The organism is Pseudomonas sp. Z4-7, assembly GCF_051131965.1.
GTDB lineage: Bacteria > Pseudomonadota > Gammaproteobacteria > Pseudomonadales > Pseudomonadaceae > Aquipseudomonas.
The window spans coordinates 57,672-114,762 of the sequence record NZ_CP071642.1; the positions used below are offsets into that span (position 1 = coordinate 57,672).

At 60.4% G+C, this 57,091-nt stretch carries 47 protein-coding genes and 1 pseudogene (2 of these 48 only partly in view); 22 read left to right on the forward strand and 26 right to left on the reverse strand.

Features of this window, described 5'->3' with window-relative positions:
• Positions 1-75 carry the 5' end (the start) of an ABC transporter substrate-binding protein gene (locus J3P91_RS00245; RefSeq protein WP_434602391.1) on the reverse strand. The gene continues 747 nt to the left of window position 1, outside the view, so the window shows 75 of its 822 coding nt (coding positions 1-75); it begins with the start codon at positions 73-75; its stop codon lies beyond the left edge, outside the window.
• A gap of 113 nt (positions 76-188) precedes the next feature.
• Between J3P91_RS00245 and J3P91_RS00250 the strand changes: the two genes are divergently transcribed.
• Positions 189-1,088: a homocysteine S-methyltransferase family protein gene (locus J3P91_RS00250; protein ID WP_434602392.1), complete on the forward strand. Its 900-nt coding sequence runs from the start codon at positions 189-191 to the stop codon at positions 1,086-1,088.
• Between the two features lie 82 nt (positions 1,089-1,170).
• On the opposite strand, the gene J3P91_RS00255 is transcribed toward J3P91_RS00250, so the two are convergent.
• From J3P91_RS00255 to J3P91_RS00265, 3 genes are read right to left on the reverse strand one after another with little or no spacing between them, the layout of a single operon-like run.
• The gene (locus J3P91_RS00255) at positions 1,171-1,842 is read right to left on the reverse strand and encodes a GNAT family N-acetyltransferase (RefSeq protein ID WP_434602393.1); all 672 of its coding nucleotides are present in this window, start codon (positions 1,840-1,842) and stop codon (positions 1,171-1,173) included.
• A gap of 10 nt (positions 1,843-1,852) precedes the next feature.
• Positions 1,853-2,299, reverse strand: coding sequence for a GNAT family N-acetyltransferase (locus J3P91_RS00260; protein WP_434570605.1), 447 nt, complete (start codon positions 2,297-2,299; stop codon positions 1,853-1,855).
• 2 nt (positions 2,300-2,301) lie between these two features.
• The gene (locus tag J3P91_RS00265) at positions 2,302-2,943 is read right to left on the reverse strand and encodes an FMN-binding negative transcriptional regulator (RefSeq protein ID WP_434602394.1); all 642 of its coding nucleotides are present in this window, start codon (positions 2,941-2,943) and stop codon (positions 2,302-2,304) included.
• A 100-nt stretch (positions 2,944-3,043) separates the two neighbouring features.
• Between J3P91_RS00265 and J3P91_RS00270 the strand changes: the two genes are divergently transcribed.
• Positions 3,044-4,594 (forward strand): PLP-dependent aminotransferase family protein, encoded by a 1,551-nt coding sequence (locus tag J3P91_RS00270; protein WP_434602395.1) that lies wholly within the window; start codon positions 3,044-3,046, stop codon positions 4,592-4,594.
• A gap of 57 nt (positions 4,595-4,651) precedes the next feature.
• Here J3P91_RS00270 and J3P91_RS00275 read toward each other — a convergent pair whose 3' ends face one another.
• The 3 genes and pseudogenes from J3P91_RS00275 to J3P91_RS00285 form a co-directional block, all read right to left on the reverse strand.
• The gene (locus tag J3P91_RS00275) at positions 4,652-5,752 is read right to left on the reverse strand and encodes a polyamine ABC transporter substrate-binding protein (RefSeq protein ID WP_434570599.1); all 1,101 of its coding nucleotides are present in this window, start codon (positions 5,750-5,752) and stop codon (positions 4,652-4,654) included.
• An 11-nt stretch (positions 5,753-5,763) separates the two neighbouring features.
• Positions 5,764-6,795 carry a histone deacetylase family protein gene (locus J3P91_RS00280; RefSeq protein WP_434602396.1) on the reverse strand — a complete coding sequence of 344 codons (1,032 nt, stop codon included), beginning with the start codon at positions 6,793-6,795 and terminating at the stop codon, positions 5,764-5,766.
• A gap of 326 nt (positions 6,796-7,121) precedes the next feature.
• Positions 7,122-8,113, reverse strand: a pseudogene (locus J3P91_RS00285) (AraC family transcriptional regulator).
• Between J3P91_RS00285 and J3P91_RS00290 the strand changes: the two are divergent.
• Positions 8,112-11,765 (forward strand): dermonecrotic toxin domain-containing protein, encoded by a 3,654-nt coding sequence (locus J3P91_RS00290; RefSeq protein WP_434602397.1) that lies wholly within the window; start codon positions 8,112-8,114, stop codon positions 11,763-11,765. The pseudogene J3P91_RS00285 and the gene J3P91_RS00290 sit on opposite strands and share 2 nt — an antisense overlap.
• Before the next feature lie 178 nt (positions 11,766-11,943).
• Here the strand turns inward: J3P91_RS00290 and J3P91_RS00295 are convergent, their stop codons facing one another.
• From J3P91_RS00295 to aspA, 3 genes are all read right to left on the reverse strand, one after another.
• The gene (locus tag J3P91_RS00295) at positions 11,944-12,948 is read right to left on the reverse strand and encodes an asparaginase (RefSeq protein ID WP_434602398.1); all 1,005 of its coding nucleotides are present in this window, start codon (positions 12,946-12,948) and stop codon (positions 11,944-11,946) included.
• Positions 12,949-13,079: 131 nt separating this feature from the next.
• Positions 13,080-14,531 carry an alanine/glycine:cation symporter family protein gene (locus tag J3P91_RS00300; protein ID WP_434602399.1) on the reverse strand — a complete coding sequence of 484 codons (1,452 nt, stop codon included), beginning with the start codon at positions 14,529-14,531 and terminating at the stop codon, positions 13,080-13,082.
• Between the two features lie 486 nt (positions 14,532-15,017).
• Positions 15,018-16,442 (reverse strand): aspartate ammonia-lyase, encoded by a 1,425-nt coding sequence (aspA, locus tag J3P91_RS00305; RefSeq protein ID WP_030139110.1) that lies wholly within the window; start codon positions 16,440-16,442, stop codon positions 15,018-15,020.
• 182 nt (positions 16,443-16,624) lie between these two features.
• Between aspA and J3P91_RS00310 the strand changes: the two genes are divergently transcribed.
• Positions 16,625-17,536, forward strand: a complete 912-nt coding sequence (locus J3P91_RS00310; protein ID WP_434602400.1) for a LysR substrate-binding domain-containing protein — start codon at positions 16,625-16,627, stop codon at positions 17,534-17,536.
• 45 nt (positions 17,537-17,581) lie between these two features.
• On the opposite strand, the gene J3P91_RS00315 is transcribed toward J3P91_RS00310, so the two are convergent.
• Complete coding sequence (locus tag J3P91_RS00315; RefSeq protein WP_434602401.1) at positions 17,582-18,151, reverse strand: reprolysin-like metallopeptidase; 570 nt, start codon at positions 18,149-18,151, stop codon at positions 17,582-17,584.
• 353 nt (positions 18,152-18,504) lie between these two features.
• Between J3P91_RS00315 and purE the strand changes: the two genes are divergently transcribed.
• The 4 genes from purE (at position 18,505) to J3P91_RS00335 (ending at position 21,065) form a co-directional block, all read left to right on the forward strand.
• Positions 18,505-18,996: a 5-(carboxyamino)imidazole ribonucleotide mutase gene (gene purE, locus J3P91_RS00320; RefSeq protein ID WP_003196369.1), complete on the forward strand. Its 492-nt coding sequence runs from the start codon at positions 18,505-18,507 to the stop codon at positions 18,994-18,996.
• Between the two features lie 12 nt (positions 18,997-19,008).
• Entirely contained in the window at positions 19,009-20,094 is a 1,086-nt protein-coding gene (locus J3P91_RS00325) for a 5-(carboxyamino)imidazole ribonucleotide synthase (RefSeq protein ID WP_434602402.1), read from the forward strand.
• 103 nt (positions 20,095-20,197) lie between these two features.
• Positions 20,198-20,443 carry a GlsB/YeaQ/YmgE family stress response membrane protein gene (locus tag J3P91_RS00330; protein ID WP_256229514.1) on the forward strand — a complete coding sequence of 82 codons (246 nt, stop codon included), beginning with the start codon at positions 20,198-20,200 and terminating at the stop codon, positions 20,441-20,443.
• Positions 20,444-20,528: 85 nt separating this feature from the next.
• Positions 20,529-21,065, forward strand: coding sequence for a DUF3299 domain-containing protein (locus tag J3P91_RS00335; protein ID WP_305497682.1), 537 nt, complete (start codon positions 20,529-20,531; stop codon positions 21,063-21,065).
• 130 nt (positions 21,066-21,195) lie between these two features.
• On the opposite strand, the gene J3P91_RS00340 is transcribed toward J3P91_RS00335, so the two are convergent.
• Both J3P91_RS00340 and J3P91_RS00345 read right to left on the reverse strand, forming a co-directional pair.
• Positions 21,196-22,095: a D-hexose-6-phosphate mutarotase gene (locus tag J3P91_RS00340; protein ID WP_434602403.1), complete on the reverse strand. Its 900-nt coding sequence runs from the start codon at positions 22,093-22,095 to the stop codon at positions 21,196-21,198.
• 57 nt (positions 22,096-22,152) lie between these two features.
• Entirely contained in the window at positions 22,153-22,557 is a 405-nt protein-coding gene (locus tag J3P91_RS00345) for an acyl-CoA thioesterase (protein ID WP_003177184.1), read from the reverse strand.
• Between the two features lie 375 nt (positions 22,558-22,932).
• Here J3P91_RS00345 and J3P91_RS00350 point away from each other — a divergent pair, with 375 nt between their 5' ends.
• From J3P91_RS00350 to J3P91_RS00385, 8 genes are all read left to right on the forward strand, one after another.
• Positions 22,933-24,231, forward strand: a complete 1,299-nt coding sequence (locus J3P91_RS00350; protein ID WP_434602404.1) for an MFS transporter — start codon at positions 22,933-22,935, stop codon at positions 24,229-24,231.
• Between the two features lie 168 nt (positions 24,232-24,399).
• On the forward strand, positions 24,400-25,398 hold the full coding sequence (locus J3P91_RS00355) for a phosphate ABC transporter substrate-binding protein PstS (protein ID WP_053127032.1): 999 nt from the start codon (positions 24,400-24,402) through the stop codon (positions 25,396-25,398).
• Positions 25,399-25,794: 396 nt separating this feature from the next.
• The gene (locus J3P91_RS00360) at positions 25,795-27,828 is read left to right on the forward strand and encodes an ABC transporter permease subunit (RefSeq protein ID WP_434605235.1); all 2,034 of its coding nucleotides are present in this window, start codon (positions 25,795-25,797) and stop codon (positions 27,826-27,828) included.
• 15 nt (positions 27,829-27,843) lie between these two features.
• Entirely contained in the window at positions 27,844-29,514 is a 1,671-nt protein-coding gene (gene pstA, locus J3P91_RS00365; RefSeq protein WP_434602405.1) for a phosphate ABC transporter permease PstA, read from the forward strand.
• Positions 29,515-29,656: 142 nt separating this feature from the next.
• A complete protein-coding gene (pstB, locus tag J3P91_RS00370) occupies positions 29,657-30,490 on the forward strand; it encodes a phosphate ABC transporter ATP-binding protein PstB (protein ID WP_305497678.1) in 834 nt (277 codons plus the stop codon).
• 113 nt (positions 30,491-30,603) lie between these two features.
• Entirely contained in the window at positions 30,604-31,365 is a 762-nt protein-coding gene (gene phoU / locus J3P91_RS00375) for a phosphate signaling complex protein PhoU (RefSeq protein ID WP_072397242.1), read from the forward strand.
• A gap of 166 nt (positions 31,366-31,531) precedes the next feature.
• The gene (locus J3P91_RS00380; protein WP_434602406.1) at positions 31,532-32,485 is read left to right on the forward strand and encodes a response regulator; all 954 of its coding nucleotides are present in this window, start codon (positions 31,532-31,534) and stop codon (positions 32,483-32,485) included.
• 233 nt (positions 32,486-32,718) lie between these two features.
• On the forward strand, positions 32,719-33,615 hold the full coding sequence (locus J3P91_RS00385) for a peptidoglycan DD-metalloendopeptidase family protein (RefSeq protein ID WP_434570571.1): 897 nt from the start codon (positions 32,719-32,721) through the stop codon (positions 33,613-33,615).
• Positions 33,616-33,769: 154 nt separating this feature from the next.
• On the opposite strand, the gene J3P91_RS00390 is transcribed toward J3P91_RS00385, so the two are convergent.
• The 3 genes from J3P91_RS00390 to phoB form a co-directional block, all read right to left on the reverse strand.
• On the reverse strand, positions 33,770-35,110 hold the full coding sequence (locus J3P91_RS00390) for a hemolysin family protein (RefSeq protein ID WP_186611377.1): 1,341 nt from the start codon (positions 35,108-35,110) through the stop codon (positions 33,770-33,772).
• Positions 35,111-35,232: 122 nt separating this feature from the next.
• A complete protein-coding gene (gene phoR, locus J3P91_RS00395) occupies positions 35,233-36,519 on the reverse strand; it encodes a phosphate regulon sensor histidine kinase PhoR (RefSeq protein ID WP_434605237.1) in 1,287 nt (428 codons plus the stop codon).
• Between the two features lie 81 nt (positions 36,520-36,600).
• The gene (phoB, locus tag J3P91_RS00400; RefSeq protein ID WP_003177195.1) at positions 36,601-37,290 is read right to left on the reverse strand and encodes a phosphate regulon transcriptional regulator PhoB; all 690 of its coding nucleotides are present in this window, start codon (positions 37,288-37,290) and stop codon (positions 36,601-36,603) included.
• Positions 37,291-37,442: 152 nt separating this feature from the next.
• On the opposite strand from phoB, the gene J3P91_RS00405 reads away from it, so the two are divergent.
• Complete coding sequence (locus J3P91_RS00405) at positions 37,443-37,826, forward strand: COG4315 family predicted lipoprotein (protein ID WP_434570569.1); 384 nt, start codon at positions 37,443-37,445, stop codon at positions 37,824-37,826.
• Positions 37,827-37,981: 155 nt separating this feature from the next.
• Here J3P91_RS00405 and ubiA read toward each other — a convergent pair whose 3' ends face one another.
• Complete coding sequence (gene ubiA, locus J3P91_RS00410) at positions 37,982-38,872, reverse strand: 4-hydroxybenzoate octaprenyltransferase (protein WP_434570568.1); 891 nt, start codon at positions 38,870-38,872, stop codon at positions 37,982-37,984.
• Positions 38,872-39,477: a chorismate--pyruvate lyase family protein gene (locus J3P91_RS00415; protein ID WP_434602407.1), complete on the reverse strand. Its 606-nt coding sequence runs from the start codon at positions 39,475-39,477 to the stop codon at positions 38,872-38,874. Before J3P91_RS00415 ends, ubiA begins: the two co-directional genes overlap by 1 nt.
• Before the next feature lie 134 nt (positions 39,478-39,611).
• Between J3P91_RS00415 and J3P91_RS00420 the strand changes: the two genes are divergently transcribed.
• The 3 genes from J3P91_RS00420 to J3P91_RS00430 all read left to right on the forward strand — a co-directional run bounded on the left by J3P91_RS00420 (position 39,612) and on the right by J3P91_RS00430 (position 41,419).
• Positions 39,612-39,779 (forward strand): rubredoxin, encoded by a 168-nt coding sequence (locus J3P91_RS00420; protein ID WP_003177199.1) that lies wholly within the window; start codon positions 39,612-39,614, stop codon positions 39,777-39,779.
• A gap of 24 nt (positions 39,780-39,803) precedes the next feature.
• Positions 39,804-40,952 (forward strand): NAD(P)/FAD-dependent oxidoreductase, encoded by a 1,149-nt coding sequence (locus J3P91_RS00425; RefSeq protein WP_434570564.1) that lies wholly within the window; start codon positions 39,804-39,806, stop codon positions 40,950-40,952.
• Between the two features lie 191 nt (positions 40,953-41,143).
• Positions 41,144-41,419, forward strand: coding sequence for an HU family DNA-binding protein (locus J3P91_RS00430; RefSeq protein WP_065758133.1), 276 nt, complete (start codon positions 41,144-41,146; stop codon positions 41,417-41,419).
• A gap of 264 nt (positions 41,420-41,683) precedes the next feature.
• On the opposite strand, the gene J3P91_RS00435 is transcribed toward J3P91_RS00430, so the two are convergent.
• The 8 genes from J3P91_RS00435 to J3P91_RS00470 all read right to left on the reverse strand — a co-directional run bounded on the left by J3P91_RS00435 (position 41,684) and on the right by J3P91_RS00470 (position 54,872).
• Complete coding sequence (locus tag J3P91_RS00435; protein WP_434602408.1) at positions 41,684-42,694, reverse strand: hypothetical protein; 1,011 nt, start codon at positions 42,692-42,694, stop codon at positions 41,684-41,686.
• Between the two features lie 6 nt (positions 42,695-42,700).
• Positions 42,701-47,098 carry an RHS repeat-associated core domain-containing protein gene (locus tag J3P91_RS00440; RefSeq protein ID WP_434602409.1) on the reverse strand — a complete coding sequence of 1,466 codons (4,398 nt, stop codon included), beginning with the start codon at positions 47,096-47,098 and terminating at the stop codon, positions 42,701-42,703.
• A gap of 206 nt (positions 47,099-47,304) precedes the next feature.
• Entirely contained in the window at positions 47,305-49,491 is a 2,187-nt protein-coding gene (locus J3P91_RS00445; RefSeq protein WP_434602410.1) for a lipase family protein, read from the reverse strand.
• Positions 49,492-49,503: 12 nt separating this feature from the next.
• Positions 49,504-50,265 (reverse strand): hypothetical protein, encoded by a 762-nt coding sequence (locus J3P91_RS00450; protein WP_434602411.1) that lies wholly within the window; start codon positions 50,263-50,265, stop codon positions 49,504-49,506.
• An 83-nt stretch (positions 50,266-50,348) separates the two neighbouring features.
• Positions 50,349-51,122, reverse strand: a complete 774-nt coding sequence (locus tag J3P91_RS00455) for a hypothetical protein (protein ID WP_434602412.1) — start codon at positions 51,120-51,122, stop codon at positions 50,349-50,351.
• 83 nt (positions 51,123-51,205) lie between these two features.
• Positions 51,206-51,964 (reverse strand): hypothetical protein, encoded by a 759-nt coding sequence (locus J3P91_RS00460; RefSeq protein WP_434602413.1) that lies wholly within the window; start codon positions 51,962-51,964, stop codon positions 51,206-51,208.
• On the reverse strand, positions 51,961-52,812 hold the full coding sequence (locus J3P91_RS00465; protein WP_434602414.1) for a DUF4123 domain-containing protein: 852 nt from the start codon (positions 52,810-52,812) through the stop codon (positions 51,961-51,963). Before J3P91_RS00465 ends, J3P91_RS00460 begins: the two co-directional genes overlap by 4 nt.
• Positions 52,809-54,872, reverse strand: coding sequence for a type VI secretion system tip protein VgrG (locus J3P91_RS00470; protein ID WP_434602415.1), 2,064 nt, complete (start codon positions 54,870-54,872; stop codon positions 52,809-52,811). The genes J3P91_RS00465 and J3P91_RS00470 overlap by 4 nt, the downstream gene beginning before the upstream one ends.
• A gap of 418 nt (positions 54,873-55,290) precedes the next feature.
• Between J3P91_RS00470 and tssA the strand changes: the two genes are divergently transcribed.
• Positions 55,291-56,847: a type VI secretion system protein TssA gene (gene tssA, locus J3P91_RS00475; protein ID WP_434605239.1), complete on the forward strand. Its 1,557-nt coding sequence runs from the start codon at positions 55,291-55,293 to the stop codon at positions 56,845-56,847.
• A 33-nt stretch (positions 56,848-56,880) separates the two neighbouring features.
• Positions 56,881-57,091: the start of a type VI secretion system contractile sheath small subunit gene (gene tssB / locus J3P91_RS00480; protein ID WP_434602416.1), read on the forward strand. It continues 293 nt past the right edge of the window; 211 of the gene's 504 nt are visible here — the first part of the coding sequence; it begins with the start codon at positions 56,881-56,883; the stop codon falls past the right edge of the window.

Genomic DNA, 57,091 nt, shown 5'->3' on the forward strand with positions numbered 1-57,091 from the left:
CGTGGTGCCGGCAAAGATCGATGAGGAAGCGGCCAGCAGCGTCAAGCCCAGGGCAAGCGGTAAAGGTAATTTCACGATAAATCCCAGGCTGAAAAATAGGTTGTGATTGGCGGAAGAGTGCGCATTAAATAGTTATAAGAACGACTCCGATAGTGAGTATTTTTCATAAGCTTATGAGTGAATCGCATATGGCCGCAGCAAGGACAACTATTCTCGACGGCGGCATGGGCCGTGAGCTACAACGCCGTGGTGCGCCGTTTCGACAGCCCGAGTGGTCGGCCCTGGCCCTGAGCGAAGCGCCCCAGGCTGTGGAGGCGGTGCATGCGGCTTATATCGCCAGCGGCGCCGATGTGATTACCAGCAACAGCTACGCCGTGGTGCCCTTTCATATCGGTGAGGCGCGCTTTGCCGAGGAAGGCCAGGCGTTGGCGGCATTGGCGGGAGAATTGGCCAGGCGGGCGGTGCAGGCTTCAGGCAAAGCGGTGCGGGTGGCCGGATCGCTCCCTCCGCTGTTTGGTTCCTACCGTCCCGATCTGTTCGACGCCTCCCGCGCCAGCGAACTGCTGGCGCCATTGGTTGCTGGCCTGACATCTCATGTCGACCTGTGGCTGGCCGAGACCCAGAGTTCGACCGTCGAGGCGCGGGCCATTCATGCCGGGCTGCCGAAGGACGGCAAGCCGTTCTGGCTGTCGTTTACCTTGAAAGACGAAGACACCGATGAAGTGCCGCGCCTGCGCTCCGGCGAGCCGGTGGCGGACGCCGCGGCAGTCGCGGCGGAGCTGGGGGTCGAGACGCTGCTGTTCAATTGCAGCCAGCCCGAGGTGATTGGCGCAGCGATCGACGCGGCGCGCGAAGCCTTCGAGCGCCTGGGCGTTAAAATCCACATCGGTGCCTACGCCAACGCCTTCCCACCGCAGCCCAAGGAAGCGACAGCCAATGACGGGTTGGACCCGCTGCGCGAAGACCTCGATCCGCCGGGCTATCTGCGGTGGGCGGCGGACTGGCGCAAGCGTGGGGCCAGTCACTTGGGCGGCTGTTGCGGCATCGGGCCGGAGCACATTGCGGTGTTGGCACAGCAACTGCGCTGACCCTGGTTGCAAGCCCCGTGGCGAGGAAGCAAGCGCCCTCGCCACGAAGGCATCGCATACGCTGCGTGGTTCGCGCCGAGGGTCAGGCTCGGCACTGTGCGAGACTGCGCACCTGGCCATCCGCGCTCTGGTTTTCCTCACTCAGCCAGCGCTCGAAGGCTGCCCCGATCACTGGCCATTCCGAGTCCAGCATCGAATACCACGCGGTGTCGCGGTTCTGCCCCTTGACCACCATATGCTGGCGAAATACGCCTTCAAATGTGAACCCCAGCCGCTCGGCGGCATACCGGGAACGAGCGTTGGCGTTGTTGCATTTCCATTCCAGGCGCCGATAGCCCAGGGCGAAACACTCTTTCGCCAGCAGGTAGACCGCCTCGGTACTTTTCGGCGAGCGCTGCATCGGCGCGCCGAAGGTGACATGGCCAATCTCGATACGCCCTTGCGCCGGCACGATGGACATGAGGCTGAGAATACCTTGCACGTCGCCACTGGCGCGGTCGATCACGCTGAAGAAATACGGATCTATGTTGGCCGCATGGTTGTTCAGCCAGGTATCGAACCCGCTGCGCTCCTTGAACGGGCCGTAGGGCAGGTAATCCCAGAGCTTCGGGTCGGCGTCGGGCCCTTCGAGGGCTTGCCACAATCCGTCGGCGTGACGCGCCGGGTCGAGTTTTTCCAGGCGGATGAAGCGTCCTTCGAGCAAGCGCGTAAACGGCGCCGGGACACCTTTCCAATCAGCGAGCGAAGTGGACATGCTGCGTTCCTTAGAGGGCTTTGCGAAATTGAATGAAGCCAGGGCGTTCGGCAATCCGCTCGTAGAGCTGGATCGCGGTCGCGTTGGTCTCGTGGGTCAGCCAGTGCACTTTGCAACATCCGTCCGCCTTGGCGGTGGCGTAGACAAATTCGATGAGTTGGCGACCTGCGCCCTTGCCTCGGCAGTGTTCTGCCACCAGCAGATCCTGAAGATAGCAGGAGTTCTCCACGCTCCAGTTGGAACGGTGGTAGATGAAATGCACCAGGCCCACCGCCGTGTCGCCATCCCAGGCGAGCGCGCCATGGGTGGGCTCACGGTCGTCGAGCAAGCGTTGCCAGGTGCTCTGGCTCACCGCGTCTGGCAGTTCGGTGTTGTAGAACCGCAGGTAGGCCTGCCATAGCGGCAGCCAGGCAGCGTGGTCGGCGGCGGTGACAAGGCGGATCTCGAGCTGGCTCATGTTCACTCCTGAGGCGATTGTTCAGGCATCAGGCGTGAGAGTGCCTGATCCTGCGGGTCGGGGCTCGCGGCGAGCCCATTGCGAACCCCGGCGGCATCCGCGGGGCTGCGGTTCTGGCTGAGCTTGCGCTTGCCTTCCAGACGCTGGATGGGCAGCGCGAAGCCGACGATGGCCTTGAGCATGCTGTCGATATATTCCGCCGGGGCGTCGTCGATTTTCCATGGCTGGGCCCGGCCGCTTTCATGGCGGTGGGTGAGCTCGCCGACCAGGTTGCGCAGCCGTTGAGGATCGCTGAACACCTCGGCATTGCCATAGGCGTGGACGGCGAGGTAATTCCAGGTGGGCACGACCTTGCCGTGCTCGGCCTTGCCCGGATAGAAGCCCGGGCTGACATAAGCGTCGGCGCCTGAAAATACCACCAGCGCTTCGGCACCGGCTTCCAGGTCACGCCACTGCGGATTGGCGCGAGCCATGTGCCCATGGAGGGTTCCGTTCGATCCCTGTCGTGTGTCCAGCAACAGCGGCAGATGGCTGGCCTGCAAACCGTGTTCGCCGTGGGTAACCAATACGGCGAGGCGACAGTCATCCATCATGCGATGCAAGTGAGGCAGGTCTTCCACAGCAAAGGCTTTTGGGTTGTACATGGAAATTTTCCTTGGCGATTGGCTTCATCGTAGGCAGGCTATTGGTCTGTTGTAAGAGCCACTTCCGCCCAATTCGACAGGTCCATTTGTAGGTGCAGTCATGCGCGATGCCGTACCGCCATTGTCTTTTAATCCCGCCGGCATCGAGCTGGACCGCCGCCATGGGCTCAGTCGCCAGCTCTATCAGGCGTTGCGTGCGCGAGTACTGGACGGACGCCTGGCCAGCGGCACACGGTTGCCGGCCAGCCGCGACCTGGCGGCGGCGTTGTCGATTTCCCGCAACAGCGTGGTACGTGCCTACGACCAGCTGTATGCCGAAGGCTTCATAGAAGGGCGAGTAGGCGACGGCACCTACGTGGCGAAACTTTCACCGCTGGCATTGCCGTCTGGAAAATTATCCACAAAACCATCCACAGGGTTTTCAACAGGCTTACCCACAGCCTTATCCACAATTCAGCTTGATTCACCTGTGTTTCCACCCAGCAAAGTTATCCACAGCAACGCGCTCGAACGGGTCGAAAAGCATCATTTGGCCCAGCCCCCGAGCGGACCGCCAAGAGCGTTTCGGGTCGGCGTCCCGGCGTTCGATCTGTTTCCTTTCGACGTGTGGGCCAAGCTGAACGCGGCGTTCTGGCGAAAACCGGACCTGCAGCAGTTGTGCTACGGCGATGCTCAGGGCGATGCGCGCCTGCGCGGCCTGGTCGCGGCCTACCTGCGTAGTTCACGGGGCTTGCACTGCTCGGCTGAGCAAATTGTGATCACCAGTGGCGCGCAACAGGCGATCAGCCTTTGTGCACAGTTGCTGGTGGACCCTGGCGACATCGTTGCGGTGGAAAATCCCGGCTATCGCGCCGCGGGGCATGCGTTTGCCGTGGCCGGTGGCGATGTGCGGGGCGTGCCGGTGGACAGCGACGGGCTCGATTGTGCAGCGCTGGCTGCACTGGACCACTGTCGGCTGGCTTACGTGACGCCATCCCATCAATATCCGACCGGAGTCGTCATGAGCCTGGCGCGGCGGCTGGAACTGCTGGCCTGGGCCGGGCGCAACGATGGCTGGATCGTCGAGGACGACTATGACGGTGAGTACCGCTACAGCGGCGCGCCGCTGGCGCCCTTGGCTGCGTTGGATCGCGCAGGTCGCGTCCTGTATGTCGGGACGTTCGGCAAGGTTGCGTTCCCGGCGTTGCGCCTGGGTTACCTGGTGTTGCCGCCCGGCCTGGTCGATGCCTTCGCCCGCCGTCGGGCGGTGGATGTGCGCCATTCTGAAGTCAGCACTCAAGCGGTGATGGCCGAGTTCATGGCCGCTGGACATTTCCAGCGGCACATCAGGCGTATGCGTCGGGCCGCTCTGGCCCGCCGCGATGCGCTTCTGGCGGGCTGGCCGGAGGCTGTCGCAGGCGTTGGCGCGATGCCCACCGTGGTCGCCGGGCTGCACGTCACGGTTCCAGTGCAGAGCATCGAGCGCGAGCGCGAGCTGGTTGCCCAGGCCGCCGGCGTGGGCATCGAAATCAACGGATTGAGCAGTTATTGGCTGCCCGCCACGGCGCCGTCCCAAATCCGTGCAGGCATGGTGCTGGGGTTCGCCGCCGTGCCGCCTGCGGCGATAGACGCTGCGCTGGCCAGTCTGGCAAAAGCCTGGGGAATCCGTTGATACGGAGCCGGGCGCGCGCCCCCGGCCCTGGAGCCTATACCGAGGCTGCGGCCTGTGTCACTGGCCGGATTTAATCCGCGTCCAGGCCCTCGTCCGTGCCCGCTCGGCATCCCTCGGCAAGGGTTGCAACGTGTACAGCGTCGTCATTGCCGCCTCGGTCGGGTACAGGTTGGGATTGTTGCGGATTGCCGGATCGACCATGTCGGTGGCGTCCTTGTTCGGGTTCGGGTAGCCGACAAAGTCACTGACGGGCGCGATCACCTTCGGCTGCAACAGATAGTCGATGAAGGCGTAGGCGTCGTCCGGGTTCTTCGCGCCCTTGGGAATGGCCAGCATGTCGAACCAGATCGGCGCGCCTTCCTTGGGCAGGCGCATGTCCACGGTCACGCCGTTCTTGGCCTCCTTGGCGCGGTTGGCGGCCTGGGAGAAGCTGCCGGAGTAGCCGACCGCTACGCAGATATCACCGTTGGCGATGTCGGCCATGTATTTGGATGAGTGAAAATAGGTGATGTGCGGCCGGATCTTCATCAGCAGCGCTTCGGCCTTGGCATAGTCCGCCGGTTTTTTGCTGTTGGGATCCAGGCCCAGGTGCTGCAGGGCCAAGGGCAGGATTTCCGAAGGCGAATCGAGCAGGGCCACGCCGCACTGCTTGAGCTTGCTGATGTTTTCTTCCTTGAAGATCAGGTCCCAACTGTCCACCGGCGCATTGTCGCCCAGCGCGGCCTTGACTTTGGCCGGGTTGAAGCCGATCAGGATGGTGCCGTACATGTAGGGCACCGCAAACTTGTTGCCCGGATCGTTGGCTTCGATCAGCTTCATCAGCTTGGGATCGAGGTGGTTCCAGTTCGGCAATTTGCTGCGGTCCAGGGGCTGAAATACGCCGGCCTCGATCTGCTTGGCCAGGAATACATTGGACGGCACGACCACATCGTAGCCGGCGTTACCGGTGAGCAGCTTGGCCTCCAGGGCTTCGTTGGTGTCGAAGATGTCGTAGACCAGTTTGACCTGGCTGTGCTGCGCCTTGAAGTCTTCAAGGGCCTTGGGCGTGATGTAGTCGAACCAGTTGTAGACACGCAGGGTGCGCTCCTCGGCCTGGACCGCGCCGCACAGCAGCGTGGCGCAGAGGGCTGGAGCCATCAGACGCTTGAGTCTTTTCATGCTGATATTCCTCATTGGGCGCTTTGAAAACCTTCGAGAACGTTCACCGCATTGATGCCGATTTCTTCCACCGCATAACCCCCTTCCATCACGAACAGCGTCGGTTTGCCGAGCGCCGCGATGCGTTTGCCCATCGCCAGGTAATCCGGACTGTCGAGCTTGAATTGAGAGATCGGGTCGTCCTTGAAGGTGTCCACGCCCAGGGAGACGACGATGACATCGGCGTCATAGTCCAGGACCTCGCCGCAGGCCTGTTCGAGGGCGGCGCTCCAGCTGTCCCAGCCGGAACCGGCGGGCAGCGGGTAGTTGAAATTGAATCCCGTGCCGGCACCTTCGCCGCGCTCGTCGGCGTAGCCCAGGAAGAACGGGAATTCGGCTTCGGGATGGCCATGGATCGAGGCGAACAACACATCGCTGCGTTGGTAGAAAATCGATTGAGTGCCGTTGCCATGGTGGTAGTCGACATCGAGGATCGCGACCTTCCGGTGGCCCTGGTCAAGGAAAGCCTGGGCGGCGATCGCCGCGTTGTTGAGGTAGCAATAACCGCCCATCAAGTCGCTGGCGGCGTGGTGCCCTGGTGGCCGACACAACGCGAAGGCACTGCGGGCACCGCGCTGGATTTCGGCTTGGGCGGTGAGGGCGACCTGGGCTGCGCTGTAGGCGGCCTGCCAGGTGCCGGCGGTAATCGGTGCGCCGCCGTCGAAACTGTAATAGCCGAGTTGACCGTGCAGGCTCGTCGGGATAACGGTACGCAGGGTGCGCGCCGGCCAGGTATAGGGCAGCAGGTCGCCGTCGCGGTTGAATTCGCTCCAGCGATCCCAGGCACCCTCGAAGAATTCAAGGTATTGCGGACTGTGGATGCGCTGGATCGGCGCCAGGCCGAAATCCCGTGGCGCCTCCACCGGCCCTAACGCCCGGGCCTTGACCCGCTCCAATACATGATCGGCGCGGGAGGGCATTTCGAAGCAGGGCATCAGCTGTCCGTCCATCAACTCGCAACGTCCATGGTGCAGGTGGTGATCGTCGGAATAGATCGTCAGCATTCTTATTCTCCGCAGGGGCTGATCCGGTATCCACAGTCTTGCGGCGCGCCGCGTTTGGGAGAACGGCAGGAGAGGCCAAAAGGGGATCGAAATGGCCAAAATAGTTGACCGTAAATCGCCCCTTGTTGGCGCGGGCATGCGCCGGTTCGGGGCAACACCGATATCCAGGCCTCCCCTTATGTCCCGTGGCGAGGGAGCTTGCTCCCACTGGGTGGCGAAGCCGCCCCAAAACGCTTGACGCATCTTCTACAGATAAACCGCGTTATCCGGTTTACGACGGCTGCGCCGCCGAGCGGGAGCAAGCTCCCTCGCCACGGGGGCTGCGTTCATGGCCTGAACTGACTCGGCGCCACGCCGCTCCAGCGTACGAATGCGTGGCGGAAGCTGGCTGTTTCGCTGAAACCGAGCATTTCGGCGATCCGGTAGATCGGCAATTGATCTTCACCGAGCATCTGCTTGGCCCGTTCGAAGCGCAGTTCATCGAGCAATTCCTGGTAGCTGCAGCCCAGGTCCTTGAGATGCCGGCGCAGGGTGCGCGCCGAGCAGTTCATCTGTTCGGCCAAGCCTTCCAGGCCTGGCGGCGCATCCAGTTGTGCGGCGAGCGAGTGGCGGATGCGTCCCAGCCAGGCCTGCCTGCCAGTGAACTCGGTGTTCTGGCGGCGGCAGCGTTCGGCCATGGCGTGATGAGTGATGGGGTCAGCCAGTGGCAAGGGCTGCGCGAGCCAGTGACGATCGAAGGCGAACGCGTTGTCGATACTGTCAAAACGCACAGGGCACTCGAACAGGGCCTCATAACGTGCCTGATAATCCGGTGCCGAGTGTTCGAAACGTGTCGCCCGCAAGGGGAGCGCATAACCGAGCAGGTCGTTGCAGATGACCCTCAGCGAGACCATGCAGAACTCGGCATTGAACACCGCCAGGGCCGGGTTTTCCCGATAGTCGCTGGCGCTGAGCCAGATGTGCTCGCCGTCGTCTTCCAGTGTCAGCTCAAAAAGTGTTCCCAATAACGCCGGGTAACGCAGCGCCAGGCGTAAAGCGTCACCTAAGGTGGCGCTGGTGAGCAGGGCATAGCCGAGCATGCCGTAGGACGAAACGTGCATGTTGCGGCCCAATTCCAGGCCTATGTCACGTTGAGCGCCACGGCGTTGGCGCAGACCTGCATCTCCTGGTTGGTGGTGATGCGTGTGTCCGCCCGGCTCAGGTCCGCCAGGCTGATGCCGCTGCCGGCCAACAGCGCTTCACTGGGCAAGCCTTCGTTCTTGAACGCGTTGAGCACCAGGGAGACCGCGTTGAGCGTGGTGAGGTGGGAATGCAGCATGGTCCGTTTCCAGCCTGGGGAGACCAGATATCGAGCAAGTTGCATGCCGCCTGTTTTACGGGAGGAGCCGGAAATCGCCAGCAACAAAAGCGATAACCAGATACCGCACGTCGTAGACGAGCGTTGCCTAGCATGGCGCAACTACGGTTCTGGCCCGGCAATGGGCCTTTCATTCCACTTGCATAGGGAAATGCCCATGTCTGTTTTTAATGCGATCCCTTACCCCAGCCTTCAGTGGCCTGCTACCGATGTCGATTCGTTGGTCTTGAGTCTTCACGGGGCATTCACCTTGCGCCCGACATTGAGGGAGGTCGCACAGCGCACCCTCCAGGAGGTGTTCGACGACCGTTATCCCGCGCTGGACATATCGGTCGCCGACGCCGTGCTGGTTGAACCCCGATGGCACCTGATGGAAGGGCAAAACCTTTTCGACGGGTACATCCGTCATCCATTGACCGATCTGTTGCTCGAGTGTTGTCGCAGCGGGACCGCCAGGGCCTTGAAGCCGGAGAGCTTCCTTTCGAAATCCGCGAGTACGGACCACCCGGAAAACGTAGGGATTCCCCTGGCCGACATTCAACAGATACTCGGGCAGCGGGGCCCACTGTTGCTGGAGTGCTATCAACAACGTCTGGTGGACTTCTGGAGCCAGCCGCAAGGGAGCCGCGTCAGCGTCTGGCGACAGGTCTCCGATCTTCTCCGGACACAATTGCAACAGGCTTCTGCGGGGTTGGGGAGCGAAGAATATGCGACCGTCCAGGCCGTCCTCGATTTCCCCGACAATGGACAGCGCCAAGATGTGCTGGGAAATACCGCGACTCAAGCCTTCATTACCCATGTCCATGGCACCGACCCTGACACCCACCGAGCCGACGATGTTCTGGTTCTGTCGATGACACGTAACGTGGACGGACGCGAGATTGCGTTGCTGTTCACCCTGTCGGGCGGGGTCGAGGTGTTCAGCTCGGAGTCTGCGATGGAGGAATCCTGGTTCGGCCGGCGCTCGCCTTACTGGGAATTGAGCAATTACATTCCAGAGCACGACATCTTCGATGCATTGACCTTATGCCTGCTGGAGGGACAGCTACGAAAGATTGCGACGATCGAAGCTTCCGGCTTTACCGAGTCGAAGGGTTTTGAACGTAGAGTGGCGCAGCTTTCCAGCCTGAGCCTCCTGCTGGGTGCATTGCGTTCAGGGCATGAAGCCAGGCGGTCGACATTGCTCGACTTACTCCCACCCTGGCTCAAGCAGGCCTCGTCGGCGGACCGTGCCACCTACAGCCGACTGCTGTCATCGCTGGCGACGCTGCACCGCAAGGGTACCTCATTCATGCGGGGAATCCCGACCATCGGCGAGTTCGCCGAGCAGGCCCTCAAGGCAGAAATGCTCAAGGACGACCGCACACGTGCTGACGTGTGCATCGGCGAAATAAAGGTGACGTTGCAGCGGATGACGGACACTGTGTTCGAGATCGTTGATCCGCCTTATCCTCCATTTCGCTATGTAACTGAAACCCAGACGTTTCCCCAGATGGCGATGGCAAACCTCGGTGCATTCCCTCTCGCGCCAATGCACCACATTACCTACCGGGACGGCGAGCCACCGACCTGGTTGACCTATGATTATCTGCGAGCGTTGACTACACGAGCCGATATCGGCAAGCACTATCCCGAACTGCTCCGGTACAAGCTGCTGGACGAGCGGGAAGCCGTCAGCAGGCAAAGGGACTTTTGCAACAGCCTGGGCGTCTTGCTGCCGCTACTGGCGTTGGAACTGAAAATCAAGAACAGCCTGACGGACCTGGCTTATCGCTACGTTGTCGCCGCGCTGCAACCGGACGTCCTCGGTCGCCGGGTCGAGGGACAGGACATCGTCGTCAGGCCGTTGGGCTTCCTGACGGATGCCGATGCGACACCGGATGGGGTGATGAACATGTTCGTGATCGGTCCGGCGAACGTCGCGATGGGGCCATGCATCCTTTATCGGCCTGCCTCTACCGCGCCCCTGATGGAGTTTTCCTCGCGGATGTCACTTTTTGCAGCGATCAAGGAGCAGGGGCAATTGCAGGACAGCGTCCTCGCCGGGCTGTCGGTCTCTGTACGCGCCATCTATGCCAATGGCGGTTTTGATGAGCCTCACACAACCCGGATTATCTTCTCCGATTTTGATGTGATCCTTGCTCCAGAGCCGGCCCGGCTCAACGGCATACCACTGCGCGATGAGGTTGCCACGGCGCTGTACAGGGCCTGCGCCCAGGCCTTGATCGAGCAGGCCAAAGAGGCTTCGGTGTCTGACGTCCAGGAGCGTTGGGAGCGTTTCAGGCAATTCGCCTGGGGCACGTTCAACCTGTTGCTGCCGCTGCTCGACGGCCCGCTGGCGCTGGTCGGTCTGTTGGTCCAGCTCACCGCCAGCCTCGATGAGCTGGTCGAAAGCCAGAGCTGGGAGAACCACAGCAGCGAAAACCACAGCAGCGAAAACCGCTCCCAGGCGCTGGCCGACGTATTGATCGGCCTGGCGTTGGCACTCGTGCAAGGGGGAAGGCAACTGAGCGACATTTCCCGCCTCGATGAGTTGCAAGTGGCTGGTGGTGAAACCAGCGTTCCACGTGCCTTGCTCGACACTGCGATCCACACGTCATCGACATCCTCCGTTTCCGCTCGCCCGTCCGCAGCGAAAGCTAGGCTGTTCTACGGATGGTCGAGCCCGCCTGGCCGGTTTTCCGCCAGGGAGCTGGTCCGGCTCGACACGTTCAAGCTGGAGGCGTTTTCCGCAGTGCAAGGTTATGTGGCCTCGGGTGAATATCGCGGGCTCTACCAGCTGGGTAGCGAGTGGTATGCCAGTGTGGAGGGGGACTGGTACCGAGTGTCACCCAGGGAGGAGGGCGTGGTGATTATCGACACGGCTCATCCGGCGCGAACCGGCCCCTGGCTCGAAAACGACGGGCAGGGTCGGTGGTGTTTTAGCTACGGCCCGCGCTTGTTGGGCGGGGCTGGAGGGCTGAGCGCCAGTGCCAGAAAGAAACTCAAGGGATTGGAAAAAAAGGCGCGGGAACTGCTTGCTACGCTCAGACAAAGCCAGGCCGAGGCCCGGCGGCTGAGCACCGGAAATAGTCCTTCGATCGATGTGCAAGACATGTTCTTGAACAAGGCCGGTGAGTTGGATCGCCATGCTCTGGACATGGCGCAGTTGACCCAGCCGCTTGGCGAGCAGGCGCCGCAGGTGTTGATCGAGCAATTGCGGGCCGGAGCCAGGCAACTTCGGGCGCTGGGGCGAACGACCCGTATTGCCATGCTCAAGTCGAGACGCCCGGATGTCGGCGCGGTGGACTATCTGTTGCAGGAGCGCCAGGTCAGCATCCGCAGGCTCGGCGAGCAATTGGACTGTTCCGGCGGCAAAGGCCGCGATTTCCTGCAGGAGTACGAGATTCGCGACACGGTTAACAATCGCGTGCTGTGGTATGCGCACTTCCATTACCCGAAACAGGACACTGCGCCGCAGGATTTTTCCAAGGCCCATCTGAAGACCGCAGCGCAGCGTAGGCAAGGAGTTGCCTTTCAGGTCTCCCAGCAGCAAGCCGGGCAATCGGTGGAAAGGATTTGGCGTAGCGATATCGGGCGACAGGCGGCCTCCAGATTGTTCCTGTCGGCTTGATCCATCGAACCACTGAGGTATTCATGGTTCTTCATAAGAGCTCCGAGATCGATATAGACCCACGCCGCTCATGCGGCGCGGGTCTATCGGAGCTCACGTCAGGCCTGGAGAGAGAGGGACTACTATCAGAACTGACAGTTGACCTGGCAGTCCCCACGGGCAGGGCTTCGCCAGGAGGTCATGCCAGTTCGCCGCAAAGATCCAGCTCAACCAGCCGCCGAACCTCATCCACCGGCAACCCGGCACCGATCAAGGCCTGCAACTTGCCGAACGCGGCCTCGCGGGTCATGCCGCCGCCGGACAGCACGCCGACGCCGCGCAAGCGACTGCCGGCTTCGTAGACGTCCAGCTCGACGCCGCCTTCATGGCATTGAGTGACCGCCACGACCACCACTCCGCTGTCCCGCGCCCGTTCCAGGCTGGCGAGGAAGGCCGCGTTGTCGCTCGGACCGGTGCCGCTGCCGTAGCACTCCAGCACTAGGCCCTGGATGCCGCTGCCCAGCAAGCCGTCGATAACCTCGGCGCCAATGCCAGGGAACAATGGCAGCACCACGACGTTTGCCAACTGTTTCGGCTGGTTGTAATTCAACTGCGCCGGCAGCGACGTGGCCTTGATGCCGCCGCCCTGGCGCTCCAGGCGCTTGAACGGATGACGACCAAAGCTGCGCACCTTGGCGCAACGGGTCGGCGCCAGCAGTTCACCGTGGAAATACAGGTGCACGCCCGGCGCCAGGCCCTGGCCGAGGGCGACCAGCGCGCCGCTGAGGTTTTCCCAGGCGTCGCTGTCGGTCACGCCGGCCGGCAGCATCGAACCGGTGAAGCAAACCCGCGCGTGCAAGCCGAGCAACTGGAAGCTCATGGCGGCGGCGCTGTAGGCCAGTGTGTCGGTACCGTGCAGGATCAGCACACTGTCGCAGCCTTGCACATCCACGGCATCGACCACTGCTTCGCGCAGTTGCTGCCAGTAGGCCGGGGTCATGTTGGCGCTGTCGATCAGCGGCGACATCTCCCGGAAACGCCATGGCGGGATAACCAGTTCGGGCTGGCTGTGCAGGTAGTCGCGCATCCGCGCTTCGAAACCGGATGCCGGGGCCAGGCCGTTGGCGCTGGCCTGCATGCCGATGGTGCCGCCGGTATAGAGCACCATGACGTGTTGGGCGGCAGGATAAGTCGAGGCATTCATGGGTGTTCTCCGAGGACGAAAACAGCAGCTTCATTTGCTGCTGCAACATAAGGCCGAGCATGACGCCGACCTTGTGTTGTGTCACGCCGGGCGCAGGGGATGCGCCCGGTTTTTTTCAAACGGACTGTTGATCAGCGTTGCGCTGCAGCCAGGCCCGCCGGAGCGTTTCCAGATTCGGCGGCAGGTGCCGATGGGGTCGCTGGCCAGGCCTTGCGGTCCAGGTCCAGGTCCGGGAACTTGCTCGAGTCGAACACCGGCACCTTGATGCCAGCCGAACGCTGGTCGTCATAGTCGCGCAGGATGCGCATGCCGACCTTGAACAGCAGGAACAGCGCGATCAGGTTCACGAACGCCAGCAGCGTCATGGTGATATCGGCGAACGCGAACACGGTGCCGAGGTTCTCGATGGCGCCCCAGAAAATCAGTCCCAGGACCAAGGCGCGATAGGCCATCAGCGCCTTGCGGTTTTCACCTAGCATGAAGCGCAGGTTGTTTTCGCCCAGGTAATAGTTGTAGAGGATCGAGGTGAACACGAACAACGACAGGGCCACGGAGATGAATATCCGGCCCCAGTCGCCGACGACGGCCGCCAGGGAGTTCTGGGTCAGGGCAATGCCGTCGCCTTCGAAGCCTGGGGTGTAGAAACCCGACAGCAGGATCAGCAGCGCGGTGCAGGTGCAGATCACGAACGTGTCGAGGAAAACGCTGAACGCCTGGACCACACCCTGGGCGACCGGGTGCTCTACCGACGCCACGGCGGCCACGTTAGGCGCACTGCCCAGGCCGGCTTCGTTGGCGAACACGCCACGCTTGACGCCCATGACGATGGCGCTGCCGATCAGGCCGCCAAAGGCCTGGTCCAGACCGAAGGCGCTCCTGACGATCGTCGCCAGCATGCCCGGTACATGTTCGAATTGCAGCACGATCACGTAGAGCGTCACGGCGATGTATGCCAGGGTCTTGACCGGTACCAGCAGGTCCGCAACCTTGGCGATTCGCTTGATCCCGCCGATGAATACCAGGCCCAGCAGCACCGCCAGGCCGAGGCCGGTGTAGGTGGTATCGAGGCCGAAGGCGTTATTCAGGGAGTGAGTGACGGCGTGGGCTTGCAGGCCGTTGAAGGCGAAGCCGAAGGTGATCAGCAGCAGGAACGCCATGATCATGCCCAGCCAGCGTTTCTGCAGGCCGTGCTGGATGTAGTAGGACGGACCACCACGGAACTGGCCTTCGGAATCGCAGCGCTTGTAGAGCTGGCCGAGGGAGCACTCGAAGAAGCTGCTGGACATGCCGACCAGCGCGGTCACCCACATCCAGAACACCGCACCGGGCCCGCCGAGGGTCACGGCGATGCCGACACCGGCGATGTTGCCCGCGCCGACACGGCCGGCAAGGCTGAGCATCAGGGCCTGGAAGGAGCTGAGCTGGTCAGTGCTGCTTTTCAGGCTGTCCCGGAACACCGAGAACATATGAAAGAAATGACGGAACTGGACGAAACGCGAGCGGATCGTGAAGTAGCCACCGAGCCCGACAATGAGCACGATCAGCACTTTCCCTGAGAGGAAGTCGTTGATGACTTCGAGCATGAGTATTCCTCGCTGTTTTTTGTTTAAGCAAATGCTGGCCATTTGGAAACATCGTGTTACATCGGCCGGCGCGCGGCACGACAGTTGAGGCGATGTTCGTCCCGGTCCACTTCGCGGGTTTGTTATTAGTTCGGTTTTCGCATGTTGTGAGGTCTCGCTACCGACGACCACTCATGCGAAGAGGGGCGGCACTATACCTATCAGTGCGGCGCCCGTCTGCACAGTTGTGGTGCGTGCGACGAAACGGACCCTTGTATCTCCTGGCCTATCGGTCAGGTTCTTGTGGAAGTGAGCCGGCTCCAGATAGCTGGCGACGCGGGGTACAACGGCAGCGCGTCGCTGTTTATCGCGAGTAGGCTTGCTCCTACAAATTTGCTCCCGCTTTCAGTTGTCGGTTAAAAAAAAGGGCTTGGGGAACGAGTCCCCAAGCCCTCAAAAGGTGAGAGGTGTCTAGTCCCTCGACCTGGTGAGCAGTGGTCGCGTCGATCAAGCCTTCAGAGGGACCAGACGCGGGGCAATCATGTTTTCCGGGCGCAGGATGTCGTCGAGCATGGCGTCGTCGAGCAAGCCTTCCTCGCGCACCAGTTCCAGCACGCCGCGGCCGCTTTCCAGGGCAACGCGGGCGATGCGGGTGGCGTTTTCATAGCCAATGTACGGGTTCAGGGCGGTAACCAGGCCGATCGAGTGCTCGACCAGTTCGCGGCAGCGCGCTTCGTTGGCGGTGATGCCGACGATGCAGTGCTCGCGCAGCATGTCCATGGCCCGTTGGAGCAGGCGGATCGAGTCGAAGATCTTGAAGGCGATCAGCGGCTCCATCACGTTCAGTTGCAGTTGGCCGCCTTCGGCCGCCATGGTCAGCGCCAGGTCGTTGCCGATAATCTGGAACGCGACCTGGTTCACCGCTTCAGGGATCACCGGGTTGACCTTGCCAGGCATGATCGAACTGCCTGGCTGGCGGGCCGGCAGGTTGATCTCGTTGATGCCGGTGCGTGGGCCGCTGGACAGCAGGCGCAAGTCGTTGCAGATCTTCGACAGCTTGACCGCGGTGCGCTTGAGCATGCCGGAGAACAGCACGAAGGCGCCCATGTCGGAGGTCGCTTCGATCAGGTCGGCGGCCGGAACCAGCGGTTGGCCGCTGATGGTCGCCAGGCGTTGTACGGCCAGGGCCTGGTAACGCGGATCGGCGTTGATGCCGGTACCGATGGCGGTGCCGCCCAGGTTCACTTCGGTGAGCAATTCAGGCGCCAGGGTTTTCAGGCGCGCCAGGTCTTCGCTCAAGGTGGTGGCGAAGGCGCGGAATTCCTGTCCCAGCGTCATCGGCACGGCGTCTTGCAGTTGGGTACGGCCCATTTTCAGCACGTGGCTGAATTCCTCGCCCTTGGCGGCGAACGCCTGGATCAGGCTGTCGAGGCTGGCCAGCAACGCGTCGTGGCCCAGCAGCAGACCCAGGCGGATCGCGGTCGGGTAGGCGTCGTTGGTCGACTGCGCCATGTTCACGTCGTTGTTCGGATGCAGATACTGGTATTCGCCCTTCTGGTGACCCATGGCCTCCAGCGCGATGTTGGCGATGACTTCGTTGGCATTCATGTTGGTCGACGTGCCGGCGCCGCCCTGGATCATGTCCACCACGAATTCTTCGTGGAAATCGCCGCGGATCAATCGTGCACAGGCTTCGCTGATGGCGGCGTGCTTGGCTTCGCTGAGTTGGCCCAACTCACGGTTGGCGTCAGCGGCGGCTTGCTTGACCATTGCCAGACCGACCACCAGTTTCGGGTAATGCGAGATCGGGACGCCGGAGAGACGAAAGTTGTTGATCGCTCGCAGGGTCTGGATGCCGTAATACGCTTGCGCCGGTACTTCGAGTACGCCAAGCAGGTCTTTTTCTGTGCGGAATGATGCAGCGGAGGACATGATGTCAATCATCTCAATAAGGACCCGGTCTGAGCCGGAACGCTGTGAATCCTAGGCTTTCAGAAAATTTAGGGCCAATGCTGTTAAACACTGGCCTATGCACATTCGGCATAATGCGCGTGTGACGCCGATGACGCGGCGAACGTGTGACCTGTTTTGGTGCGTCCTACGGGAGGACGGAGATGAATCTTGAAAGCAAATGGCTGGAGGACTTCAGTGCCTTGGCCGCGACGCGCAGTTTTTCCCAGGCGGCCGAGCGCCGCTTCGTGACGCAACCAGCATTCAGCCGGCGGATCCGCAGCCTGGAGGCGGCGCTGGGGCTGACCCTGGTCAACCGCTCCCGCACGCCGATCGAACTGACCGCGGCGGGACAGCTGTTCCTGGTGACGGCGCGTACGGTGGTCGAGCAGTTGGGCGAAGTGCTGCGGCACTTGCACCACCTGGAGGGCGGGCAGGGCGAAGTTATCCAGGTAGCGGCGGCACATTCCCTGGCGTTGGGTTTCTTTCCGCGCTGGATCGCCCAGTTGCGCAACGAAGGCATGAACATCGCCACACGGCTGGTGGCGACCAATGTCGGCGATGCCGTGCATGCCCTGCGTGAAGGGGGCTGCGACTTGATGCTGGCCTTCTACGACCCGGATTCGGCGATGCAGATGGACCCGGAGATCTTCCCATCGCTGCACCTGGGCCAGACCGAAATGCTCCCCGTCTGCGCGGCCGATGCCGACCGCAAGCCGTTGTTCGACCTGGAGGGCGAGACCAGCGTGCCCCTGCTGGCCTACAGCGCCGGCGCTTTTCTGGGCCGTTCGGTGAACCAGTTGTTGCGCCAGCGCGCCCTGCGTTTCACCACGGTCTACGAGACGGCCATGGCTGACAGCCTGAAAAGCATGGCCCTGGAAGGCCTGGGCATCGCCTGGGTGCCGCACCTGAGTGTGCGCAACGAACTGGCCCGGGGAGAGCTGGTGATCTGCGGGGGCGCGCAATGGCACGTGCCGCTGGAAATCCGCCTGTACCGCTGCGCCCTGGTGCGCAAGGCCAATGTGCGGTTGTTGTGGCGCAAGCTGGAGGGTGGCGCGGCCAGCCCTGCGGCTTGAAAGGCGTGAAAGCCATCGTCTGGGCTTTCACGCCTGATGGGCGGGTCAGTCGAAGCTGTCTACATAACTGCGGATGTTTGCCCGGTTCTTTTCGGTAAAGCGGTAGGTATTGCCACGAAAGTCCGAGAAGTCGTCGCCGAACATGATCGAATTACGCCACCAGCCGTCATATTCGATTGCGCCGTCATCATGGGTCGCGCCCAGCATATGGCCTATTTCATGGGCGGGTGTTCGGTAGTTAGTGATTGAAGCAATAGCCGCATAGCTTCTGACGGTCGCGATACCGGCAACTTTGCTGTTGAGATTGTCCCGAGTCAGCAACAGGATCTTGGCGAGGGACGGCTCAAGGCCGCCGTTCTGCACCGTCGTGATGTGCAGTTCCTCGATCAGTCGCCACCACTCCCGGATGGTTTTTTCTTGCTCTGCATGCTTGTAATTGAATCCCGAGAGCGAGGGGTAAGTACCCACGGGAAACATTGTGATCCGGACTTTACGATGTGCAACTTTCTCCAGCTCGGGTTTAAACCAGGAAAAGTAATCGGAATAGAGTTGGCTCGTACTGTAGTCTTTCAGATCGTCGTGTTTGACGACGACGATCACGATAGGTTTTTGCATGTTTGAACGTCCTGTTCAATAAGTGCTCCAGAAAGTGCCCCCTTGGTTACAAGAGCGCACCGTGCCGGATTGTTATAGGCTGGTTTTTGAACTGGATAAACCGCTGCTGAACTTCAAAATGTTTCACCGTGAATGAGCCCGCCACACTGACTCGATAGTCAGGAAAACCGCGGTTTGCGCAACGCATGACAGATGGTCGCGACAGGGGCTGTTTATCTGCTTCATTACGGTATACTGCCCGGCCTTCGGTCGGTCCACCCGGCCATAATTCGTACAACAAGCCACGCCGGTTTCCTGCGTGGCTTGTTGTTTTTTGACGCGCCCCAGGGCGCCCAGAGAGAAGAGGCACGACGATGAGTGCACTGGTTGGCGTGATCATGGGCTCCAAGTCCGATTGGTCCACCCTTAGCCACACCGCCGATATGCTGGAAAAGCTCGGCATCCCCTACGAGGTGAAAGTGGTGTCCGCCCACCGCACCCCGGACCTGCTGTTCCAGTACGCCGAAGAAGCCGAGGCGCGTGGCATCGAAGTGATCATCGCCGGCGCCGGCGGCGCGGCTCACCTGCCTGGCATGTGCGCGGCCAAGACGCACTTGCCGGTACTGGGCGTGCCGGTACAGTCATCGATGCTCTCGGGTGTCGATTCGTTGCTGTCGATCGTGCAGATGCCGGCCGGCATCCCGGTTGCCACCCTGGCCATCGGCAAGGCCGGCGCGATCAACGCAGCCCTGTTGTCGGCGAGTATCCTGGGCGCCAAGCATCCGCAGTTTCATACCGTGCTGAAAAAATTCCGCGCTGAGCAGACAGACAGCGTCCTGGACAATCCAGACCCACGCATTGCCTGAGGTTGTTGACGAATGAAGATCGGTGTAATCGGTGGCGGCCAGTTGGGTCGCATGTTGGCCCTGGCGGGTACGCCGTTGGGGATGAACTTCGCTTTCCTGGATCCGGCGCCGGACGCCTGTGCCGCAGCGCTGGGTGAACACCTGCGTGCCGATTACGGCGATCAGGACCATCTGCGCCAGCTGGCCGATGAAGTCGACCTGGTGACCTTCGAGTTCGAAAGCGTCCCGGCCGAGACCGTTGCCTTCCTGTCCCAGTTCGTCCCGGTCTTCCCGAGCGCCGAAGCCTTGCGCATCGCCCGTGATCGATGGTTCGAAAAGAACATGTTCAAGGACCTGGGCATTCCGACCCCGGCCTTCGCCGACATTCAGTCCCAGGCCGACCTGGAATCCGCCGTTGCGTCCATCGGCCTGCCGGCCGTGCTCAAGACCCGTACCCTGGGTTACGACGGCAAGGGCCAGAAGGTCCTGCGCAACCCGGAAGACGTCCCCGGCACATTCGCCGAGCTGGGCAGCGTCGGCTGCCTGCTGGAAGGCTTCGTGCCTTTCACCGGCGAAGTCTCGCTGATCGCCGTGCGTGCCCGTGACGGTGAAATCCGTTTCTACCCGCTGGTGCACAACACCCACAAGGACGGCATCCTCAAGCTGTCCGTCGCCAGCACCGACCACCCGCTGCAAGCCCTGGCTGAAGACTACTCCAGCCGGGTACTCAAGCAGCTCGATTATGTCGGCGTCATGGCGTTCGAGTTCTTTGAAGTGGATGGTGGCCTCAAGGCCAATGAAATCGCCCCGCGCGTGCACAACTCCGGGCACTGGACCACCGAAGGCGCCGAGTGCAGCCAGTTCGAAAACCACCTGCGGGCGGTCGCCGGGCTGCCGCTGGGGTCGACGGCCAAGGTCGGCGAAAGCGCGATGCTGAACTTCATCGGCAAGGTGCCGGACACCGAGAAGGTCCTGGCGATCGCCGACTGCCACCTGCATCACTACGGCAAGGCGTTCAAGGTCGGGCGCAAGGTTGGTCACGCCAACCTGCGTTGCGCCGACCGGGCCACGCTGGCCCAGCAGATCATCAAGGTCGAGACGCTGATCGCCGAGCAATAATCTGAAACATCGGTGGAACCATTCGTCGGCCGTCTTCTCTCATGGCAAGGTGCCAAAGTCTGACTAGGCTTTGGCATAGCTACTCAATTAGAGGGGGAATACCATGGGAATCATCGGAACCATTTTTATCGGCCTGATCGTTGGCCTGCTCGCACGTTTCCTGAAGCCTGGCGATGACAGCATGGGCTGGATCATGACTATCCTGCTGGGTATCGGCGGTTCACTGGCGGCCACTTACGGCGGCCAGGCCCTGGGCATCTATCAGGCAGGCGAAGGCGCTGGTTTCCTCGGAGCCCTGGTGGGCGCGGTGGTGCTGCTGGTGATCTACGGCCTGATCAAAAGGAACTGATCAAAGCGCGAAAGTCCTCTGCGCGTGGCGCGCGCGGAGGGCTAGAATGCCCGGCGTCGTATTTTTCCTTATGCCGAGCCCTTTCATGCGCCGTCTACTGCTGACCTTCCTTCTGCTGGGCACTGGCCTGGCCCACGCCGCCGAGCTGCCCGAAACCGACTGGCTCGAACTGATGCCCAAGTCGGACCAGAAGGCCCTCGAGGCCATGCCCGAGATCGATCACAACTCCCCCGAAGCCAACGGCACCTTCACCGAAAAGGGTGGCCTGAAGCAGAGCAAAGGCTTGCCGGCGGTGATGTATTCGACCAAGACCGTGGCATCAATGAACGACAAGCACATCCGCATCGGCGGATACCCGGTGCCGCTGGAAACCGACGCCAAGGGCCGTAGCACGCTGTTTTTCCTGGTGCCTTACCCCGGTGCCTGCATCCATGTCCCGCCACCGCCGCCCAATCAATTGGTGCTGGTGCGTTATCCCAAGGGCTTGAAGCTGGATGATATCTACACGCCGCTGTGGGTCACCGGCACGCTGAAGATCGAAAAGGTCGACAACGACCTGGCGAGCGCGGCGTATGCGATGGAGGCGCAGAAGGTGCGGGTGGTGCAGGAGGCGGATTTGTAGGTTTGGCATCAACCCATTGTGGGAGCGAGCCTGCTCGCGAAGGCGGTGTGTCAGTCAAGATATGTATTTACTGACACGCCGCCTTCGCGAGCAGGCTCGCTCCCACAGGGGATTTTTTTGTTCAGTGTGTTTAGAGCGGTTTGCTGCGAATGCTCATGCCCAGCGTATGGCTGGCATCTGGCAAGAGCGTCACCACATCATCCATCACATTGGCCGTCTCGATGCAGAGCATGCGTTGCCAGCCATCATCGGCCATGTCGCTGAAGGCCTTGGCCCGTTCGGTCCAGGGGTTCCAGATCACCGCCGAGCGTGAACCGGTAGCGGTCAATTCGATGCGTCGCTGCCAATGCGCGTCGACGATGCTCAGCGTTGGCGGCGTCTCGAGATAGATCCGGTCGGTTTCGCCGGCAAAATGCAGCTCGCCGGCCTGGGTATGGACGTTCCAGTCATCCAGGGTCTCGACGTAGCGCAAGCCATCCACTCCGTCGACATGCACGTTGCGCACGTCGCTGACCGCGAAATAGCTGTGCAGCGCCTGGCTCAGGCTGACGGTTTCGCTGCCACGGTTATGGCTGGTCAGATGGATATGCAGTTGCTTGTCCATGACGATGGTCAAGGTCAGGTCGACCTGATGGGGCCAGCCGGACAAACCGTTTTCGGGGTAGGGCAGCATGAATTCGATCTTCAGGCTTTCACCCTCGGCTTCGATGCCCTTGAGTTCCCAATCCATTGCCCGTACCAGGCCGTGGGCGGTGGCCGGTTCGTTGCTGACGCGCATGGCCTGGACGCTGTCGGGGTTGCGCGTCAGGTTGCCGAACCACGGCCAGCACACCGGTACGCCGGCACGGATGCTCTTGCCGGTCTTGAACGTCGCCTGGTCGTTGAGCCAGATCAGCGGCGGCTGGCCGTCCACTTGATAGCTGAGAACGTGCGCGCCTTGCTGGGCCACGAGCAACTCGGCCTGACCGTGGCGGATGCGCCAACCGTTCAGTTCATCCAGTTTGACGGCTTCGACGTTAGGCGTTGGCATGCTGCAAATCTCGTTCAGGAACATGGACTGCAATGGACCGCAAAACGGCCGCCGTGTTTAACGCGCCCGAGGTGGAACCGAGCGGGTACGACCACTGCCATCGATGGCGACGAACACGAACACCGCTTCGGTGACCTTGCGCCATTCGCTGGACAATGGGTCGTCACTCCAGACCTCGACCATCATCTGGATCGAGCTCCGGCCGATTTCCAGGGCCTGGGTGTAGAACGACAATTGCGCACCCACTGCCACCGGCACCAGGAACGCCATGCGATCGATCGCCACGGTGGCCACGCGGCCGCCGGCAACCTTGCTGGCCATCGCGGTGCCGGCCAGGTCCATCTGGGACACTAGCCAACCGCCGAAAATATCCCCGAAGCCGTTGGTCTCTCGGGGAAGCGCGGTGATTTGCAGGGCCAGATCGCCCTGCGGGATTGGATCTTCTTGTTCGAGCTCTATCATGCCGGGGGTGCCTCTGACCCGTAACGCTGTCTTGTACTTCAGGTGAGTAGCCGTCCTTAAAAAAACGATTCAGCCCGAACATGCCGCGTTCGTCACGTTTTTCGTCAAGGCGTGCCAAAGGGAAACTCTGCGAAACCGGCTGATCTCGTATTGCGCCACCAACGACGTTTTCGCACAGCAACCCCTTACAGAGTGTTGCAAGGTTGCGAGTATATCGGGCGATAGTCGTCGAGACGACCACTCGGTTCTGATTTCGACTGTCAATTACGCGCCTCTATGTGCTTTTTCGAACAATTTGCTATCGTGCCGAACCTGCCCGGGCGCCCATTCAGCGTTGTCGGGGCCGCAGAATCGACTATAAGAGAAGCCCTTGCCATGACCACTGCGCCTTCGAGCACGGCGACACCCGCACAACCCACCCGTCCGCTAACCCGTAACGACTACAAGACCCTGTCGCTTTCTGCCCTGGGCGGTGCGCTGGAATTCTACGATTTCATCATTTTCGTATTCTTTGCCACCGTGGTCGGCAAATTGTTCTTCCCGGCCGAGATGCCCGAGTGGCTGCGCCTGATGCAGACGTTCGGCATCTTTGCCGCCGGTTACCTGGCCCGGCCGCTGGGCGGGATCATCATGGCCCACTTCGGCGACCTGCTGGGACGCAAGAAGATGTTCACCCTGAGCATCTTCATGATGGCCGTGCCGACCCTGATCATGGGTCTGCTGCCTACTTACGCGCAGATCGGCATGTGGGCACCGATCCTGTTGCTGCTGATGCGGGTAATCCAGGGCGCCGCGATTGGCGGCGAAGTGCCAGGCGCCTGGGTATTCGTTTCCGAACACGTGCCGGCGCGCCATATCGGCTATGCCTGCGGCACGCTGACCTGCGGCCTGACGGCGGGGATTTTGCTGGGTTCGCTGGTTGCCACGGCCATCAACAGCATTTATACGCCGGTGGAAGTGGCGGATTACGCCTGGCGGATCCCGTTCCTGCTGGGCGGCGTGTTCGGCCTGTTTTCGGTGTACCTGCGCCGCTGGCTCCACGAAACCCCGGTATTCGCCGAGCTGCAATTGCGCAAGGCCCTGGCCGAAGAAGTGCCGTTGCGCGCGGTGCTGCGTGATCATCGCGGCGCCATCGCCATTTCGATGCTGCTGACCTGGCTGTTGTCGGCGGGCGTCATCGTGGTGATCCTAATGACACCCACCGTGCTGCAGACCGTGTACCACTTCAGCCCGACCACCGCGTTGCAGGCCAATAGCCTGGCGATCGTATTCCTCAGTTTCGGCTGTATCGGCGCGGGTGTGCTGGCTGACCGCTTCGGCGCCGGCCGGGTGTTCGTCTTTGGTAGTGGCTTGCTGCTGATCACCTTCTGGACCTTCTACCACAGCCTGTTCGAGCACCCCGAGTGGTTGTTCCCGCTCTACGCCTTGAGCGGCTTGCTGGTGGGTACCATTGGCGCGGTGCCCTACGTTATGGTCAATGCCTTCCCGGCCGTGGTGCGCTTCAGCGGACTGTCGTTCTCCTACAACCTGGCCTACGCGATCTTCGGCGGGCTGACCCCGATGATCGTGACCCTGCTGTTGAAAGAGAGCCCGATGGGGCCGGCGTACTACGTGGCGATCATCTGCGGGATCGGGATGGTGATCGGTGGGTACCTCTGGAAGAAGGGCCGATAACCGGCGCTTTTTTCCCACTTGTACTGGCGCTTTCGCGAGCACCATGGATCATCCCTGCAAAAGCCAATGCTGGCCTTTCATCCAATTGTCATATTTCAGCCATAGAGTGTTCATACGGCTTGTCGATACTTGGCCGACTTAACACACCCTATCTGCTAGGAGTAAGGCATGAAACTGAAGCGTTTGATGGCGGCAATGACGTTTGTCGCTGCTGGCGTCGCGACTGCCAACGCGGTTGCCGCTGTTGACCCTGCGATCCCGAGCTACACCAAGACCACTGGTGTGTCGGGCAACCTGTCCAGCGTCGGCTCCGATACCCTGGCTAACCTGATGACCTTGTGGGCCGAGAACTACAAGAAGGAATACCCGAACGTCAACATCCAGATCCAGGCCGCCGGTTCCTCCACCGCGCCACCCGCACTCACCGAAGGCACCGCAAACCTGGGCCCGATGAGCCGCAAGATGAAGGACAACGAGCTGCAAGCCTTCGAACAGAAGTACGGCTACAAGCCGACCGCTATTCCGGTTGCCGTGGACGCCCTGGCGGTATTCGTGCACAAGGACAACCCGATCAAGCACCTGACCATGGCTCAGGTCGATGCGATTTTCTCCTCGACTCGCCTGTGCGGCGCCAAGGCTGACGTCAAGACCTGGGGCGACCTGGGCGTGACCGGCGACCTGGCCAACAAGCCAGTCCAGCTGTTTGGCCGCAACTCGGTGTCCGGCACCTACGGCTACTTCAAGGAAGAAGCCCTGTGCAAAGGCGACTACAAGCCAAACGTCAACGAACAACCAGGTTCGGCTTCGGTTGTGCAGTCGATCAGCAGCTCGCTTAACGGCATCGGCTACTCGGGTATCGGCTACAAGACCGCCAGCGTGAAAACCGTTGCCCTGGCCAAGAAGGAAGGCGGCGAGTTCATCGAGGACACCGAAGAAAACGCCCTGAACGGCAAATATCCGCTGTCGCGTTTCCTCTACGTCTACGTCAACAAGGCGCCGAACAAGCCTCTGGCCCCGCTGGAAGCCGAGTTCGTCAAGCTGATCCTGTCCAAGCAAGGCCAGGAAGTCGTGGTCAAGGACGGCTACATCCCGGTTCCAGCCAAAGTCGCCGCCAAGGCACTGGCTGACCTGGGGCTGCAGGAAGGCGGCAACGTCGCCAAGCAGTAACGCCTGAGCCCAGGCCCCTGTGGGAGCGAGCTTGCTCGCTCCCACAGACCAAATTTCCATCCGCTGCCGGTTCCCACCGGCGGCGGATTTGTTGCGTCACTTCACTGTCATCTTTCTGTCATACAGGATCGCTAGGGTGTGCGCATGAATGATCTGGCCAACTCCACAATGACTACGACTTCCCCTCCCAAGCGCATTGACTTCAATACGCCTGAGCTGCAACGCAAGCGCCGCATCCGCGCGCTCAAGGATCGCCTCACCCGTTGGTACGTGCTGGTTGGCGGCCTCGCCGTCCTCGCCGCCATTACTTTGATTTTTTTCTTCCTGGCCTACGTGGTACTGCCGCTGTTCCAAGGCGCGGACCTGACCGCCAAGGACTCGATTACCCCTGCCTGGATGCAAGACGCCGGCAAGCCGCTGATGATCGCCATCGAAGAACAGAACCAGGTGGCGATGCGGGTTTCCGACAAAGGCGTGGCGCTGTTCTACAACCTCGACAGCGGTGCCGAACTGCGGCGTGTCGACCTGCCGATCCCGGCCGGCGCCACTGTGACGTCCATCGGTGAAGATCAGCCCGGCAGCCCGCTGGTGGCGATCGGCTTGTCCAATGGCCAGGCCCTGGTGTTCCGCCACACTTATAAAGTCAGCTACCCCGACGGCAAGAAAACCATCTCTCCGGCCATCGAATACCCTTACGGTGAAGCGCCGATCGCGTTGAACGAGCAGGGCGCGGCCCTGGAGCATGTCAGCCTCAACGCTACCGATTCGACGTTGCTGCTGGCTGGCTCCAGCGGCGCGCAGCTCTATGTGTTGTCGCTCACCAGCGAAGAAAACATGATGACCGGTGAAATCACCAGCGAGCAGACGCGTATCGATCTGCCGCAGATGACCGAGCCGGTAAAAAACATCTTCGTCGACCCGCGCCAGCAGTGGCTGTATGTGGTCAACGGGCGCGCCCAGGCCGATGTGTTCAGCCTGCGGGACAAGAGCCTCAACGGTCGCTACAAGCTGCTCGAGAACGCTGACGCCCAAGTCACCGCCGTTGCCCAGTTGGTCGGTGGCATATCGCTGATCATCGGTGATTCCAAGGGCGGCCTGGCCCAGTGGTTCATGGCTCGCGATCCGGACGGCGAGCTGCGTTTCAAACAGATTCGTACCTTCCACATGGGCAGCGCGCCCATCGTCGAGATCAGCGCCGAAGAGCGTCGCAAGGGTTTCGTTGCGCTCGACGCCGGCGGCAAGCTCGGCGTGTTCCACAGTACTGCCCACCGCACCTTGCTGGTTGACCAGGTAGTCGATGGCCAAGGCCTGTTCGGCATGTCGCCACGGGCCAACCGCCTGATCGTGGAGCAGGGCGGCAAGCTGCAACCGCTGGTCCTGGAGAACCCACACCCGGAAGTCTCGTGGAGCGCCTTGTGGAGCAAGGTCTGGTACGAAAACTACGATGAGCCCAAGTACGTCTGGCAATCGACCGCCGCCAACACCGACTTCGAACCCAAGCTGAGCCTGTCGCCGCTGACCTTCGGCACCCTGAAAGCGGCGTTCTACGCGATGCTTCTGGCCGCGCCGCTGGCGGTTGCCGCAGCGATCTACACCGCCTACTTCATGGCCCCGGGCATGCGCCGCAAGGTCAAGCCGGTGATCGAGCTGATGGAAGCGATGCCGACGGTGATCCTCGGTTTCTTCGCCGGTCTGTTCCTGGCGCCGTACGTCGAAGGGCATCTACCGGGCATCTTCAGCCTGCTGATGTTGCTGCCGATCGGCATCCTGGTCGCCGGTTTCGCTTTCAGCCGCCTGCCGGAATCCATTCGCCTGCGAGTGCCGGACGGCTGGGAAAGCGCCTTGCTGATCCCGGTGATCCTGTTCGTCGGCTGGCTCTCGCTGTACATGAGCCCATACATGGAAGCGTGGTTCTTTGGCGGCGACATGCGCATGTGGATCTCCCATGACCTGGGTATCACCTACGACCAGCGCAACGCCCTGGTGGTCGGCCTGGCGATGGGCTTCGCGGTGATCCCGAACATCTATTCCATCGCCGAAGACGCCGTGTTCAGCGTGCCGCGCGGCCTGACCCTGGGCTCGCTGGCCCTGGGTGCGACACCGTGGCAGACCATGACCCGCGTGGTCATCCTCACCGCCAGCCCGGGCATCTTCTCGGCGCTGATGATCGGCATGGGCCGGGCGGTGGGCGAGACGATGATCGTGCTGATGGCCACCGGCAACACCCCGGTGATGGAAATGAACCTGTTCGAAGGCCTGCGCACCCTGGCGGCCAACGTCGCGGTGGAGATGCCTGAGTCGGAAGTCGGCGGCAGCCATTACCGCGTGCTGTTCCTGTCGGCCTTGGTGCTGCTGTTGTTCACCTTCGTCATGAACACCCTCGCCGAGCTGATCCGTCAGCGTCTGCGCAAGAAATATTCGTCGCTTTAAGAAAGGTAGAAGTCTGTGAAACAGAACTCCCTGAAAGGATGGTTCAAGAGCGGCGCCCCGGGCGTCTGGATCAGCGGTGGCGCGGTGTCCATCGCGGTCATCATGACCATTGGCCTGTTGGCGGTGATTGCCGTGCGCGGCCTGGGCCACTTCTGGCCGGCCGACCTGATCCACGCCAGCTACAACGTACCGGGCATGCCGGCGCACCTGGTGGTCGGCGAAGTCGTACAGAAAGAAGAAGTGCCTCGCGAGCGTCTGAAAAGCGCTGGCCTGCCGGTGCCGGACGAAGGCCCGGAGTTCATGACCCGCGAACTGGTCAAGGTCGGTAACCGGGATCTCAACGGCACCGATTTCACCTGGATCGTCGGCGACTGGCTGAGCAACCAGACGACCCCGCCGGAGCTGATGGCTCTGGAGCGACGTGAGTGGGGCAACTTCTACGGCTACCTGGTCAACGTCAAGGAACAAGGCAAGGTCATCGCCGAGGGCGAAGCCGCCTGGCCGCAGTTGCAGGCGCGTATCGAGCGGGTCAATCAACTGGCCGACGAACTCAAGACTCTGGAAAAAGTCGACATCGGCGCGATCAACGCCGGCCTCGAGCGCATCCGCCTGCACGGTCGCAAGCTGGAGCTGGACGGCAAGCTCGACGCCGCCGCCCAGGCTGACCTGGAAAGCGAACGCGCCGAACTGAACGCCCGCTACAAGGACATCGAAGCGCGCCTGACCGACCTGCACGCGCAGTTCAACCGCGACAGCCTGACGGCCCGCGATGCCAACGGCAAGGAAGTGGAAATCGAGATCGGCAAGGTGGTGCACGCCTACCAGCCAAACGGCATGGGCACGTTCACCAAGATGGGTTTCTATTTCAGCAAGGTCTGGGAGTTCCTCAGCGACGACCCGCGTGAAGCCAACACCGAAGGCGGGATCTTCCCGGCGATTTTCGGCACCGTGATGATGACCCTGATCATGGCGATGATCGTCACGCCGTTCGGCGTGCTGGCAGCGGTCTACCTGCGTGAATACGCGCGCCAGGGGCCGATGACCCGCCTGATCCGCATCGCGGTGAACAACCTTGCAGGCGTTCCGGCCATCGTCTACGGCGTGTTCGGGCTGGGTTTTTTCGTCTATGTGCTGGGCGGCTCGGTTGACCGGCTATTCTTCCCCGAGGCTTTGCCGGCGCCGACCTTCGGCACGCCAGGCCTGCTCTGGGCTTCCTTGACGCTGGCGCTGCTGGCCGTACCGGTGGTGATCGTGGCCACCGAGGAAGGCCTGGCGCGGATTCCGCGGACCGTGCGTGAGGGTTCCCTGGCACTCGGTGCAACCAAGGCCGAAACGCTGTGGAAAATCGTCCTGCCGATGGCGAGCCCGGCGATGATGACCGGCATGATCCTCGCCGTGGCCCGTGCCGCCGGCGAGGTAGCGCCGCTGATGCTGGTGGGCGTGGTGAAACTGGCGCCGTCGCTGCCGCTGGATGGCAACTACCCGTACCTGCACCTGGACCAGAAAATCATGCACCTGGGCTTCCATATCTATGACGTCGGCTTCCAGAGCCCGAACGTCGAAGCGGCCCGGCCATTGGTCTACGCCACGGCGTTGCTGCTGGTACTGGTGATCGCGACCCTGAACCTGTCGGCGGTGTGGATCCGTAACCACCTGCGTGAGAAGTACAAGGCACTGGATAGTTGAGGGTCTGTGGGAGCGAGCCTGCTCGCGAAGCTTTTGGCGGCCTCAAGGCCCCCTTCGCGAGCAGGCTCGCTCCCACATTGGAATTTCATGGGGCCGCCACACAGGCGTTCCGAACCGAATTTGTTAGCACAGGGAGCCTCCCATGCAACACGAAGCACCTACACACGGCATCAACATGTCGGCCCTGGGCCGCGACAAGCAGAGCCTGAACCTGGCTCAGGAAACCGTCGCCATCGAAGTGCCCGGCCTGAACCTGTTCTACGGTCAGAAACAGGCGCTGTACGATGTCAGCCTGAACATCCCGAAACAGCGCGTCACCGCGTTCATCGGTCCGTCGGGCTGCGGCAAGTCGACCTTGCTGCGCACCTTCAACCGCATGAACGATCTGGTGGACGGCTGCCGCGTCGAAGGCGAAATCAACCTCTACGGCAACAACATCTACCGCAAGGGCGAAGACGTTGCCGAACTGCGTCGTCGCGTGGGCATGGTGTTCCAGAAGCCCAACCCGTTCCCCAAGACCATCTACGAGAACGTCGTCTATGGCCTGCGGATCCAGGGCATCAACAAGAAGCGCGTACTCGATGAAGCCGTGGAGTGGGCACTCAAGGGCGCGGCGCTGTGGGATGAGGTCAAGGACCGCCTGCACGAATCGGCGCTGGGCCTGTCCGGTGGGCAGCAGCAGCGTCTGGTGATCGCCCGCACCATCGCCGTGGAGCCGGAAGTGCTGCTGCTCGACGAACCTTGCTCGGCACTCGACCCGATCTCGACGCTGAAAGTCGAGGAACTGATCTACGAGCTCAAGTCCAAGTTCACCATCGTCATCGTGACCCACAACATGCAGCAGGCGGCACGGGTGTCCGACTACACCGCGTTCATGTACATGGGCAAGCTGGTGGAATTCGGCGACACCGATACCCTGTTTACCAATCCGGCCATGAAGCAGACCGAGGACTACATCACGGGTCGCTACGGCTAGCCGTAGAGCCGCAAGCTTCAAGCTACAAGCGGCAAGTAAAGGCGGTTTGAGTAACGACATATATCAGCTTGCAGCTTGAAGCTTGCAGCTCACAGCTTTTGCGGAGCAAAACCATGATTTCGAAGGAAGGCCTCACCCACCACATTTCCGCGCAGTTCAACGCCGAGCTGGAAGAGGTGCGCAGCCACCTGCTGGCCATGGGCGGGCTGGTGGAAAAGCAGGTCAACGACGCGGTGACCGCGCTGATTGAGGCCGACTCCGGCCTGGCCCAGCAAGTGCGCGAGATTGATGACCAGATCAACCAGATGGAACGCAACATCGACGAAGAATGCCTGCGCATCCTGGCCCGTCGTCAGCCGGCGGCTTCCGACCTGCGCCTGATCATCAGCATCTCCAAGTCGGTGATCGACCTTGAGCGGATCGGCGACGAAGCCACCAAGATCGCTCGTCGCGCCATCCAATTGTGCGAAGAAGGTGAAGCGCCGCGCGGCTACGTCGAGGTTCGCCACATTGGTGACCAGGTGCGCAACATGGTCCGCGATGCGCTGGACGCCTTCGCCCGTTTCGACGCCGACCTGGCGCTGTCGGTGGCCCAGTACGACAAGATCATCGATCGCGAGTACAAGACCGCCCTGCGCGAACTGGCGACTTACATGATGGAAGACCCGCGTTCGATTTCCCGGGTGTTGAGCATCATCTGGGTGCTGCGTTCGTTGGAACGTATCGGCGATCATGCACGCAACATCTCGGAACTGGTGATCTACCTGGTGCGTGGCACCGATGTACGGCACATGGGGCTCAAGCGGATGAAGGAAGAAGTTGAGGGCACCCCGTCCGAAACCGCTAATGTTCCCGGTCAAACTGACGATAAGTAAGATTGCCAAGAAAAGCGCCCGGCCTTCTGGTCGGGCTTTTTTTTGCGGTTTTTTTAATCAAAAGCAGCACCCCGCGAACGAAAAGTCCCGGCGTGACTGAAGGTTTTTGGCGATGTGCCATCAGTAAGGCGGTATGCTTGCCGGGATTTTTTAGAGGTGTATCTGGATGAGTAAGGTCAGTGTGTTGGTCGTGGACGATGCTTCGTTCATTCGTGACTTGGTGAAGAAGTGCCTGCGCAACTACTTCCCAGGCATCCGCATCGAAGACGCGGTGAACGGCAAGAAAGCCCAGGCCCTGCTGGCCCGTGAAGCGTTCGACCTGGTGCTGTGCGACTGGGAAATGCCAGAAATGTCCGGCCTGGAATTGCTGACCTGGTGCCGCCAGCAGGACAATCTCAAGGGCATGCCGTTTGTGATGGTGACCAGCCGTGGCGACAAGGAGAACGTGGTCCAGGCGATCCAGGCCGGCGTTTCCGGCTACGTCAGCAAACCCTTCACCAACGAACAGTTGCTGACCAAGGTCAAGCAGGCCTTGAACAAGGTCGGCAAGCTCGACACGTTGATGAACAGTGCCCCGACCAAGATGAATTCGGCGTTCGGCAATGATTCGCTCAGTGCCCTGACCGGCGGCAAGGCCGCTCCGGTTGCGGCGTCTGCGCCAGCGGCGAACCCGTTTGCCAAGCCCGCTGCCGCGCCTGCACCCGCTGCGGCTGCCGCTCCGGCGGCACGTGGCTTGCTCAACAGCCCGCCCGTCAAGGCACCTGCCGCGTCCGCACCCACTGCCAATCGCGGCCAAGGCCAGTTGCGCCTGTCCAGCGGCACCCAGCAATGCGTCATCAAGGCCCTGAGCCTCAAGGAAGCGCTGCTGGTGGTCAAGCGCACCGACACCCTGCCGCAAGTGCTGGAGAGCTCGGTGCTGGACATGGAGCAGGGCGACAACGCCGAAACCGCTCGTCTGAACGGCTACCTGCACGCCATCGTCGCCCATGAGCAAACCCCTGACAGCGAATGGCTGCAACTGACTTTCCGCTTCGTCGACAAAGACCCGCAGAAACTCGACTACATCTCCCGCCTGATCGCCCGCGGCACGGCGCAGAAGCACTTCGTACCGGGCGCCTGATCTGGCGGCGCCCTTCAGTCAGCTATCGCGAGCAAGCTCGCTCCCACAGGAGATCTGCTGCTGACACAAATTTTGTGGCAAACACAGATCAGTGTGGGAGCGAGCTTGCTCGCGATGGGGCCATCAGCTTCAACCCGACCGCCGATCCAATTTTGAAACATCCGTCGACTACGCTGGTCCATCCCAGCTGCTAGGCTGCTTTGCAGGCCTTCATTTCGACAGAATTCTTGCCCATGCTCGTGCCGTTGCTGTTCGCCTGTGGTCTTGTCCTGGCCGCCACCCCGGCCTTGGCCATGACCATCTACAAATCCACCGACGCCAATGGCGTGGTCTCCTACAGTGACCGCCCCAGCAAAGGCGCCCAGGTGTTCGTATTTCGTGATCGCATGGTCGAGCGCCTGGAGCGCCAGGTGTTTCTCGACATCAGGAAGCAGAAGGGCGCGGACGCGGTGTACGTGCGCAACGACCTCTATGCGCCGGTGGAAATCGAGCTGAGCTTCGCCGGGTTGCGCAATGTGAGCGGAGCGCCGAGCCGGCCGATCCGCCGCGTGCTGCCGGCGCGCAGCAACCTTCGCCTGGCGCTGCTGACGGCCACCCGGCCCGGCAGGCCACTGGCTTATACCCCAAGGTTCGAATACTCCCTGGGCGACCCCGCAGGCACGGCGCAAGCTTATCGCTATCCGTTGCCCTGGCGTGGCGGGCCGTTCCGGTTGAGCCAGGGCGCCAACGGCCAATACAGCCATTACGGCCCGAAGAACCGCTACGCCATGGACATTGCGATGCCCGAAGGCACGCCTATCATCGCGGCGCGTGGCGGGGTCGTGGTCAAGACCGAGAACGAGCAGACCGGGCGCGGCACCGATCCTGCCGGCAACTTTGTGCGCGTGTTGCACGATGACGGGACCATGGGAGTCTACCTGCACCTGCAGAAGGGCTCGGTGAGCGTCCAGGAGGGGCAACGGGTCGTGGTGGGCACGCCGCTGGCGCTATCAGGCAACACCGGTAACAGCTCCGGCCCGCACCTGCACTTCGTGGTCCAGCGCAACACCGGGCTGGGGTTGGTGTCGATTCCCTATCAGTTCAACCAGCCGGTGGGTGACTTGCCCAACTTTGCGTTGGGCAAGCAATAGCACGGGAGATGACAAGAAGGCTTTTCGTGGCGAGGGAGCTTGCTCCCGCTCGGCTGCGAAGCAGTCGTCGCTTTTGGGGTCGCTTCGCGACCCAGCGGGAGCAAGCTCCCTCGCCACAGTGGGTTATGCCTTCAACTTGCGGGCAGATCGACACTCAATCGAGCATCAACACCTTCGCCAGGATGATCTTCGGCCCTTTCATCTTCTTGATGATGATCCGCAGGCCTTCGACTTCCAGCACTTCTTCCTCTTCCGGCACCCGTTTCAGGGTTTCGTAGACCAACCCTGCCAGGGTTTCCGCTTCGATGTGGTCCAGGTCGATGCCCAGCAGACGCTCCACCTTGAACAGCGGGGTGTCGCCGCGCACCAGTAGCTTGCCCGGCTGATAGGCGAGGATGCCACGCTCGGCCTTGCGGTGTTCGTCCTGGATATCGCCCACCAGCACTTCCAGAACGTCTTCCATGGTCAGGTAGCCGATGATATTGCCGTCGGCTTCCTCGACCACGGCGAAGTGCGAACCGCCCTTGCGGAACTGCTCCAGCAGCTGCGACAACGGCATGTGCCTCGATACTCGCTCCAGCGGGCGGGTCAGTTCCGCCAGGTTGAACGATTCGGGGATGTGGTCCAGGGCCGCCAGTTCCAGCAGCAGGTCCTTGATGTGCAGCAGGCCGACGAATTCCTGGCGCTCGCTGTCGTACACCGGATACCGGCTGAACTTGTGGCGACGGAACATCGCCAGGATTTCCTTGAGCGGGGCATTGAATTCCAGCGTTACCAGGTCTTCCCGGGAGTTGGCCCAGTCCACCACCTCCAGCTCGCCCATTTCCACGGCGGAGGCCAGCACGCGCATGCCTTGGTCGCTCGGGTCCTGGCCACGGCTGGAGTGCAGGATCAGCTTCAACTCCTCGCGGCTGTAATGGTGTTCATGATGCGGGCCGGGCTCACCCTGGCCGGCGATACGCAGGATCGCATTGGCGCTGGCATTGAGCAGGTAGATCGCCGGGTACATGGCCCAGTAGAACAGGTACAGCGGTACGGCCGTCCACAGCGACAGCAGTTCCGGTTTGCGGATCGCCCAGGATTTGGGCGCCAGCTCGCCGACCACGATGTGCAGGTAGGAAATGATGAAGAACGCGGTGAAGAACGACACACCCTTGATCACTTCCGGCGACTGGACGCCGACCGCGCCCAGTAGCGGCTCGAGAATGTGCGCGAACGCCGGCTCGCCGACCCATCCCAGCCCCAGTGAGGCGAGGGTGATACCCAGCTGGCAGGCCGACAGATAAGCGTCGAGCTGGCTGTGGACGGTGCGCAGGATGTGCCCGCGCCAGCCGTTCTGTTCGGCAATGGCCTCGACCCGGGTCGAGCGCAGCTTGACCATGGCAAATTCGGCCGCAACGAAAAAACCGTTGAGCAAGACCAGGATCAGAGCAAAAAGAATCATGCCGAATTCGGCGAAGAGTGTAGCGAGGGACAAGCCAGGGGAAGGGTCCATGATGGAGTTTTGCAGGTTCCGTATGTTCGTATGATGGGAAATCGGCGCCTGAAAAGGCAGGCACAAGTCAGCCAATGTAGCGGCTGACCGGGCGATTGCCTAGTGGGGAACGCCCGCCGGCGTCATTCGTCGTGGCTGGAGTGCCGTCCGCGGACCACCTGCGCCGGGGTGAAATGGCAGGTAAACGTACTGCCATGGCCGGGCACGCTGCTGATTTCCATGCGTCCACGATGGCGCAGCAGCACGTGCTTGACGATTGCCAGACCGAGCCCGGTTCCGCCAGTGTTGGAGTTGCGGCTGGAGTCGACCCGGTAGAAGCGCTCGGTCAGGCGCGGCAGGTGCTTGCTGTCGATGCCGATGCCGGAATCGCGCACGCTCAGGTGTGCGCCTTGTTCATCGCCCCACCAGCGCACATGGATCCGCCCTTGTTCAGGCGTGTATTTGACCGCGTTGAACACCAGGTTGGAAAACGCGCTGCGCAGTTCCGCCTCGCTGCCCTTGAGTTGCACGGTCGGGTCTGCTTCAAGCGTGATGGACTGCTGCTTGGGACCGGACAACTCCTGCGCATCTTCGGCAATGACTTGCAACAGGTCCTCGATGGGCACCGGCTGGTTGTCCGAGGGATAGTCGGTGGCTTCCAGCTTCGCCAGCAACAGCAGGTCGTTGAGCAAGGTCTGCATGCGTCCGCCCTGCTGCTGCATCTGCTGCAAGGCACGGGTCCAGCGCGGGTTCACCTCTTCGACATTGTCGAGCAGGGTCTCCAGGTAACCGCAGATCACCGTCAATGGCGTACGCAGTTCATGGGATACGTTGGCGATGAAATCCTTGCGCATCTGTTCCAGTTGATGAATACGCGTCACGTCGCGCACCAGCATCAGGTGCTCGTTGTTGCCATAGCGGGTGATGTACAGCTGGATGCGCAGCCGATCATTGGTGGGCGACGGGATTTCCAGCGGTTCGGCGTAATTGTCTTGCTCGAAATATTCCTTGAAGCGCGGATGGCGCACCAGGTTGGTCACCGGCTGGCCGCTGTCCTGTGGCGTCTTGAGGCCCAGCAGGGTTTCTGCGGCGCGGTTCCACCATTCCAGGTTGCCGTCGCTGTCGAGCATGATCACCGCGTCTTTGAGCGCGGCGGTGGATTCCTGGACGCGGTCGATCACTGCCTGCAGGCGGCCGCGAACGCGCTGGTCGCGCCGTTGCAGGTGGTAGATGCTGTCGAACACCTCGCCCCACAAGCCATAGCCGTCGGGCGGGGCCTCGTCGGGTTGGTGCAGGCGCAGCCACTCGTGCAGGCGCAGCAATTGCTTGAGGGTCCAGGCCAGGTAAAGCGCCAGGCCCACGGCCAGGCTCCAGCCGTAGTAGCCGGTGACCAGGCCGATCAACAGGCAACCGGTCACCAGCAACAACATGTGGCGGATCAGGGTGCCATGCCAGTTTTGATTCACTTGAGCGCGCGTCCTTGTCAGCTTGTCGGGCGGTAAGGGCTCGGGTCAGGCCTTTGTCGAAAAACGATAACCGGTGCCGCGCACGGTTTGTACCAGATTCTCATAGGCGTCGCCGAGGGCTTTGCGCAAGCGCCGGATGTGTACATCCACGGTGCGCTCCTCGACGTACACGTTGCCGCCCCAGACCTGATCCAGCAGTTGCCCGCGGGTGTAGGCGCGCTCCTGGTGAGTCATGAAGAACTGCAACAGGCGATATTCGGTCGGGCCCATCTCGGCGGGCTTGCCGTCGATGGTCACGCGGTGGCTGATCGGGTCCAGCAGCAGGCCGCCAACTTCGATCGGCGCTTCGCCATCGGTCGGCCCGGCACGACGCAGCACGGCCTTGAGGCGCGCCACCAGCTCCCGAGGGGAAAACGGCTTGGTGATGTAATCGTCGGCACCGACTTCCAGGCCCTGGATCTTGTTGTCTTCTTCGCCCTTGGCGGTGAGCATGATGATCGGGATGTCACCCGTCAGCTCATCGCGCTTGAGACGCCGGGCCAGCTCGATGCCGGAGGTGCCTGGCAGCATCCAGTCCAGCAGGATCAGGTCGGGCTTGCGATCGACGATGATGGCGTGGGCCTGTTGAGAGTTTTCTGCTTCCATGCAGTCATAGCCGGCCATCTCCAACGCAACGGCGATCATCTCGCGGATGGGCGCCTCGTCGTCGACGATCAGAATGCTCCTGCCAACCATGGGGTAATCCTCTTGTCATTTAACTGTCTTGCGCCGCATTAGATAACGGAATTATTGCAGTCGTGTGACAGTTATTTCCCCGGACGGCAGCAGAGGCGATCTTGGGCTAGGCTTTTGGGTCCGAATCCTGACAACTGCAAAGGAAGGTTTCCATGGCTTATTACACTCGATCCCTCAAGGCGTTGGGGCTGGTAGCTGCGCTGGCGCTGCCGGGAATGGCGCTTGCGGCTGGCGAACCGGCAATGGTCAAGGATGGCGTGCTGGTCGATCATAAGGGCATGACGTTGTACACCTATGACAAGGACGACGGCGGCAAGTCGATGTGCAACGATAAATGCGCCGAAAACTGGCCACCACTCAAGGCTGAAAGCACCGCGACTCCTTCAGGCGAATGGACCGTGATCACGCGTGATGATGGCGCGTCACAGTGGGCCTATGACGGCGATCCGTTGTACACCTTCGTCGGCGACAAGAAGGCGGGTGACAAGACCGGCGACGGCAAGGGCGGCGTCTGGAAGATCGCCAAGCCCGACTGACCAGCACCGAACCGCTTTTCGTGGCGAGGGAGCTTGCTCCCGCTCGGTTGCGTAGCGACCGCAAGATTTTTGGGGCCGCTTCGCAGCCCAGCGGGAGCAAGCTCCCTCGCCACAGGGTTGTTCTTAATCCCACACCCAGCGCTCGGCCACAGAACTCACCGCAACCCGTAATCCAGCACAATCCCGACAAAAATCGCCAACCCGGCCCAGTGGTTGTGCAGGAACGCCTTGAAACAGCGCATCCGGTCCTTGCCGCGGGTGTACCAGAACTCCCAGGCAAAGCACGCGGCGGCGGCCACGAGACCGAGATGGAACCAGCCCCCCAGCTTGAACTGAGCCCCGGCCAGCAGCAGGCAGCCCAAGGCCAGGCCTTGCAGCGTCAAGATGATCACCCGATCGGCATCGCCAAACAGGATCGCCGTGGATTTCACGCCAATCTTCAGGTCGTCGTCCCGGTCGGTCATCGCGTAGTAAGTGTCGTAGCCCACCGTCCACAGCAGGTTGGCGATGTACAGCAGCCATGCAGCGGCCGGCAGATGGCCGGTTTCGGCGGTGAAAGCCATCGGCATGCCCCAGGAAAACGCCGCGCCCAGCACCACTTGCGGGTAATAGGTGTAGCGCTTCATGAACGGGTAACTGAACGCCAGCGCCAGTCCGCCCAAGGACAACAGAATCGTCGGCGCATTGGTGCACAGCACCAGCAGGAAACTCACGCTCATCAAGACCGCGAAGAACACCAGGGCTTCCTTCGAGCTGATCTTGCCGCTCACCAGCGGGCGCTGCTCGGTGCGTTTGACGTGGCCGTCGACCTTGCGGTCGGCCCAGTCGTTGATCACGCAACCGCCGGCACGGGTCAGCACTACGCCCAGCACAAAAATCACGATGTTGGCCAGGGACGGCGAGCCTTCGCCGGCAATCCACAGCGCCCACAATGTCGGCCACAGCAACAGGTAGATGCCGATGGGCTTGTCCATGCGGGTCAGTTGCACGAAGTCCCAGGCCCGCGGATTGAGGCGGTTCAAGGATTTGAGCAGTTGCACGTACATCAGCAATTCTCCGAATAGGCGCGAGCGACGGTCCACAGTGGCGGCAGGAAAATCTCCGCCACCAGCACGCTCAACGCACCGCGATCGAAACGCGAGCGACGGCCCCACAACGCCTGGGCGCGAACCTCGGGTGGCAACCATTCGCTCGGGTAGTGGCACACCTCGATCGCCCGGCGCTGGAATGCCTGGTCGCAAAACAGCAGTTCACCCAGGGAGCGACTGCCGAGTGCGTCCATCTGCAAACCGTCGCCCTGCAACGCGCTGCGCGCCGCCACGCTGCGGGCGAACACCCAAGGCTGGCCATGACCGCGCAGGTAGACCTCGCGCACCCAGCCTTCGCTGCCCTCGGCCAGGTCCAGCGCGGCACACTCGTCGGCGCGCAACGGCTGCCAGCCCTCCAGCAGCGGTGTCACGCTGAAGTGGTCATCCGACAGGCCTGTAAGGCGCCGGGTCAGGGAGCCTTGGTCGAACAACCAGTCGAGCACGCAGGCATCGGGACGGGGCGACAGCAGGTGCTGGGGCAGCCATCGAAGTGTAGGAAATATCGAATTTGTAGGCGGCACAAGGGTCTTGAATGGCAGCGAATGAGGCCGCGAGCTTACCATGCCGGTCGGCGATTTTGACCGAGCCAGGGCGCCGCTGCGCCGATCCCGCTTGCATCTGTCGCGACCGATCAGTACAAAACGGCCCTGAGCCGGAAAATACCGGCCAAGGCCTGACATCTTGAGGAAGTATCGGAATGAAAAAGTGGCAATGTATCGTCTGTGGCCTGATCTACAACGAAGCTGACGGTTGGCCCGACGATGGCATCGCGCCCGGCACCCGCTGGGAAGATGTGCCGGCGGACTGGCTGTGCCCGGACTGCGGTGTCGGCAAAATGGATTTCGAAATGATCGAAATCAACTGATCGTTTCATCAAACGGAGAGCAACATGAGCGCACCTGTCGTCATCGTCGGTACCGGCCTGGCTGGCTATAACCTGGCCCGGGAGTTTCGCAAGCTCGACAGCGAAACCCCGTTACTGCTGATTACCGCGGACGACGGCCGTTCCTACTCCAAGCCGATGCTCTCCACGGGGTTCGGCAAGAACAAGGACGCCGATGGCTTGAGCATGTCCGAGCCGGGCGCCATGGCCGAGCAGTTGAAGGCCGAAGTGCGCACCCACACGCGCATCAGCGGCATCGACCCGGGCCACAAACGCCTGTGGATCGGCGAGGAAGCGGTGAGTTATCGCGACCTGGTCCTGGCCTGGGGCGCTGAAACCGTGCGCGTGCCGGTGCAGGGCGATGCGGCGGATCTGATTTTCCCGATCAATGATCTCGAAGACTATGCACGTTTTCGGGCCGCCGCCGCTGGCAAGCGCCGGGTGCTGCTGCTCGGTGCCGGCCTGATCGGCTGCGAATTTGCCAACGACCTGGTCCTCGGCGGTTACGAAGTGGAACTGGTGGCCCCCTGCGAGCAAGTCATGCCGACGCTGCTGCATCCGGCCGCTGCCGCAGCGGTCCAGGCCGGGCTGGAAAGCCTTGGCGCACATTTCCACTTGGGGCCGGTGCTCAACCGTCTGCAACGTGTGGCCGACGGATTGGAGGCGCATCTGTCGGATGGCCAGGTGATTCCCTGCGATCTGGTGGTCTCGGCCATCGGCCTGCGCCCACGCATCGACCTGGCGGCTGCCGCCGGGCTGGTGGTCAATCGCGGCGTGGTGGTTGATCGTCAGCTGAAAACCTCCCACGCCAATATCTATGCCTTGGGCGATTGTGCCGAAGTCGATGGCTTGAACCTGCTCTACGTCATGCCGCTGATGAGCTGCGCCCGCGCCCTGGCCCAGACCCTGGCTGGCAACCCGACCGCTGTCAGCTACGGCGCCATGCCGATCACTGTGAAAACCCCGGTCTGCCCGCTGGTGGTATCGCCGCCGCCACGGGGCAGCGAAGGCGCGTGGAGCGTCGAAGGGGAGGGCGCCGACATCAAGGCCCTGTGCCGCGACGCCCATGGCAATCTGTTGGGCTACGCCCTGACCGGTACGGCGGTGATGGAGAAACTGGCGCTGAACAAGCAGCTTCCGGCACTGCTGGCGTAAATACTGGTCGCTCTGTCGCATATGCCCTGCTTTTCCGGCCACAAACGCCCGCCGGACACTGGCGCCGGTTGCGGCCCCGTGCCATCCTCACTCCGGTCTGCCGCAGAGTAGAGCCTGCGGCGCCTTAGGGGTTGTTCCGAAGAGAACAGCACGGACATAACAACAAAAAAATCGTCAAAGGGGCTTCATTCATGCGTAAACCAGAACTCGCCGCCGCCATTGCGGAAAAAGCGGACCTCACCAAAGAACAAGCCAACCGCGTCCTCAACGCTGTTCTCGAAGAAATCACCAGCGCCCTGCATCGCAAGGACAGCGTTACTCTGGTCGGCTTCGGCACCTTCCTGCAACGCCACCGCGGCGCCCGCACCGGCAAGAACCCACAAACCGGCGAGCCGGTGAAAATCAAGGCCAGCAACACGGTTGCGTTCAAGCCAGGCAAATTCCTGAAGGACAGCGTTAACCCATAATTGCGCCGACTACCTCGGTCGAGGAAAGCAAGCGGCAACAAAAAGGCATACCGATGAAGTCGATATGCCTTTTTTGCGTCTGAAACAAACCCCATGGTCAGGAAGCTCTAGCCCTAGCCCAGCAGTTTGTTCGCAAGCGCCAGATCGAACTGCTTGCTTCCTGATTTGTTCCAGCCGCCAGGGGTTTTTGAGCACAGCCGAATCCAGGCTTTGATCATTTTGTGCGCTGCAAAGAAGCGTCAGGCGCACAAATGCATCAAGTTTCTACTGGCTGTACAAGATGTTGTAGAACGAGGCTTGCTCATCCCCGATCAAGGACAGGTCGTGCCCAGTAGGGATTTTTTCGAACATCGCTTTGTTGACCGCCATCCGACGCATGATGATCACTTCCAGCAACTGGCCGAACAGCGCTTCATCACGGACGTGTTTTTTCAGTTTCAAGATTTCGCGGGGCTTTTCTTTCAGAATATGAAAGGCGAAATTCATCACAACCATATTGGAGACGAACAGGTTTGCCGTTGACTGAAGCGGATTGACCGCATCGATCAACGCATCAAATATTTTTTGCCTGTCCTGAGCATAGGTGGGCAAAAAAACGTCGGGGTACATAAGCTCGCTGTTGCGATCATTGATCGCGAAGCGGTAACGGGTATCGTCGGGCTCGGTGAGTAACCTGACTGTGCTTGTTTGAAAGGTTTTCAATGTACTGAGCAGTTCATGCTCTTTCCTGCTGTCAGCCTTGATCGCTTTGTAAACCAGATCAATCACATCCAGAAAAACAACGGACCCCAGCCCATCGGTCGCCATCTTCAGCTGATTGCCCTCGATGCTGAACCGACGATACGCCTCGTCATCAATGCTCAATTCGAAGAGGAGGAACCTGAACATGTAGTTCCGAAGGCGCGCATCCGCATCCAGGGCGCTGTTTTTCATGCTGATCAGCTGGATCAGGTAAAAGAAAATAAAGTATTCCTTGTTGGTTCGTTGCCGGTTGTCAATTTCAAGCAGATAGCCAAAGCGCGACAGGACCAGGAGGAGGGCGTAGCAGTCGGGTTCCGTGAAACCGTTTTTCAACACGGCCTTTTCGAAAGCGCTGGTGGAAAACAAATCATGCCAGCGGCTAACGCTGAAGGGCGCGCCATCGTGTTTTCTGGCGACAACGGACAGCAACGAAGGCTCGTCTTCTTTGTAAAAAACAGCACCCAACGCCTTCGGATACGGCCGGACGTTCAGGAAATTTTCAAGTTTGTATGAGAGAAGGTCGAATATGTCCATCTGGCTTTATCCGCAGGTCTTCCATTTTCCGTTCGGGCCTTTCTTCTCGACACGAAATGACGTAATGGTTCTATTAAATTTGTCCAATAATCGGAAACCGATGCCTCTGGCCTTGGGTTCATTCGTCTTGGACAGCACGCCATCTTTCAGCCCTGTCTCTTTATAGTCAACGGTAGCGATGTCCTTGTGGTTATTGAGCATGCTGACCCCTTCGTTATTGACGGTGGCCACTACCCGATACTTTTCATTGCCTGGGTTGAATCCAGGGTTACTGTCCTGGTTGACCCAGACCGCTTTCTCTCCTCGGATATTCGGAACCAAGCCGCCTTTGCCTCCGTTGGCGGCCTTGGACGAGACGGTTTCGCTTTCGCCCATGTACCGAATAATCTCATTCTCTTTGAGCCCCAGCGGGTCGATCCAGGTAAATGGATTCGGTGCGTAGCGATAAAGATTCAGGCTTGCGGCCAGGCCCAAGGGGTCGGGCGTGGTAAAGCGGCCTATGTCGGGATCATAGAAGCGGAAGGTGTTGTAGTGCAGGCCTGTTTCCCGGTCCAGATATTGCCCCTGAAAACGCAGGTTCTGTTCTTCGATGTAGTACGGCTCACGGACTTCATCAGTGGTATTGCCCCATACCTGGTAGTGAGCGTGCCAGAGCGGATGGCCGTCACTTTCCGTCAGTGCTTGTGGTAGGCCATTGGGGTCGTTGTGGTAATAGCGGATGCGTTGATGTTCACCAATGCCGTCGACGCGGGCCAAGGGCTCGTGACTATCGCCGATGTAGAGGTACAGGCTGGTCAGGCTGTTTTTATGTTCCTTGAGTAATTGCAGGCCATCCCAGTCGAAACGCGTGCTGCCGATGAGGCGCCCGTTGTCGTCATGTTCAGTTTTCTCAATCCTTCGGCCCAACGGGTCGTAGCGCATCCTGACGACGTTTTCACCGTCGGATTTCTGGGTTCGAACTTCAACCAGCCGGTGATCCGAGTCGTAACTGAAACGCTGCAGGCCATGTAGCCCACTGCGCTTTTCAATCATTCGGCCAAAACCATCGTAGCGATAGTGCTTATCCTGATAGCGCTTGAGTTGGTTGTGCGTAACCCGCCCACCTGTACCGGGTGAACTGTCGAGGAGATTGGCGGCGGCATCGAAGGAAAATGTTTCATTTTGGCTATGTCGAGTGCTCTGGCTTGCCAGGATCCGGCCTGTCACATCGTAGTGCAGCAGTTGGCGTTGTTGACCCTGCGGCAGCCGCTCAAGGCGCCCCACCAGGTGGTCACCAGGATCAAACTCATAATGGGTTTGATCAGCGGCGGGCATCAACGCCGACTGGCTGGTGTGCCGGCGTTGGCGGCTGCGTAAGCGCCCGCTACGGTCATACTCGCTACGTGTGCTGATGTGGCCTTGGGTGCGCAGCACCTCTCGATGCAACCGGTCGCGCTCGAAGTCGCAGATGACCTGGCCGTCGAGGTTGATCTGGTGCAGGTGGCCGCTTCCGTAGTACAGGCGGTTGATCCAACGACCGTCGGGCAGCTGGGTCTGGATCAGGTTGCCAAGTTCGTCGTAGTGATGCTTCAGAGCGCCTTCCGAACTCCGCTCCTCAATCAGATACCCCTGCGCGTCATAAGCAAAACCCAGTCGTTGTGTGTTGCCAGCGTTATCGATGACGGTGGCTTCGATTAACTGATTCAACGGGCTATAGCTGTACCGGGACTGTCCATCCGGTGTGATTCGGGTGGTCAGCCGCCCAACGGCATCACGTTCCAAATGATGAACAATAGTTTTTTCACTGGACCGCTGATCACCTTGCGGCGCTGCGATGGTTTCGACTCGTTTTACGTTATTGAGCGCATCGTACGTATAACCTTTGGCGCTTCCATCAAGGTTGCGCTGTTCGCTCAACCGATCCGCGGCATCCCAGGCGAACCGATAGCTTTCGCCGTTCTCGTTGATCAGCGCTTGCAGCCGGCCGAAGCTGTCGTAGGCAAACTGCACCTGCCGGCCCTGGGCGTCGATGCGTTGGCGCACCTGGCCGCGGCGGTTGTGCTGGTAATGCGTGGTGAGCCCGGCCGGGTCGGTGTGGCCGGTGAGCTGGCCGGCGCTGTCGCGCTGGTAGTGCTCGGTGCGACCATCCGGCAATTCGCTGCCGAGCAGGCGCCCTTGGGCGTCGTAACTGAATCGGGTGCGCTCGCCGAGGGCGTCGGTGAGAGTTTGCAGATAGCCGCGCGGGTCATAACTGAAACGCGTCGGGTAGCCCGAGCAGTCGATGTGTTCCACCAGCTGCCCGAACGGGTTCCAGCGCAGCTTCTTGCTCTTGCCGGTGGCGTCGATGATTTCCACCACCTGGCCGTGGGTGTCGTAGCGGTAGCGGGTGACATGGCCCAGCGGGTCGGTTTCGGCGACGCAGTTGCCGCGCTGATCGTAGCGGTATTTCCAGCTGTTGCCGGCGGCATCGGTATCCACCAGTGGAAGCGCCCAATGCTCGAGCCAGAGGGTAGACTCGCTGCGGCCCAGCGGGTCGGTTTCGCCGATCAGGTTGCCGGCCTCGTCGTAACTGAAATGGTACTGGCCGCCTTGCGGGTCGGTGGCGCTGAGCAACTGGCGTTCGTCGTTCCACTCGAACGACCAGGTCTGGCCGAGATTGTCGGCGAACCGGGTGATCTGGTGCTGGCTGTTCCAATGCCGGATGCTGATGCGTTGCAGGCTGTCGGTGATACGCGTTATGCCGGCCGTGAGGTCGTAGTCGAACTGGTAGGCGTCGCCTTCGTCAGTCCAGTGGCGGACCACGCGCCACTCCAGGTTTTCGATCAAGGCCCATTCGTAGAAGCAGCGCAGGCCGGCAGGCAGTTGATGTTCGACCATCCGCTGCCCGGCGTCGTAGCTGAACCGCCGCTGCACCTGGCCTCCAGCGTCGCGCACTGCGGTGAGATTGCCCGCCGCATCGTAGGCGTAGCTGATCAGCACTTCGCGCTGCTGGTCGGGGTAGACGCGTTCGATCCGACTGACGCGTTCGTTTTCCCGAGTCAGCTCGACCTGGAGCAAATCAAACGTATCGCGCAGCCGCACCAGGCGGCCAGCTTCGTCATAGTCGAGATGGATGCGATTGTCGTTGCGGTCACCCAACTGGCTCAATCGCAGCCGCGATGAGTTTCCAGGCGTCGGTTCGAACAAACGGTACAAGCCGTCGTCGCTTTCGATCAGCAGTTGTCCGCTTACATTGCGCCGCACCGCGAGGCCTTCGCCGGGGCTGAACAACGCGCCGCCCAACGGGATCGAGCCCATGTCGATGGGGCGGGCCTGTTCGTCGGTATACAGCAGGGTCTCGCCGCCGTCGGGGTGGGGCAGGATGTCGACCTGAACCTCGTAGGAAACGCTCCAGCCGGCGCCGAACAATCCGTCGCGGCGTTCGTCACGGCTGTTGTAGAAACGCTGCCAGTCAATCGGCAGGATGCCAGGCAACACGAAGTCCAGTTCTGCATCGCCGCCCAGCACCTTGGCCCCCGTGGCAGCATGCACCGGGTTCGACGAGCCCATGGCGGCGCTGGCCGCGGCATTGGCCGCGCTGCTCGCGGCCATGGACACCGCGCCGCCCACCAGCATGCAGGGCAACTTGCTGAAAAACTTGCCCTTGCCGCCCTTGAGCATCAGCAGTGCCGTGACCGCCAGCCCCACGCCCGGCGTCTTGCCGCTGCGGATCTCGCGCACCACCACCGAGCCACCACCAATGGTGACGTTGGGCGAAATCAGCCCGGACGACACGACCTTGGCATCGCAAGTACTACGGTCGCCGCTGCGCACGGCGGGCTGGCCGTTGATGGTGACCTTGTCCGAGCCCTCGGCCATGAACTGCGGTGGCATTGGCGGGTGCTTGGTACACAGCACCAGGTCTTCCGGCTTGGGCACCGCGCCCGGCGCGGGCGTGGCGACGGTGGGGCGCCACATCTGCGAAAAGAACGCCCCGGCCATATCCAGGTAGCTGGGTTCTTCTTCAGGCTCAGGGGCTTCGAGCTCGGTACCAGCGGCGGCAACGTGAGACTCGATTGCCCCGGCCGCACGGGCCGCGCGAATGTTGTTAGTGAAGGTATCGTCGGAGCCGGTGAGGATGTTGGCCTGCACCGTGGGCGGAAAAAGGGCGTTGCCGATGCCCTCGCAAATATTGCTCAGGCCCTTGTCGGCTCCGGTCTTGCTCATCGCCAGGCCAACCACGGTGCCCACCACCAGACCGAGCACGAAGCAACCCAGCCCGCCGGTAACCACGGTAATGCCCGTGGCCGCGACCACCGCGGCGGTCGCCAGGGCGGTGATCGCAATGTTCGCCGCCACCTCCAGTACGCCGCCAAGTATGTCGGCCATCATTGAGGTGTGGTCCAGCGCGTCGCCCAGGCGGGCGGCCCAGAGCGCATCAGACATGCCGCGGGCTCATGCGCGCGGAGCGTTCGACAGCTATGGTTTCAAGCGATATGAAGCCTTCCATTGCGCCCCTTCCCTGTGGGTGATGGTTTGCTGACCAAGGCTATGCCAAGGCGTCTGATCAGCTTCGATTTCATGAGGCAATCGGCGGGTCGTATGTTAACCACGGCAGGCGCTTCCTGTCGCTTTCGCCAAGGACTTTTTTGTCAAATGATCGCATCAATATCCAGCGTATAAGGCTTACCGATGACGTACCCATGAGCACCATGGACCAGCTCGATATCGGTGCCGGCCGCAGGCGCCATGGCCAGTTGTTCAGCCACGCGATTTTCCGGATGGGCCTGCCAGCGGGTCAGGTGTTGCGCCAGTTGCTCAGGGTGTTCGGACAGGCTGCCGTAAACGTCTTGGTCGCTGACCAAGGTGGTGTGCAGCCCTCTCAGGCGAGCACGTGTGGCGTGCACCTTGTCGACCTCACGGGCGAGGGCATCAATGATCGGTTGGTGGGTGCGCTCGTAGCCATCTGGACGCCCGATCAACTGTCTGCTTTCGTTACGCAACTGCCGAGTGATCTGTTCCAGCGCATTTTCGATGCATTCGTATTCACGCTGTGTCACCAGAGGGCTCTTCGACTCCAGAGCTTCCTGCCAGCGGCGCAGGGTTGCCCAGCACGCGGGAAGATAGCTGGAGGTCATGAGGTGGTTACCGGCCTGAAAGAGCTGGGCGGTGAACTTCGCCCGGTCCGGCAGGCCACGTCTCTGCTCCAAGGCCAGCTCGCAGGCGGCATGTTGCGTGAGGGTGTCGCAGCCTGGCGTCCAGAGGATCGACGACCGCTCCTGACGACCGAACTCCACGGGCAGGAAATGGCGCAAGGTGCCGTGGTGTTCATAGGACTCGCCCGTCCAGTTGTAGATGCCCGCCACGAACACTGAAAAGCCGGCCGGTACGTTGGCGAACATCAGCGCGAAACCCGTGCCATAGACACTCGCCTTGGTGTCCATCCAACTGCCCGGTACGCTGGGTATCGGGTCGTTGTGATTGACCATGCGGTAGTGCACCAGGGGGGCGGCGTTTTCGACGAAGGCCGCGTCGGCGGCGCGAGGGGCACCGTAGGTGTAGAGTTGGATGTTGTAGCTGAATCCTTCCCTCAGACGTAGCATTTCTGCGAGCAGCAATGCCACGGCGCCGCCCAGGCTATGGCCACAGATCAGCAGTTTCTGACCGGCATAAAACCTTTCCAGGTAATCAATTACGAAGGCAGCAGCTTTTTTTGCTGCTCCGTAAAACCCCTGGTGCACCTTACCGCCACCTTCCTCAAAGGGAACCTGGAGCGCGTCGGCGTCACGCAGGCCATCGGCAAGCATTTGCGCTGTTCCGCGCACTGCAATCAGGATCACTTCGTCATTGTGAGTGATGAAGGCTTGGGTATCGGTGCTTTGCCCCTTGAGTTTCGTGTCGTCAAAGAAATGGACGACGGCAGGATGTTCCTGTTCTGCGCCTAGTTCCGGATTGTTCATAGGATAAAGAGCAGGATCGAACGGGACGATTTCCAGACGCTTGGAGAAGGGCACATCCTCATACAAGGGGTAATGGGACTTTATCTGTCCCGGGTCGACCTTCCAAAGCTCCTCGAACTTGGCCAACGCATCGCCGAACCAGTTACCCACGCTCGGTTGTTCGGGAAAGCTCACCGGTGAGTGTATCGGCGCCTCGCCGGGCTTCTGGCCGAAGGGGCAGTAACTCAGGGTCGCCATGAGTGCCAGTTGGTACAGGTTGAGCGCGCAGAATTCCGAAGTGGTAGACAGCATGGGCCGCAAGGCCCGCAGCGGGCGCACTTCCAGCACGGTATGCAATTGAGGCATCAACGCTACGCCAGTCTCGCCAAACTTTCCCATGAGCCGTGCCGGCCCCTGGTTTTGTGGGTAATGCCGGTACACTCGCGGTGGCAGATGGGCTACATGCTCGACCAGGTCGCGCACCTCCACCTGAAAGAACTGATCGGCGCAAGCTTGGGCCGGGTTCTCTCGGGTGCTGGTGGCGTTGTCGTTCAGGTAGTGGGTTTGCTCAGCGCGGACTTGGAGTTCAGTGATTTTGAGCGGGTAATGCGGCCTTGTTTGTAGGAACGAATACGCCTTTTCGAGCCCTTCATAGTCTTGGTCGAAAGACAGAGCAATCGGGCCGGCAAAATGGCTGCTGACCTTGCCCATCCCCGTCGCATCGAGATTGCCTCGGTACGTTTGCCCTTCCGAGTCGATGACCCGGTAAGCCAGCCATGCATAAGGCTCGCCGGAGCCAAATTCATCAACCAGCTGGAAGCTGGTCCATCGGCTTCCGGCAGGACACGTGAGAATACGACTGCCCAGGCGGGACTCCAAGTCCGTTTTCGATAATGTCATGCACTGAATTCCTTATTCGGTACAGCCTGGATAAATGGCGCATTGCTTTCCATCCGGCATTTGAAAGCCACTGAAATCCTTGTAATTGCCGTAACAGAAAGCGTACTGATCTTCAAAGTTATCGCCCATGCAGCGCTTCCACCCGTTCGGCACTTTTACCCACGTATCACCAATGGCGGGTCGTTCCTCGTCCGCCAATTTGATCCTCATCCTCACGGTTTTCCCCGGCAATTGATCGAGGGTGTACGCCGAAAAAGGCCGACCGATTCCAACGTCGCCCTTTAGGTCGGTTTTTTTGCAGTCGAGGATTTTTCTGAGGACCCGGGGCTTACCCGAAGTGCGAAACAACCATTGGCATTGGCCATGAAAAACGCTCTCGCCCGCTTCGCTGAAGGTGCCCTTGTATTGCTCCTCCAGCTCATCACGTATAACCACGTTGGCAGTATCTCGACTGGAATCGAGCCAATGCGGGCCGTAGACAGAGCTGATTTCAAGCTCGATGCGACTGACCACCAGCGGACAGCCGCTGCGAGTCCTACGGATAAGAATTTCGGCAACGGGTTTGTCCTTGCTTTTGAATACTGGTGCCTTGTTGTCTTTTTTCTCGACGGTGCAGGTTTCCCCCGGCGCGGGGACGTAATACACCGCCGCCTCATAGGCAAAACCCGGCGGCAAATCACCCTTAAAAGTAAATGTGTCCGATTGTTTGTCGGCGCATCCTGCAGCGATCGCCATGCAGCAGCCCAGGCATGTGCCCCGTAAGACCCGTGTCATAGCGATGATTCTCCTTGCCAGAAACCCGCCATCATCAGACGTAACGCCAACTCCATTTTTGATAGCGTCATGCGCTGAATTCCTTATTCGGTACAGCCTGGATAAATGGTGCACTGCCTTCCGTCCGGCATTTGAAAGCCACTGAAATCCTTGTAGTTGCCATAACAAAAGGCGTAGTGGTCTTCGAAGTTATCGCCCATGCAGCGTTTCCAACCGTTTGGCACTTTTACCCACGTATCGCCGATGGCGGGTCTTTCCTCGTCTGCCAACTTGATCTTCATCCTCACCGTTTTCCCCGGCAGTTGATCAAGCGTGAACGCCAAGAAAGGCCGACCGATTCCAACGTCGCCCTTTAGGTTGGTTTTTTTGCAGTCGAGGATTTTTACGATGCGTCGTTTGGCCCCCGAGGTGCGGAACAGCCACTGACATTGGCCGTGGAAGGTGCTCTCACCCGTCTTGCTGAAGGTGCCCTTGTATTGCCCATCCAATTCATCGCGGATGACCACGTTGGCAGTATCTCGACTGGCATCGAGCCAATGCGGACCATAGGCGGATCGGATCTGGAGCTTGATACGGCTGACCACCAACGGACAGCCACTGACGGTTCGGTATAGGGGGATTTCAGCGTTCGGCAGATAGTCCTTAGGCCATTGCAGGTTGTATCCAAGCTCAGTGTCTCTCCCTCCCGGCACGGTGCAGGTCTGGCCTTTGTTCGGGACATACACCGCGATGGCCTGATAGCCGAAACCCGGCGGCAAGTCCGCCGTAAAAGTAAATGTGTCCGGTTGTTTATCGGCACATCCCGCAGTGATCGCCAGGCAGCAGCCCAAGCATGTGATCCGTAAAGCCTGTGTCATAGCGGTGCCTCTCCCCGCCAGAAACCCGCCATCACCAGACGTAACGCCAACTCTATGTTTGATAACGTCATGCGCTGAAATCCTTAGTCGGTACAGCCTGGATAGATGGCGCACTGCCTTCCGTCCGGCATTTGAAAGCCACTGAAATCCTTGTAGTTGCCATAACAAAAGGCGTAGTGGTCTTCGAAGTTATCGCCCATGCAGCGTTTCCAACCGTTTGGCACTTTTACCCACGTATCGCCGATGGCGGGTCTTTCCTCGTCTGCCAACTTGATCTTCATCCTCACCGTTTTCCCCGGCAGTTGATCAAGCGTGAACGCCGAGAAAGGCCGACCGATTCCAACGTCGCCCTTTAGGTTGGTTTTTTTGCAGTCGAGGATTTTTACGATGCGTCGTTTGGCCCCCGAGGTGCGGAACAGCCACTGGCATTGGCCGTGGAGGGTGCTCTCACCCGCCTTGCTGAAGGTGCCCTTGTATTGCTCCTCCAGCTCATCACGTATAACCACGTTGGCAGTATCTCGACTGGAATCGAGCCAATGCGGGCCGTAGACAGAGCTGATTTCAAGCTCGATGCGACTGACCACCAGCGGACAGCCGCTGCGAGTCCTACGGATAAGAATTTCGGCAACGGGCTTGTCCTTGCTCTTGAATACTGGTGCCTTGTTGTCTTTTTTCTCGACGATGCAGGTTTCCCCCGGAGCGGGGACGTAATACACCGCCGCTTCATAGGCAAAGCCAGGCGGCAAATCACCCGTCAAAGTAAATGTGTCTGGTTGTTTGGCACATCCCGCAGCGATCGCTATGCAGCAGCCCAGGCATGTGCCCCGTAAGACCTGTGTCATAGCGATGCTTCTCCTTGCCAGAAGTCCACCATCAACCGCACACGTTCGAAATGCTCCTCAGGGCTTTCGCCTTCGCGTGCTTGCCACTGCGTCGGCGTCCGTGTTGGCGTTTGCAGGCGTTGTGTCAGGAAAAAAGCCAGTTGTTCAGGCGCCAACCAGCTCCATGCTTCGGCCTGGTCGAGGGTGGCACGCAACCAGGCGGCCGGGTCCTCGTGTTCGGCGAGCTTCGCGTAGGCGTCCAGGTGCTCGGCCAATAAAAAGCGTCGGGCATTGATCCGGCGCGTTGCTCGTGCTTGCTGTTCGGGTAAGGGGACTTGCAACCAAAGCAGCACCTCTGGCACCGGATGTGTCCCGGGGGAGGGATTGTCGATGTGTTCCCAGCGGTCACCTTGCCAATAGCACACGCTATTGGCCGGACCGAGATAGGCGGCATGCGCTTCGACTGGCAGATACGCAAGCGCCCGGGCCAATACCCGGTTGTCGTGGAAGCGATACACCGCTTGATGAGGACGCTCCCCGACAATCAATCGTTCGCGCCAGTGCCCGACCAACTGGGGGAGGTGGCCCTTGGGGAGGCTGGCGAGCCAACCCCAATGACTGTCCGGTCGATTGAGCAACTCCTGGAGATTTTTATCGTTGGGGTTATCGAAGGTGAAGACAAACGGCCCGACCTCGCTGAGATCGGCAATCAGGGTTTTGCTGTAGACGCTCAGGTATTGATCGGGTCGACTGTTCTTCATCAGGGCCTGGAGCATCGGTTGTTCGCCGTCCGCATCCAGGATCACACACAGGGCATGGCCGAGGCGGAGGTGTTCAAGCAGCCACTGCCGAGGTTGGGTATCGTTCATGCGGCTATGGGCTCCATCGGGCATGCGCCCTCGCGGCAGGCTTCGCAAAGGGGGCAGAAATCCGCTCCGGCGACCTTGCTGGTTGTCATGAGGGCGCGTTGGGTGGGCGCAAGCGTGGGCGGCAGGTTGAGCAGCGTAGCCAACGGGGCGATCGACCCTGGATCGAATGCTGCGGCACGTGCACCGGGAAGCGGGGCGCCACCCAATTGGATCGCGCTACTGCTGAAAATGCCGCCATGGCCGATCACGATATGCTCGCCTCCGGCACTCAGGCTGAGCGTCGCTCCCGCTTCCAGGACCAGATGAGCACCGGCTTTTATATGCACCTGCTGGCCGGCCTCGACGATCAGCGCCTGGTCCGCGTGGGTATGGCGATTGGCAACGTGCAGGTAGTCGTTGGCTTTTACCTGGACCGTGCGATCGGCGGCGATGGTCCGGTGTTCACCGGCGTGCAGCACCGTGGTGCTGTTGCCCTTGATGTTTTCTCGACGTTCATTGCCGATCTCCAGTCGGCTGTCATGCTCGATCTTCTGCTCCATGTCGCGCTGGGCTCGGAGGTAAATCAGCTCCTGCCCCGCGCGGTCTTCCAGCTGTAGCTCATTAAAACCTTGGCCACCCGGTGAGCTGCGGGAACGAAACACCGTTCGGGTCTTATGTGCGGGCAACTGATAGGGCGCGGCGTTGCTGCTGTTGACCAGGCAACCGCTGATCAGAGGTTTGTCTGGATCGCCTTCCAGGAAGGTCACCAGCACTTCCATGCCTACCCTGGGGATAGTGACGGCGCCGAAGCCGTTCCCGGCCCAATTGGACGCCACCCGCAGCCAGCAGCTGCTGTTTTCACTGGTATCGCCGGCGCGATCCCAGAAGAACCTGACCTTGACCCGGCCGTACGCGTCGCAATGGATTTCTTCACCTTGCGGACCGGTAACGATAGCCGTCTGGCTTCCGGACATTCGAGGTTTTTCATGAGCTCGTGGTGAGCGAAAAATCGAATCCCACGGCGTGGCGACAAAGCTGTTCCGGTAGCCTTCGTTCTCAGGGCGTCCGACGTCGTCGTCCAGGCCTTCCTCCAGCACTTGCGACTGGATGCCTTGATGATGCAACTCGGTCAACAGCCACAAGTCGTTCAATTCCGGACGCGGGTGCTCACTTAACATCAGGAAATGGCCGGACACCAATTCTGGCTGATCACTTGTACCCTCGGCCCTGCGATAGTCGGCGCGATGGCTTTCAAAGGCCCGCCGGGTCAATCGCTTCCCATGCTCCTGTTGGATGAACCCCCCAGGATAATCATAAGCCTCCAGGTCCGGTCGGATTTTGTTGATGGCTGGCTGGTAGTCCTGTTCGAGGATGAACGTTGATTTCTCAAAATCATAATCACGACGAGTAACCCTGCTGGTCCGGGTTTCCAGCTGCACATCGAAACGTTGTACAACCGGCTCCTCGCCCAGCAGGCCGTTGCCTTGTTTATAAGCCGTGGGACGATCAAGCCTCTGGAATACGGTCTGGTCATCGCCAAACACCAGGTGATGCCCCGACTTACTATGCTGGAAATGGTAGTGCAGGCCTTCTTCCTGACACAGGCGAGCGATGAAAGCCAAGTCCGATTCGTGGTACTGGACACAGTAGTCACGCGGTGAGTAGCTCGTACCCAGTCGGAAGCTATAGGCGTCAGCCAGTATTCCATATTCCTTGAGAATGGAAGAAATGATCTCGGGAACAGTGATTTGCTGAAAGATGCGTTGATTGGTGCGGTACTGCAAATAAGCCAGCCTGGGAGTCAGTTGCACGTGGTAATGAGCCAGGCGTTTTGCGGAGTCGCGTTGAGTTACACGGTGGATCTGTCCATGGACGCCACAGTCCTTTGCGTTAAACCCAAGAAACGCCTGCTTGTGCAAGAGTTTCTCGAGGTCCAGATTCTTTCGTTCGCTGACCAGTTCTATATCGAACAGATAAGGGGTACTGATTGCTTCGCGGCCTTCGAATTTCAGTACCTGAAGATCACGCCCGAAATCCTCGATATCAAGATGAAACATAGGAAACGCGTAACGAGTGGGCATGTTCCGTTCCTTCGCAGTGGGCTGGCTTCCCTTCATTGAAGCAAGTCAGAGGACCGCCGCACTCCATCACGATGAAAAAAAGACAGGTATGTAAGAATTTTCTAAATTAAGCGTAGGTAGAAATCATTCGTCTCAATTCTGCTTCGAATGGGTATGTTAAAAATTGGAAAAAAGTAGTAGGGCTCTCGGGGTTATAGTTTGAGTGCTAAAGATTTTTTGATTGATACCGTATTTAGAGAAGTTTCCTACATTTTTATTTTTAAAACCTTGGCATGCTTCGCGTCGATCGGTAGCGGTGCATGAGCCAAGTCCGCTTGCGTAAGTTATCGCTGATGAAAAAATTTCTGACGGTTATGTCGAAATTGGTGTTGATGGCTTGCCGCTGATTAATAAAGCTGAGCAAATTTTGAAGGCATACATGTCTTACTCTGAAAAACTTTCTGCCCATTATCTGGTCCTTGCCAGTTCTCCCGTTTCCAGCGAAAACTTCGCGGGGGTAGATGTGCGTTTTTCAGATGAATATGAAGTTTTGGAACGCGAGCTCGGCAAAGCCCAGTCGATGCATGAGAACGGCCAGATCGACTGGCTGAAGATCCTTGAAAAAAGTGAAGCCCTGCTGCATACCCAGTCAAAAGATTTGCGAGTGGCCGCCTGGCTGACCTGGGCGTTGTACCAGCGTGAGTCCTTCCAAGGGTTGCTAGCCGGCCTCGGGCTTTTGCGACACCTGTGCAAGAACCATTGGCTTGAGCTCCACCCGGTCAAGACCCGAACCCGTGCCGCCAGTTTTCATTGGTTGGTGCCTCGCCTGGAGCAGGCGTTAAGTGAAGATGTCGCGATAGGCAAACAACTGCCGTTGTTCCGTCATCTGGCAGAACAACTTGAAGACCTTGATGCCGTCTTCACCACTCATCTCGGCAATGACGCGCCTTTGGTATTGCCGCTGTGCCGACGTCTCAAGGGCATGATCCAGCGTGTGACCAGTGGCCAGCCGCAGCCTGGATCTGTCGGGACGATGGTGGCTCAAGTAAAACAAGCCGCTACCCAACTGCTCGCTTCCGGTGCTCCGATCGAGAACGAAAGGGATGCCCACAAGGTGTTGCGGGCTCAGCAGGAAAGCGCTCGTACGTTATGCGCCTGGTGGCTCAAGCAAAAAGTGACGGATGCGCGCGCGCTGCGCCTCAACCGCACCTTGCTCTGGTTGGGCATTGACGCGGTGCCGGAGCGCAATGCCGAACAGGTCACCCAGCTACGCAGGCTTCCGGTGGATAAGCTCAAGGCTTATCAGGACAGACGCGAGCGGGGCGAGTACGCGGACCTGCTGGTAGAGATCGAGACCAGCCTGACAAAGGCGCCGTTCTGGTTCGACGGTCAGCGGCTCGCATGGGAGTGTCTTCAAGGGTTGAATGCCGAATCGGCCATGCGCGAGGTAGAGGTCCATTTCGCACTATTCATCCATCGCCTTCCGGGCGTCGTCGAGCTGCGCTGGCACGACGGCGAGCCGTTCGCCGACCCGGCCACCCGGGCCTGGATCGCTGCGCAGGTCATGCCTCGGCTGGAACGCCCCAACACTGCGCCACGAGTCGAGACCATCGATAACCAGGCGCCTTGGGAGCTGGCCCTGGAAGAAGCTGGATCAATACTGACCGTGGACGGCCTCAAGCCTGCCGTTCAGTTTCTCAGGCAAGGGATGCAAACCGCTGAGGGTGCGCGGGTGCTTTTCCTTTGGCGGTTCTCATTGGCTCGCTTGTGCTTCTCGGCCAAGAAATACGAGCTTGCCAAGGTCCAGCTCGAAGCGCTGAACCAGGCGTTGCAAGACGCGGGCTTGAATGCCTGGGAGCCCGATCTCGAGCTACAGGTCCTGCATCTACTGCATCACTGCTGTGAGTTATTGCCCCAGAACCACCTCGTTCGCGAGCGCAAGGATGAAACCTACCGCAGGTTGTGTCATCTCGACCTGGAACGGGTCATCGAATAGGCCTGCAGGCCTCTAATCGCAAGGAGAAAAGTCATGGCCAAAGAAGGCTCTGTCGCCCCCAAGGAACGCATCAATGTCACCTTCAAGCCTGCTATCGGAGGGGGCCAGGAAGAGATCGAACTGCCCCTCAAACTGTTGGCAATCGGTGACTACATCCATCGCAAGGACGAACGCAAGATCGAGAACCGCAAACCGATCGGCATCGACAGGATGACCTTCGACGAAGTATTGGCCAAGCAAGAGC

What these genes read in the sequence shown, in the direction of transcription:
- J3P91_RS00250 (WP_434602392.1), top strand. Translation starts at nt 189, where the DNA reads ATGGCCGCAGCAAGGACAACTATTCTCGACGGCGGCATGGGCCGTGAG.
- J3P91_RS00255 (WP_434602393.1), bottom strand. Translation starts at nt 1,842, where the DNA reads ATGTCCACTTCGCTCGCTGATTGGAAAGGTGTCCCGGCGCCGTTTACG.
- J3P91_RS00260 (WP_434570605.1), bottom strand. Translation starts at nt 2,299, where the DNA reads ATGAGCCAGCTCGAGATCCGCCTTGTCACCGCCGCCGACCACGCTGCC.
- J3P91_RS00265 (WP_434602394.1), bottom strand. Translation starts at nt 2,943, where the DNA reads ATGTACAACCCAAAAGCCTTTGCTGTGGAAGACCTGCCTCACTTGCAT.
- J3P91_RS00270 (WP_434602395.1), top strand. Translation starts at nt 3,044, where the DNA reads ATGCGCGATGCCGTACCGCCATTGTCTTTTAATCCCGCCGGCATCGAG.
- J3P91_RS00275 (WP_434570599.1), bottom strand. Translation starts at nt 5,752, where the DNA reads ATGAAAAGACTCAAGCGTCTGATGGCTCCAGCCCTCTGCGCCACGCTG.
- J3P91_RS00280 (WP_434602396.1), bottom strand. Translation starts at nt 6,795, where the DNA reads ATGCTGACGATCTATTCCGACGATCACCACCTGCACCATGGACGTTGC.
- J3P91_RS00290 (WP_434602397.1), top strand. Translation starts at nt 8,112, where the DNA reads ATGGTCCGTTTCCAGCCTGGGGAGACCAGATATCGAGCAAGTTGCATG.
- J3P91_RS00295 (WP_434602398.1), bottom strand. Translation starts at nt 12,948, where the DNA reads ATGAATGCCTCGACTTATCCTGCCGCCCAACACGTCATGGTGCTCTAT.
- J3P91_RS00300 (WP_434602399.1), bottom strand. Translation starts at nt 14,531, where the DNA reads ATGCTCGAAGTCATCAACGACTTCCTCTCAGGGAAAGTGCTGATCGTG.
- aspA (WP_030139110.1), bottom strand. Translation starts at nt 16,442, where the DNA reads ATGTCCTCCGCTGCATCATTCCGCACAGAAAAAGACCTGCTTGGCGTA.
- J3P91_RS00310 (WP_434602400.1), top strand. Translation starts at nt 16,625, where the DNA reads ATGAATCTTGAAAGCAAATGGCTGGAGGACTTCAGTGCCTTGGCCGCG.
- J3P91_RS00315 (WP_434602401.1), bottom strand. Translation starts at nt 18,151, where the DNA reads ATGCAAAAACCTATCGTGATCGTCGTCGTCAAACACGACGATCTGAAA.
- purE (WP_003196369.1), top strand. Translation starts at nt 18,505, where the DNA reads ATGAGTGCACTGGTTGGCGTGATCATGGGCTCCAAGTCCGATTGGTCC.
- J3P91_RS00325 (WP_434602402.1), top strand. Translation starts at nt 19,009, where the DNA reads ATGAAGATCGGTGTAATCGGTGGCGGCCAGTTGGGTCGCATGTTGGCC.
- J3P91_RS00330 (WP_256229514.1), top strand. Translation starts at nt 20,198, where the DNA reads ATGGGAATCATCGGAACCATTTTTATCGGCCTGATCGTTGGCCTGCTC.
- J3P91_RS00335 (WP_305497682.1), top strand. Translation starts at nt 20,529, where the DNA reads ATGCGCCGTCTACTGCTGACCTTCCTTCTGCTGGGCACTGGCCTGGCC.
- J3P91_RS00340 (WP_434602403.1), bottom strand. Translation starts at nt 22,095, where the DNA reads ATGCCAACGCCTAACGTCGAAGCCGTCAAACTGGATGAACTGAACGGT.
- J3P91_RS00345 (WP_003177184.1), bottom strand. Translation starts at nt 22,557, where the DNA reads ATGATAGAGCTCGAACAAGAAGATCCAATCCCGCAGGGCGATCTGGCC.
- J3P91_RS00350 (WP_434602404.1), top strand. Translation starts at nt 22,933, where the DNA reads ATGACCACTGCGCCTTCGAGCACGGCGACACCCGCACAACCCACCCGT.
- J3P91_RS00355 (WP_053127032.1), top strand. Translation starts at nt 24,400, where the DNA reads ATGAAACTGAAGCGTTTGATGGCGGCAATGACGTTTGTCGCTGCTGGC.
- J3P91_RS00360 (WP_434605235.1), top strand. Translation starts at nt 25,795, where the DNA reads ATGCAAGACGCCGGCAAGCCGCTGATGATCGCCATCGAAGAACAGAAC.
- pstB (WP_305497678.1), top strand. Translation starts at nt 29,657, where the DNA reads ATGCAACACGAAGCACCTACACACGGCATCAACATGTCGGCCCTGGGC.
- phoU (WP_072397242.1), top strand. Translation starts at nt 30,604, where the DNA reads ATGATTTCGAAGGAAGGCCTCACCCACCACATTTCCGCGCAGTTCAAC.
- J3P91_RS00380 (WP_434602406.1), top strand. Translation starts at nt 31,532, where the DNA reads ATGAGTAAGGTCAGTGTGTTGGTCGTGGACGATGCTTCGTTCATTCGT.
- J3P91_RS00385 (WP_434570571.1), top strand. Translation starts at nt 32,719, where the DNA reads ATGCTCGTGCCGTTGCTGTTCGCCTGTGGTCTTGTCCTGGCCGCCACC.
- J3P91_RS00390 (WP_186611377.1), bottom strand. Translation starts at nt 35,110, where the DNA reads ATGGACCCTTCCCCTGGCTTGTCCCTCGCTACACTCTTCGCCGAATTC.
- phoR (WP_434605237.1), bottom strand. Translation starts at nt 36,519, where the DNA reads ATGTTGTTGCTGGTGACCGGTTGCCTGTTGATCGGCCTGGTCACCGGC.
- phoB (WP_003177195.1), bottom strand. Translation starts at nt 37,290, where the DNA reads ATGGTTGGCAGGAGCATTCTGATCGTCGACGACGAGGCGCCCATCCGC.
- J3P91_RS00405 (WP_434570569.1), top strand. Translation starts at nt 37,443, where the DNA reads ATGGCTTATTACACTCGATCCCTCAAGGCGTTGGGGCTGGTAGCTGCG.
- ubiA (WP_434570568.1), bottom strand. Translation starts at nt 38,872, where the DNA reads ATGTACGTGCAACTGCTCAAATCCTTGAACCGCCTCAATCCGCGGGCC.
- J3P91_RS00415 (WP_434602407.1), bottom strand. Translation starts at nt 39,477, where the DNA reads ATGGTAAGCTCGCGGCCTCATTCGCTGCCATTCAAGACCCTTGTGCCG.
- J3P91_RS00420 (WP_003177199.1), top strand. Translation starts at nt 39,612, where the DNA reads ATGAAAAAGTGGCAATGTATCGTCTGTGGCCTGATCTACAACGAAGCT.
- J3P91_RS00425 (WP_434570564.1), top strand. Translation starts at nt 39,804, where the DNA reads ATGAGCGCACCTGTCGTCATCGTCGGTACCGGCCTGGCTGGCTATAAC.
- J3P91_RS00430 (WP_065758133.1), top strand. Translation starts at nt 41,144, where the DNA reads ATGCGTAAACCAGAACTCGCCGCCGCCATTGCGGAAAAAGCGGACCTC.
- J3P91_RS00435 (WP_434602408.1), bottom strand. Translation starts at nt 42,694, where the DNA reads ATGGACATATTCGACCTTCTCTCATACAAACTTGAAAATTTCCTGAAC.
- J3P91_RS00440 (WP_434602409.1), bottom strand. Translation starts at nt 47,098, where the DNA reads ATGTCTGATGCGCTCTGGGCCGCCCGCCTGGGCGACGCGCTGGACCAC.
- J3P91_RS00445 (WP_434602410.1), bottom strand. Translation starts at nt 49,491, where the DNA reads ATGACATTATCGAAAACGGACTTGGAGTCCCGCCTGGGCAGTCGTATT.
- J3P91_RS00450 (WP_434602411.1), bottom strand. Translation starts at nt 50,265, where the DNA reads ATGACACGGGTCTTACGGGGCACATGCCTGGGCTGCTGCATGGCGATC.
- J3P91_RS00455 (WP_434602412.1), bottom strand. Translation starts at nt 51,122, where the DNA reads ATGACACAGGCTTTACGGATCACATGCTTGGGCTGCTGCCTGGCGATC.
- J3P91_RS00460 (WP_434602413.1), bottom strand. Translation starts at nt 51,964, where the DNA reads ATGACACAGGTCTTACGGGGCACATGCCTGGGCTGCTGCATAGCGATC.
- J3P91_RS00465 (WP_434602414.1), bottom strand. Translation starts at nt 52,812, where the DNA reads ATGAACGATACCCAACCTCGGCAGTGGCTGCTTGAACACCTCCGCCTC.
- J3P91_RS00470 (WP_434602415.1), bottom strand. Translation starts at nt 54,872, where the DNA reads ATGCCCACTCGTTACGCGTTTCCTATGTTTCATCTTGATATCGAGGAT.
- tssA (WP_434605239.1), top strand. Translation starts at nt 55,291, where the DNA reads ATGTCTTACTCTGAAAAACTTTCTGCCCATTATCTGGTCCTTGCCAGT.